This is a genomic window from Bradyrhizobium sp. 197, assembly GCF_023073375.1.
In the GTDB taxonomy this organism is placed as follows: domain Bacteria; phylum Pseudomonadota; class Alphaproteobacteria; order Rhizobiales; family Xanthobacteraceae; genus Bradyrhizobium.
In genome coordinates, this window is record NZ_JADPJJ010000144.1 from 115344 (window position 1) to 162945 (window position 47602).

A 47602-nucleotide genomic window follows, 5' to 3' on the forward strand; every position below is an offset into this window, starting at 1 on the left:
CCGGCGGTGGTTGGTTTGAAACTCATGAACTCCCTTTCATCGATGCGGCCGGTTTCAACAGCATCCGCGCACGATTGCGATGTCGGCGCTCTCGATGTCCAAATCCGGCACGCGGACCGGACTGGGCCGAACGCACGAAGCGATTAGCAGCCCGCGAGCCAACGCTGATATCTTCCCCCCAAGGTCTCATCGAGGGGGTGAACGGCGGCTGGTGTATCACTGCTAACGCGCAACATCGCTATCTCGGTATTTCCGAACCTATTCCATAGTCGGCCCTATCGTTGGTGGCGACAAGCGTGGTCGGACGGCCCATTGAGATCCAGGCTTATGCGGCCCCCTACCGCGGCCGCTAATCCGTCCTACGGACGTCTCGCCCGGCTGCGCACCATTAATGGCCGTGTTCTTCGCCATGTGTCGGTTAAAGTCTGGAGCGCTCTCCTTCCACCAAGCCGGGCCACGTTCGCCCAACGCCCGCTTCGCCTTCGGGAGCCCGATGGGACGTCCTGGATGTGGTCGAAATGCTCGTGCACCGCTATCGAACGACTAAGCGTTTCTTCCCGCGTTGTGGTCGCAACGAATTTTCAAATCTCGCGGCCGCGGTGGCGCCGCAAGGAAACGAGCGAAGCCATGGAACGAACTACTAGGTTTCCTAGGAGAACTCGGAGCGCGAGCGATGCGCACCAATTCAAATCATCGAGCCCTATCGAAACGTCCGACGATCAAAGTCGCCGTTGCAAAAAGCTCCACGACCACATTTTCGCTACTTACTTGTACATACCTCTTGAAATGCTCTTTTACGCGCTGACTCTGTAGCGGATCGGCAGCGTTTTCGGCCCCGACACCTGATTGCTGATGACCCATTCGCACGCACCATCGATTTCGATATCAACGACCGAGCAAGCAAGGCTTTGAGAAATGCCCGCAGCTCTGCCTGACCTAGGCTTCGACCCAGGCAAGCGTGGGCACCGAAGGCGAGATACCGATTGGGCGTGGGATCGACGTGAAAGACGTGAGGATCGTCGAATCACCGGGCTGACACTTTTTTCCCTTGCTGCGGCCGGCCAATTGACGGCAGCCGTCTCAAGCTCGGGCACGATGAACTAGGAACGTTCACGCTTCCGCCCCTTTTATATGGTATTCATCATTTAAACATCAGAACTACGGGATCCCTCATGGCCAACCAGACCGTTGCGATCGACACCGCCCGCCGCCCAGAAGCCTCCTCCACCTTCCTGCAGATCGCGGTGCTGGCCGGCCTTTCCGCTACCGGCACGCTCGCCACCAACATCCTGCTGCCGTCGCTGCCGCAGATGGCGGCATCGCTGAATGTCAGCAGCGCCGCGGTCACCTCAGCCATCACCATTTTCCTCGCGGTCTTCGCGCTCGGCCAGCTCGTGGTCGGGCCGATCTCCGACCGCTACGGCCGCCGCTGGCCGGTACTGATCGGATTTGCCGTGTTCTTCGCCGGCAGCCTCTGGTGTGGCCTCGCCACCGACCTGCCGGGCTTGCTGACCGGTCGCGTAATCCAGGCGGCCGGCGCCTGCGCCACCTCGGTGCTGTCGCGCGCCATTGCGCGTGACATGTTCTCCGGCGCGGCGCTGGCGCGCGCGATGGCCCTGATCATGATCGCAATGGCGGCCGCCCCCGGTTTCTCGCCGCTGCTCGGCGGCGCGTTAGATCATTATCTTGGCTGGCGTTCTGAATTCGCTTTGGTGGCGGCCTTTGCGGCTCTGGGGGCGGTGGCCTACAGCGCGGTGTTCGGCGAAACCCATCACGCGACGCGGACCCCGCTCGATCCGCTGGCGATAGCAAGGAATTACGCCAGCCTGATCACCGATCGGCGCTTTATCGTCCCGGCCACGACCGTCAGCCTAATCATGGGCGGCCTGTTCGCGATGTTCTCGGCCGCCCCGCGCGTGCTGATCGAGGCGATGCAGTTCTCGCCCATTCAATTGGGACTATTTTTCGCCGGCACCGTGATGGTCGTGTTCGCCGCCGGCATGCTGGCGACGAAGCTGGCGCCACGCTACGGCCTCGATCGCTCGATCCGGGGTGGATTGTGGGCGGCTGCCGCCGGCGGCATTGCGATCCTCTCGGTCGCGCTGTATGCGCCCTCGTTCCTGCCGTTCCTCGGCGCGATGTGCGTGTTCCTGCTCGGCATGGGCATCGTCAATCCACTCGGCACCGCAAAGGCCCTCTCGCCGTTCGGCGACCGGGCCGGCGCGGCTTCCGCACTGATCGGTTTCTTCCAGATGATGTCGGCTGCGATCGGCGTCTGGCTGGTGGCGACGATTCCGTACCAGGCGCTGTTTTCACTCGGCGTCGTGCTGACGGCGTTTTCGCTGGTCGCGTTCGCGCTCTATGCGCTCAGGACCAAGGTTGAGGCGTAGGCCACCCAGCCGCAAAAACAGAAAGCCGACACGAATTTCGTTGGTGTCCGGCAGATTTATCGGGAGCTTTTCAGTACATTTTACGTTCAAAAACACCCCGTCGACGCAGATCCGACTCCTGCGCTCTGCCCACCGCTTTCATAGGATGTTATCCTTGGCATTCCTTTGTGAATTGCGTGATCGTGTTCATCAGCCCATTCGCTCTCAACAACTCGTGAAAGCCTTCGTGCACCAATGTACGAGAATAATCACGTTAGGGAACGTCCAGCGCAATCCGGTTTGAAACTCACAAACTCCCCCGCCTGATGCGCGATCCTAGGCAGCTTCATATTCTTGTAATGTTTGATCGACGATTTCCGCAACAGTCTGGACGGCCCGGACGCCTGACACGGAATGGCCAGCGCTCAAAATGCCCGTCCACCTGCGCGGTCCCTTTGAGCGCGAGCCATATCGCTGTTTCGCGTCGTCCGCCGAAACTGAGTCATCAAGCCTATCGGGGTCCAGTCCAGCCGCTACGATCGATGGGCGAAGGTAACTGCCCCAGAGGCCATTGAAGGCTTTCGTTAGCACTATGTCGTCGATCGATGACCTGACCAGCATCTCTCGGTATTCGGCGGTTGCCAAGCTTTCGCGCGCAGCAATAAATCTTGTTCCCATGTAGGCGAGATCGCACCCCACAATTTCGGCGGCACGCAGGGCAACCCCGTCGCTTATACCGCCTGCAAGCACGAGGGGACCGTCGAATATCTCTCGGATGGCACGCGTGTAAGCAAATGGGTTGAGCCATCCGGTCTGTCCGCCAGCACCGGCGGTGAGCAGTACCAATCCGTCTACTCCAACGTCGAGCGCCTTGCGGGCATGTTCGACTGTGGCGACGTCGGCGAACACGAAGACGCCGGCTTCTTTGAGCCTTGCCATGATCGGCTTTGGGGAACCGACGCTAGTGATCACCATCTCGACCCCATGCCGAAGAATCGTATCTACATGATCATCGAGATCATCGGCTCTCATGATGAGATTGGGACACACCGGTCCGGATGCTCCGGGATTTTCGGCAAGTCGGCGCCTAATGTCGGACAACCATCCATCAAGTCCGCCGTCAGCGTGGAGAACCCTGGGATTCATAGTTGGGAAGGCGCCAATGACGCCAGCCTGGCACGCAGCAACGACGAGGTCGGGCCCGGATAAATGCAACATCGGAGCGGCGATGATAGGCAAGCGGAGGCGATCACGAAAACGCTCCGGGAGCCGCGAGGCTGAGACGCGCGAAGACGATTGCATTTGGGGCGCTTTCACTTGATGCATTAGCTATTCTAGCTGAACAACCAACCACGAAAATTCATTGTCCGCCAGCGCGTCGCGCGCTCGGACCGCGGCGCAGATAGTGTCTACGATGGGATTTCTCCACCGGCAAAACCCTGTGGCAAGCTTTCTTCGCGGACGCATGCGTCTCAACGCGGGTGCGATCTAGCCGTTGTGGTTGGACGCAACCCGCATCAACCCCAACGTTCGTCAGACAGTATCTCACGGCCATACTTGTCCTGCAGATGAGGTGTTGCTGCAAACGTTCTTCTTCCGCTTTTTGGAAATTGCATTGGCGATGGGATTCGTTTTGACTCCGGGATCAACATGTCCGGCTTGGCCTATGCGCTTGAAAGAGCGGCGATAAATTGCAAGGCGCTTCGGTGAAAGCGACAGCGCTCATCGGATGCCTCGTTGAGGACGTCGAAATGGTGGCCCGGAATAACATGGCGCGTGATCCTAGCGTTCGACGACCCGCAGGCTGCTGCGTACCGGTTGGACTGCCATTTGAACTCTTCGGTTTCATCCTCTCCGTATGCGATCAGTTGCGGAGCGTTGGTACCCGCCGCAAGATTTATGGGACTTTGGCTGAATGCTTCCGCTTGATCCAGGTGAAGCTGATCATTGTTGGACGTCGAGAGCAGTGGCTCCAAGTCAAAGATGCCAGACACCAAAATGGCTCCCTTGAACATATCTCGCGGTAGCCCTTCTGCGAAGGAGGGCCAATCCGTCGTCATCATCATTCCTGAAATATGCGCTCCGGCCGAGTGGCCAACAATGGACAACCTTTCCCGATCTCCGCCCAGGCCATCGATGTTGTGCCACAGCCAGGCCATGGCCTTACGAGCCTGATCGACAATCTGGGTGATGCGAACTCCAGGGCAAAAATCGTAGTTGATCGCTGCGAAGGAAATACCGCTTTTTACAAACGATTCCGCAAGAAAGCTGTATGCGGATTTATCTCCTCTCTGCCAGTAGCCGCCGTGAATAAAGACTACCGTGGGCGAGGACTTCGGCTCAGCACTCGGGAAATAGTCCAGCCGATCGCGTGGGCCTGGTCCGTAAGCTAGATCCAGCCGGCACTTGCTGGATTGGCGGAATGCCAGACTTCGGCTATTCCAATCCGGAAGGAAATTCAGATCGGGTCGCAGATGCCCCAGCGCGTACTGCTTCTCTAGTCTGTCGTCTACCATGGCTGCCTGCCTGACGCTGATCATGAGTGAATACTTAGCCAAAAGCGCCGCCGGATAGGATGTTCGCCACAGCATCTATCTCGGCATCGAAGATGCTGCCGCCGTTATACGAGGGCCGCGCTATGGCTCGGGGCTAGGCCGAGCGTGAGGGCTTACCACCGCCAAATTGTCGGGAAAGCCCGTCCCAGCAGCTCGGGTAAGTACCGTCGAGCAAGTGTAACTGCGAAGCGTAGGCCGTGGCACTCAGCGGATAACGAGTCTCGAACATGAAGGCCATCGTTCCCGACAAACGCTCGGGGGCCAAGGCCTTATGGCTTGCCTTCTCGAAAGCTTCCGCATCGGGACCATGGGCGATCAGACCATTGTGCAGGCTCATTCCGCCCGGAACGAAGCCACCTGGCTTGGCATCGTAGACGCCGTAGATGAGTCCCATGACTTCGCTCATCACGTTCATGTGGTACCACGGCGGCCGGAACGATTCCTCCATCACGATCCAACGCTCGGGAAATATTACAAAGTCCACGTTGGCCGTCCCGGCGACCTCGGAACTCGCGGTCAGCACGGTATAGATCGACGGATCAGGATGATCGAACAGGACCGATCCGACTGGCGAGAACCGGCGCAGATCGTATTTCACTGGCGCGAAGTTGCCGTGCCAGGCGACGACGTCAAGGGGGGACTGCGGAAGATCCGTCACGTACAGGCGGCCGAGCGACTTCACGAAGAGCTGGCAGGGCTTCTCCTTGTCCTCGAAGCCGGCAACGGGCACGAGGAAGTCGCGTGGATTAGCAAGGCAGTTGGCGCCGATCGGGCCGCGTTCAGGCAGCGTGAAATAGTTGCCGTAGTTCTCGCAAACGTAGCCGCGGGCCGGGCCGTTCGGCAGATCGATCTTGAATTTCATGCCTTTTGGAACGATGACGATCTCACCCGGTATGGCGTCGAGAACCCCGCATTCAGTGAATACACGGATCGAGTTCTCCTGCGGCACGAGCAGCAGTTCGCCGTCGGCATTGTAGAGGTAGCGGTCCTGCATAGAACGGTTTGCGACATAGACGTGGGCAGCCATACCTAGCTGCAGGTGCACATCGCCCCCTGTTGCGATAGTCCGCAGGCCAGAGAGAAAGTCGCACGGCTCGTCCGGAATGGCGATCGGCGCCCATCGCAACTGCGCGATGGGCAGATTCGACTCATCGCGGCAAGGAGCGGTCCGGATCAGTCCGGCATCGACCTGACGAAAGCCGCGGCCATGCTGTACAGAGGGTCGGATGCGATAGAACCAAGTACGCTTGTTGCTCTGACGCGGGGCCGTGAACGCGCTGCCAGAAAGCTGCTCGGCATAAAGGCCGAGCGGCGCTTTCTGCGGCGAATTACGCGCCAAAGGCAATGCATTGGGCACAGCCTCGGTCGCAAAAGAGTTCTCAAATCCGGTCATATAGGCGGGTGAACCGTCGCGGGGCGAGAGAACGGCCTCACTGAACGCATTGGGTTGGACTGTCATGATTCAAAGCGCCTGTCTGGACGTGGAGTCGAGATGTTGATCATGCCGAGCCGTACCGGCTAGGTCAGTCCCATGAGCGGGTGACACGAAACGGCTTATCTCAGCTCACGAGCGACGCCTTGACGCGGTCGGCGCTTCGCCGGAAACTGATCGGGCGAGGCCCTGCCGTTTAGCCCCCGATGATGACTATCTCTCGCTGCGCTCGAGAAAGGTGTACTGCTTGCCAGTCGTCAGAGCGACAGAGGCTCACTCCCCCTCGAGTGTGCTGCTCAAGCGGCAATCTTTCCCCTCCCCAGGCAATCGTTGAAGCCGTAGTGGTGCTGACCAGGACGACCGTTGTTTGTATTAACGGTTGGCGCTCGAGGCCTCTAACAAACGTCAACGAAACGGTTAAGCCACTACCTTGAGAGATTCACTCTCCCCTGCCTTCCCAGCTAAGGCTCCGCGCACATGGTCGATGAGCCATAATAAATCGCTGGGCAGCTCGTCGCCGCGCCAGGCTACGTGCTGATCGGGTCGCGCCAACACAAGCTTCGTCGAATAAAGCGCGGATGCTTCTTTCGATACCACATCAAGCACCGTGAGCGGAACGCCTTGTTTCTGCGCGGCAGTAGCCAGCGGCCCGACATCGACCGATGGATCGAATCGCAACAATGTATATTCCGGCCCAAGAGCATCGTAGAGCGAGCGGCCGTCGTCGAACCAAAGATGAGGAACGCGACACCCGGGCACTGTCGACGACGTAAAGCCCCCAAGTGTGTAGGTCGGGTGTGCGCTACCGTCGTAAACGATCAACGGCGAACAGTCGTAGAAGTAACCAAAGTTCAGGCCGGCGGCCGCGAATTGCTTGGTATTCGTTTCGCAAGCAACACGGCCAGCTTCGGCGCGAGCCTGCTCCCCTTCGGGTCCTTCATCGAGGATATGAGCAGGAACAGAGCCGCGGCGCCGCGTCTCTTCTTCAGCTTGCGACATCGCCAGATGGGATACCTGCTCAGTGATGGGCCATCGTTCCGCCTCATAGGCGTCGAGTATTGCCGTAGGCGCCCAACCGTTGAGGTTCGCGGCGAGCAGCCAGGACAAATTCATCGCATCGGCAATACCGGCATTCATGCCGTAGCCAGCATACGGCGCCCAGAGGTGGGCCGCATCGCCCGCGAGAAAGATGCGCCGGTCGCGAAATCTTTCAGCGATCAGGCGCCGTCCGATCCAGTCTTGCTTCGAGATGACCTCATACGAAAAGTCAGGGCCGACGCCGAGAATCGCGCGAATGCTGCCATCACGATCTATTGCATCAAAATCGAATTGGTCGGGCCGCAAAAAATTGAAAATCATCCAAAGCTCGCGGCCGTCAATCGCGATCACATTGCCACTCAACTTCGGATTGAGAGAATATGTCATCCAGGCTCGTTCGTACTGCTGTTGAGCGATGAGCTGAGGGGCGCGAATGAAGGTCGCCTGCACGCGCATGAATTCTCCGTCGCCCTCCAGCTTGATGCCGAGCCCCCGCCTCACTGTCGATCGTGCCCCGTCGCATCCAATGAAATAGCGGGCGGAATAGATCTGAACTTCTCCGGTATCAAGATCGCGGCCCACGGCGGTGACTTGATCCTCGTCCTGGGAGAAACTCACGAGTTCTACGCGATTGTAGATTTTGACGCGCGGCGTTGCTGCGACGTAGTCAAATAGAATCGGCTCGAGCATGAGCTGATTCACGCGATGCGGAAGCTCTGGCGTTGGCCAGTTCGAGTCTGCGCCGGTCCGATCGGTGAAGCGGTCGCGCCGGCACGGGATGTGGATGCGACCACACTCACGCCCGGTAAAAGCGGTGCGGTAAGCAATTGCGTGCGGGTAATCCTCGGGTAGACCGGCGTTACGCAGCTTTGCGGCAACGCCAAGCCGTCGAAAGACCTCCATTGACCGAGAGCTGACATGGTTACACTTCGGGTCCGGTGCGTCGCCTTTGCGGCGCTGCTCAATGATCGCTACCTCGATGCCGCGCCGAGCAAGATCAAGTGCAAGCGTGAGGCCGACGGGCCCTGCACCGACGATCAGGACAGACGACACGCGCTCGCGGGACATGATAGACTTTCCTCGTTTAACGGCACACCGAGCTCACCGCGCCAACCAGCACCCATCACTCATCTTGAAGATGTTTAGGCCCGCTGAACCCGCAAAATGCGATCTGATCATGCGGACCCAGGCGGCTCTGGTCAGTCCCATGAACGGGTGACACGGGACAGCCCACGTCAACCGCGGGACGCCGCCGTGATACGGCCCGCGCATCGATCGAAGTCGACGGGAAACCCTGCCATATACAGCGCCCGGTGATGACGTTCTGGCGCCCTCCAGCAGCGTACACTGTTCGCCGCCTTTGAGCGACAGGGGCTCCTGTCCGGCGCGAGTGATTTCCGGAAGACGGCCTAGGCTTCGCAGCATGCCTGAGACTGTCACGGTTCCAAAGAGATCGCCTGCGATGTTGCGGCCGTTGCCGCCAGATGAGCGGGCATCTGCCCTACGGTCCGGTACAGTTCGTCCATCGGCACCTTGTCGAACACCATGGAGGCAAGCAGCGACACGTTCTACCGTTCGGTCGTTCGACTTGGCCGTTTTCCAGCTTTCAGCCCGGTGGGTTATCGGATTGGCTGCGTATGGACGTTCAACAAAGCGGGAATTCCTGAGCGCACCTTCTCCAACGCTCGCGCTAACGCACCGGGAAGCAAAGCTGGATCGTCGACCGCCTCGCCCCAGCCTTGACAGCATTCCGCCACTCTCTCAAAGGCCGGAGATGGATCAAGGTCCTGGACAGGCATAACGTTCACCCTCGATGCTGCACCGTCTGGATAGACGGCAAGCGTAGATTGCTTCACCGCCAGCCATTGGTGATTGTTTGCGACAATTGTCAGAATCGGCAGATTCTGCGCTCGCTGTACGTAATGAAAGGGAACGGGATTTCCGAACATGTACGAGCCATCCCCTACGATTGCAATGACATCGCTATTAGGTGCGGCGAGCTTCGCACCAAGTGCGGTGCCGAGACCCGCACCTAGTCCGCCAGCCGGCGAACTTCCGATGTAGCGGTCCTGACCCGCAAACTCCAAGCGACTCACTGCCGTACCTAGTTCATTGACAATGATTGATCCTTCGGACTTCGCTTCATTTATGCAGTGCGCAAGCCACGCTGGGTGGATGGGGGATTCTTCGCGCGAGCGTTGCACGAGGTTCGCCCTAGCTTGCAACGCCTTCGCCCGCTCCGCGGCAACCCGATCGCGTCTCTTGCGTAGAACGTCATCTTCGAGCAGCCCCAGTAGTTCATTCAACATCCTAAGTGTCGTCGCAACGTCACCGGCTACCAGCAGATCGGCTTCAAATTCCCGAAAGGGATGACGGCTCACTAGGGGATCAGTGCCGATATGCACCACCTTAGTGGTAGGCCTGGGTCTGGAAAGGCGTGGCAACCACGGTACCGCGCATTCGATAACCAGAACGAGGTCTGCGTCCTGAAGATGATGCCCAGGATCTTGCGCGAAACCAAGGTTCATCAAGTGATCGCTAGGTAGGTTGGCGTCCGTTGCATTGATCTGGAGAACCGGAATCGCCTGAGAATTGGAGAGCCTTGACAGCGCGGCCGCTCCTTCCCGCGTTCGGCCCGCCGACGATGTTAAAATCAGGGGGGCCTGCGCCTCGGCTATCATCCGTGCGACTTGATCCACGACATGTCTCGATGGGGCGTTTGACGTGACACCAAGTGGTCGCACGTTGTCCCGTCGCATTGGTACTGTTGCGTCGGCAAGTACCTCGCGCGGTAACGCCAGGTAAACCGGTCCGCGGGGCTCACTCATAGCTATGTCGAGAGCGCGATCGACTAGCGCTTCGATAGGCTGACCGGCTCTGAGTTCGTAGTCCCATTTGACGTATTCGCGAAGCATACCTCCCTGATCGAACGATTCCTGCCCCCAATGGATGTAGACGTCTCGTGAGGCGACATGTCCCGTCTCTGTTGCCGGCGTACGACCCGCACACAACAGAACCGGAACGTTGTCACGCGCCATATTCATGATTTGGCAGATTGCGTTCGCTGTTCCAACTGTAACATGTAACATTACGGCGGCCGGCTTCCCTGTGACGCGGTAGTAACCGTTCGCCATAGCCATCGCCAGATTTTCATGTGGCACTGTCACGAATGTCGGATACTTCCGTTCACCGTCGGCGGCCGACAAGACTTCGATGATTGGCGCAAAATCGGTACCTGCATTGGCAAACACGTATTCGACACCACGAGCTGCCAACCGTTGCAGGAAAGAGGACGCCGCGACCTGGGTCGGGCGCGATGAGATGCTTCTGATTTGAGTCATGCATGCCTCGCTGACTGTCGCGTTCTCGGGTGGTTAAATTTCGCTTCCATCCGAATAATGCCTCCTTGCAAGCAGCGCGCTGTGCACCGCAAAATACGAACGGCTCAAAGCCGGGTGCCTGCCGCACTTTGGTATCGAACGTCTTGGTCACCGTTGGTCCACAGAGGTGGACCGGGGATGACCGACTTCAACGCGCGGGCGACGCCGTGACACGGCCGGCGCATCGACCGAAACCGATGGGTGCGAAGTCCTTTCGTGCGCAGCGCCCGGTGATGACGATCTCGTCACCATCCTCGAGGAAGGTGCGCCGCTCGCCACCCGGTAGCGGCAGAGGCTCCTTTCCGGCGCGAGTGATCTCGAGAAGACTGCCCAGGGCGCCTGCCGCATCGCCCGAGACGGTGCCGCTTCCAAAGAGGTCGCCCGCTTCGATGTTGCAGCCGTTGCTCGTCAGATGAGCGACCATCTGCCCTACGGACCAGTACAGTTCGCGCGCGGAAGCCTTGCCGAGCACCGTGGAGCCGGCGTTCTCCCGTAGCATCCGCGTCGTTACGAGCCGCGTCTCGAGCACCACATCGACCGCACCGCCGGCCCGGTCTTGGTCATCGGAGAGATACGGCAGCGGCGCAGGATCGCCCGTTGGCCGTTCGCACAGCGGTACGCGGAATGGACGGAGAGCGTCCGCCGTCACTACCCAAGGTGAGATCGTGGTGGCGAAGCTCTTGCCCAGGAAGGGTCCGAGCGGCTGGTATTCCCACGCCTGGATATCGCGCGCCGACCAATCGTTGAGCAGACAGAAGCCGAATACGTGCCGCCAAGCCTCGTGCAGCGGCACCGGCCTGCCTCGCTCCGAATAGCCGCCGAGAAACACGCCGAGTTCAGTCTCGAAATCGAGCCGCTGGCTGGGCCCGAACGAGGGTGCTTCCTGACCATCTGCGCGCGTCTGCCCCGCCGGGCGGCTGACCGGACTGCCGCTGACGACGATGGTGGACGCACGGCCGTTATAGGCCACGGGCACGTATTTGTAGTTCGGCAGCAGAGGGGCGGTCGGCCGGAAAATGCTCCCGGCATTGGTGGCGTGCTGAATCGAGGCGAAGAAATCTACGAAGCTCCCCGGCCGTACCGGCAAGAACATGTCCACCCCGTCGCTTGCATGAAGATGCCGCGCAATACGCTCGTGATCGCCATTCTCGGTACACAATAGGTCAGACAACGCGAGGCGCAGCGCCGTCCATGCACGAGGAGCGAGCGACATCAGCGGCCGTAGATCGGGAGCGATCAGTGTGTCCGCGATGGGTTTGACCTCGCCCAGAAGTGACGACACCGCGGCGACGTCGAGGACATGGTCACCGATCGCGACACCGCCACGGGGAGCCTTGCCCGAGCCCGTTTCACGGAAAACCCCGAAAGGCAGGTTCTGTACCGGGAAATCGGAGTTCGCCAGGTTCGCGCTCGCCACCCAACTGAGGCGCAACGGGTCGTGGCTACGATCGAGGTCTGTATTAATCAACGAGTGCCTCCTTCATAGAAGGGGCAGTCTAGCGCTTCGGCCGATTGTTCTATGTCCCACAATCAAGTGACATCCGAGTTCTCGGGCCGCTCGACCGCGGCGACCAAGCGGCTCAGACCCGTGAGCCGGCAACACTCAACGATGGCCTCTGGTTCAGAATTTCAGGATCGAAACCTGCTGCGATCTTGAAGCTTCGGGCGATGCTTTCAAGCTCATGGCGCGGAATGATCTCTTCTATGGACGTGAAGCCGTTGGGTGCTCTTTCCTCCGCCATCTGCATGACTATTTCAGGCCCGTACTCGCGATTGCGAAGCATCACTTCCGTGACGACCGGCAACCGGTCCTTTTGGTAGTCGACCAACGCACGGGCGGGATCGAGGGGTGACTCGGCGAGGGCCTTCGCAAGCACCCTGGCATCAATGATCGCCTGGGTACCCGCCTGCGAACCGATCGGGCGCATTGGATGCGCGGCATCGCCCAAAAGAGTCACGCGTCCGAAGCTCCATTTTGGCAGCGCATCCCGGTCGACCTTCGGATGCTCGTAAATATCTGTGGTCTGTTCGATCAGACCTGTGACATCGATCCAATCAAACTTCCAATCCGCGAACGGTGGGAAAAACCGTTCCTTGGGAACTCGTCGGTCCCACACCTCTTGCTTGTCGAGGGTCCACTGACCACCCAGGACTGTCAACCAGTTGATCGGGGACTTGCCGGTGGCGGCGATCTCTTTGCTCATCGGGTATATTACGGTGCGCTGCTCGCGATGGCCTATCATCACCTGGGTGCGACCATCCAGAAAGGGATCAGCGATAACCGAACCGCGCCACTGGACGCGGCCGCTATCCACTGGCGGCCCTTCATTGGGGTATAAAATCCGGCGCAGCCGGGAGTTGATGCCGTCAGCTCCAATCAGGATATCGCCCTTGAAGGTGCCGGCCGACCTCTGGTTCTGCCGATCAATGAAATGCGCGCGAACTTCCTTCTCGTCCTGGTCGAAGGACTCGAAATGAAAACCGACATGAAGACTGTCCTCGCCGGCCCGTTCGCGTAGCGCCGCGAGCAGGACGGCCTGCAGGTCGCCGCGGTGAATTGAATATTGCGGCCATTTGTAGCCGGCACGGAGACCGCGTGGTTCGCTCCAGATCAATTGGCCGAGCTTGTTGTAGTAGGAAAGCGTGGAGGTCTCGATCGCGGCGGCAGCGAGACCTTCGCCCAGCCCAAGTTCGGTGAACTCACGCACCCCATTCGGTTGCAGGTTAATACCCTGACCGAGCGGCTTGATGTCGCGGACCGTTTCGAAAACCTCAACATCAATGCCGGCTGCGTGCAAACTTAAGGCGGCAGTGAGCCCCCCGATCCCGGCTCCAATGATAATGGCCTTCATCAAGATCTCCACCCTGGTTGGATTAGTGAGCAGCGTCTACCGTCGGCCGGCCGCCATCATTACATCCCGGTCGGACACGTCACCTGTGCGGATGGACGTGTTTTCGACCTTCGAAAAGATCGGCCTGGATGGCATCGGTACTCACTAATATTTTGGCATCGCAGGCGCGTCTCATATGACCTCTATCCCGCGTATTTCACTTCCGATGTGATCGTCGCCGGCCAGTTTCGCTTTAGCTGCCAAAACACGGTGATCAGACTAAGCCCACCGACCGCGGCAAGAGTACCACCCGCGGTCGCTAGGGCGTATACCAGCGCGTCAGACCCGCCGCCGAACCACTTGTCGGCCAGCACAGCAACGAAAGTGGGAGCGAGCGCATAACCAGTAATACCGACCCAAGAAAAATGGATTCCGGAGATTTTCCCAATTGTCGTGCTGGGCGACACATGCACCATGGTCGCCGTGCCAACGGTGAATAGGGCCGACGCAAGCAGATTGAAGAGAGCCAGCATCGTCCAGGTCAAAATAATCGAATTGCTAAAGGGCGCTACGACGGCGGGAATTGCAATGAGGACGCATCCGATCGCGCCGACCAATGGCACCCCGGGCTTACCTAACCGTTTCAAGGCGAAATCAATGACAAAGCCTGAGAGAAATTGACCGGCCGTACTCAGGAACAGAATGATCAAACCGAGTGCGAATCCAATCTGACTGGGCGGAATATGCCATGTCCGCCCGAGAAACGCCGGGACCCATGACGAGTATCCGACCAACAACATGATCGTTGCGCCGTTGGCGATAAAAAGCGGAACGAAGATCATCCAACGTGAGCGCAGGTCATCGAATGCTTGCCGCACGGTCGCTTCCTGACCGGTGGCCGAGGGACGACGCTTGGGTTCTGGAAAGGTGAACACCAGCACGGCGATCGGCAGAGATAAGAGCCCGCAAGTGATCAACACCACCTGCCAGCCGTGGAATGATCCCACGGAATCGCCGACGAGGAGAAGGATCATGCCTCCTCCAAGCAGAGCCAAGCCACCGCCCACGCTCGCGCCCATCGACCAAACTCCAATCGCCCTCCCTCTGAATTCCGCATCGAAGACGTCCCTGATCAAAGACAACGCGGCCGGGCCAGAGACGGTCTCGCCAGTCGCGACCCCCAGGCGTCCGACGAAAAGCGTCGTATAGTTGACAAACGCACCGCAAAACATCGTCGCGGCACCCCACAAAGTTATCCCGGTCGCCAGAATCTTACGACGGGAGATCTTGTCGACCAGTGAACCGACTAATGGTGTTATGAAGAAGTACGGCAGAACGAACGCGGCGCCGATGAGAAAGCTCATCTCGGTATCGGTGATACTGAGGTCGCGTTTGATGGGCTGCACCAGCAGCGGCAAGACGTTTCGGTCGATGAAAGCGACCGCATTGACGAGGCACAGGATCAGCACCATCCTCCATTGGACCCCCGTCGGTACAGCTGACGTAACGTTCGACTGCATTTTGTTACTCCCCCCTGATTGTCGTTTTAGGTTGATATGGTTTTCAATCGCACTTCTCGAGGCCGCCAATGAAATACGATTTGCCCGTTCGAACGCATTGACCGTCACCGCGCCCTTGAAGCAAGCGGTATCGCGGCCATCAGGATGACGAACTGCCGTTGAAAAAAGCCGTTGAGATGCTCGCACAGTTTCGCAAAACATCGTTGCCGCAATTCAAGCGGTATCGTCGCATCGGTACCTCCGCGTCGGGAGACGAACCTCGCTGATCACATAGAGCGTCTGTCCTCCAATGATTTTTACGCCGAGCCGGCCGTCCAGGTTCAATCGTCGTTGCGACGGTTGCCCATTTCAGCGCGCTCGGCGCTCGCCGTGAGCGGTCCGTCTCTGTTCCGGATTTCCCTTCGCCGTCACCTTACAGATCAGCCGCTTGTGGCGTCCCGTGAACTTGCCCTTTTTCACCGGCGTAGCCGAGGCGTCGGGACAGGCTTTGGCCTGCGACACATAACGTCTTTGCGAGCGGACTATCGAGACTTGGCTCGAACTGCCCCGTGTCACCGATTGCCGTGATTGTAAGGACCGCATGTCCGCTAGCGTCAAGCACGGGCACGCTCAGGGCGGAGTCTCCGCCGCCGAGGCGGTTGATAGTGATAGCTAGACCATGCGCGCGTGCACCATGTAAATCCGCGCTCCAACGTTCGATCGCTGAAGACGCCAGCTCTGCTTCGACGAACGGTTCGATCACGCTCTTCGGCAAATGTGCGGCAAACGCGATCCCCGGTGCCGTCAATGTGACCGGAAGCACGAGTCCGACAGGCAGGGTCTTCCTCGGCGAAGTCAGTGATGGCGCCCAGTTTATCACAGTCGGTCCGTGGCTACCCCAGACGGCGAGAGCAAACGAATGGTCGAACTCCGCAGCCAACCGCGCTATAGCGCGGCCGCCAAGACGCATTGCGTGAAACGGACCGTCGTCGGGCGATTTCCCGCCAGGTAGCGGAGCCAGGTCATGAGTATCCGCGACCAGGTATTTGCCGCCACCAAACACCAACGGCTTCCGGGCCGTTCTCCGGATCTGCTCTACCTCCCCGAGGAATATCGTGTGATCGCCGCCGGGAATTGCCGAAACAAACCTACAAGCCAACCACGCGCTGGTGTCCTTGAGGATGGGAAGGCCGTGGATTCCAACCTCTATTTCCAGATTCGAGAACTTGTCCGGACCCGAGCGGGCGAACCTGTTCGAAAGGTCGATCTGATCTTCAGCCAAGATATTGATGACGAAGCGGCCGCTCTTCGAGAAGATCGGGTGGCTCGGCGACGAATTGGACTGGCTCCAGAGCACCAACGGAGGATCAAGAGAAACCGAGCTGAACGAATTCACCGTCAGCCCGTGATAGCGCCCCGTCGCATCTACCGTCGTAACTACGGTCACCCCCGTGACGAAGGAACCCAATACATCGCGAAGTTCTCGATGGTCGAATTGGTAGGTCATCAGCTTACCTGGCTCTAGCAGGAGACTTGGCGACTTAAGCCGCCACCGATTCGACAGCCTCAAGCGCTGGCATCACCTCTTTCGAGAACAGCCGGATCGAGGCAGAGGCATCGGCAAAGGGCATGCTGCCGAAAACGAAGCTCCCCATGAAGTAATTGAACCCACCCCGATTAATCTGATCAGCCAGCGCGGACGTCACGGTCGTCGGAGAGCCCGCTACAGCCTGGCCGCTCTCGACAAGACTGTCGAAATCAGGAGGAAGCTTCATCCTGATCGGTTGGGCGTTGTTCTTCACCCACAGCTTCATGAAGCTGCTGTAGAATGTCGGCCATGCTTTGCGCCCGATCTCGCGAGCTCTGTCGTCAGTATCCGCGACGACCACGTAACGGTTGATTCCGATCAGCGGCTCGGGACGGCCGTCAACATCCGCTTTGTTCCATTCGGCACGGTAGGCGTCGGAAATTTCCCGCAAACGCGGCGCCGGTCCGCCGCACACAACGTTGAAGTTATTCTGTGCTGGCCACGCCACCGAGTCCGGCGATCCGACGGCGTACCAAATCTGGGGATGCGGTTGCTGGAAGGGCTTCATCTCGACGGCGAGGTCCTTGACCTGCCAGAATTCCCCCTCATGCGTCAGCGAATCCGACTTGAAATACGCTCTTACGATCGCGAGGGCCTCGGCGTACATCTTCGCCGCCTGCTCGGGCTCGACCCCGAGCGCTGCGAGCTCAAAGGGCGAAGCACCGCGGCCAACCCCGAACTCGAATCGACCCTTGCTCAGATGGTCCAGCATGCAGATCTCTTCCGCAAGGCGGACAGGATGGTAGAGAGGCAGCAGATACACCAGCGGACACAAACGCAGATTTCGCGTACGCTGCGTCAGCGCGGACATCAACACGCTCGGAGAGGGCGCCGTGCTCAGCGAGGTCCCGTGGTGCTCGCTCATGTGATAGCAGTAGAAACCGCTCACATCGTAAAGCTCCGCCAGCTTCAGACGCTCTTCGTATTGCTGAGCCAGCGGCAAGCCGCCGCAATCGTTCTGGTCGAATATGCCGAACTTCATCACAGGATGCCTTCTAGGTCAGAACGTCGCCCGCAGTTTGCTATTCACATCCGCCGGTCTTTAATACGGTTCCGTGCTCTCTAATGCTCGGCATCTCAATTTTCGGTAGTCGACGCGAGCGCCCCCGGTTAAGCACAATTCACGCAAGTTAGATGTCACATTCCGATGTGACATCTGAATGCGACCGGCGCCGGTCGCTCATACCGCTGCGCGGACATTGCCTATGCGGTAGCGACTCCGTTGCTTGTCGCATTTGGATTTCCGCATCGCATTCAGATACGAGGGACGCGCGCATCGAATATGCCAGAATTCAAACGATGCGCGCGTAACGCCGCGCCTGGTTCGCCGCTTCGCGCGATGAGTCGCGCTACTTTCCGCTCGGAATGAGAATTTGAAACTCGTTCCCATCCGGATCGGCGAACGCCACGACCGTGCCGTGGGGTCCTACGTCACGCAGGGTGAGGAAACCGGTTTGCCCGCTTTTGCCATTCCGAACCTTCTGCCGAGATCGCGTCTGCAGCGACACCTCGAGTTCGCGCTGATCAGACGTTCGAGGCCTATTAGAATGGTACAACGCCATGCGTTGGACAGCGATTTCAGATGGCCGTATCACGGCATCGCTCGCGGCTCGAAAGTCGGCTCTGTGTCACCCGTCTATGGGACTGACTAATCGGCGCGGGCCGGTATGATCAAATCGTCCCCGACAACCTTCGTGGATTTTGACCGCTGTTCCGTTGATCGGCCGGCGCATCTGTCATGATGACAATCGCGCACAGCTGAGCTGCCGGATTTGCTTCGTCTGGCAGGCAGTCCCGTATTGTGGAATGAGCCAATTCGCCTTGGAGTTTCGCCTTGACCGAGAACGCCTCCGCGACGCGTGCATCTTCGTCGAAGCGGCTGGAACCCCTTCGTAACATCGACGCTGGTCCGCTCAACATTGCCTATTACGAGGCGGGCCCGGCCGACGGGCCCGCCGTAATGTTGATGCATGGCTTCCCTTACGACATTCACAGCTATGTCGATGTCGCGCCGATCCTCGCCGCACAGGGCTGCCGCGTCGTCGTTCCCTATCTGCGCGGCTACGGCCCGACCCGGTTTCGCGAAGAAGCCACACCACGCTCAGGCGAGCAAGCGGCCATGGGCGCCGACATGATGGCGCTGATGGACGCGCTCGGGATCCAACGCGCGGTGTTCGCGGGCTACGACTGGGGCGGCCGCGCTGCCTGCGTCGGCGCAGCGTTATAGCCGGAGCGCTGCATCGGCCTCGTATGCGTCAATAGCTATTTGATCCAGGATATCGCCGGAGCGATGGTGCCGGCGCGGCCGGATCGCGAGGTGCCGCTGTGGTATCAATATTACTTCCAGCTCGAGCGCGGCCGGGCCGGCCTTGCCGCCAACCGGCGCGGCATCGCCAGAATATTATGGACGCAATGGTCGCCGAACTGGAAATTCGACGATGCGTGTTTCGAGCGGACGGCAATCGCCCACGATAATCCTGACTATGTCGATGTGGTGATCCACAGCTACCGCCACCGCTTCGGTCTTGCCGACAGCGATCCGCAATATGCTGACATCGAGCGCAAACTGGCGGCACAGCCTGCGATATCGGTGCCGTCGATCACGCTGGATGGGGACGGCGATGGCGTCAGCCCAGCAACCGACGGCAGCTGGAGCGCACCGAGATTTACGCGTTCCCGCGTCCATCGCGTGGTGCCGCGCGCCGGACATAATCTGCCACAGGAAGAGCCCGAGGCGTTTGCCGCTTCCGTTATGGACCTGATAAAGGCGTAAGCGATGTCATTTTCCGTTGACTGTCAACGCGGCCTACTTTTTCGCGCGGCCCTACCGGGAGGTGCGATCCGGGCGTTCGCGCAAGGGAGCGCACCCCGGCGCGAGCGCGTGCGCCGTCGTCAAAGCGGACGGGGCTGTTGCGCCACGTCGATGCCGGCGTGCTCAACATTCCCCATGTGAAAGAAGGCCCGAAGGACGGACCGGTTGCGATCCTGCTGCACGGCTTTCCCTACGACATTCTCAGCTACGTCGACGTGGCGGGGCAGGATTGCCCCTTCATCGTCCCCTATCTGCGCTGCTTCGGCGCGACGCGAGCCAACTTGATATATTCCACCGGGCCGGCCAAGAGCGACGCTGGGAGGATTCCAAATGGATCGCACTTCCACTGCAATACGAGAACACACGTAAGAGAGGACTCTGAGCGACGACCAGGACAAATACCGCTGCTGCGAAAAATGAGATCCGATTTGGTCGCTTTGCGCGGTAGCCAACAGCTCTACTCCAGTAGCGAGGTTTTACTCAAGGAATGCAGCCCGCAGCCAACCCTTGGTTCATTAGCCAACTGCCAGCGGTTTAGTCGCTACGCTTGCGCTCCGACGCAATCGCGGAGCTGACCAGTTCCCAATCCACGATCATTTCACGAAGAACGACCGCCGCAATTCCAGAACCCTTCTCTACAGTATCGAACCGATGCCAATCCGCCCACGTATCTTGGCGTTGAGGGTACGGAGGGAGCCCTCCCCGTTCACTCTGGTTGCGGGAAGCCTGCCTCACGAAAGCGGGCCCCCCAGATGCCAGACTTTCCTGGAGCGATAATGCCCTTGGGATCGAGGGCGTTCTTGATCGCTTCGTTGAACCGGCGCTGAGCGTGATCATTGAAGCCGAACTGGTCCGCGGCAGGGTCCATGAAAGACAGGTGAGCCCGGTAAGCGCCATAGCCCCGCTTTCCGGCTACGACGACCATCCGTTTGGCGTGTGCGTAGGCTCTCTGCACCTGCCCCTCATCGGTGGTGTCGAACGGAATTATGTTCACAGACGCGGCGGATCGAGCGTTGATCGGTACGATTCCGACGAGATAGTCAAATCCCGCTTCTGCGCTCATCTTCGTGAACAGGTCTTGAGCGGCCCTGGCGTGCTCCCCGGTGAGCGGGATAACCGGTGAGAAATCGACGTGCCCGCCAGTGTCACCTCCCGACCACCCTGACATCTTGTTGAGGTCAGTACTTGGCACGCCGATCATCACGCGCTCCACCGCGCTCGGCAGGGACTCGAACTCGTCGGCACCGTGCTTCTGCCCAGTGACTCTGACACTCGGAATGGACTCGAAGCGCTTCTTCAGCTTCGCGAAGTTGTAGTCAACGATTGGCTCGTCACCATAAAGCGCGAAGCGCATCATCCATCGACCGACGTCGAGCGCTTTCGCGATCTTGTCGATTATTTCTTCTGGCACCGGCCCAGCGCCGTCATACCAGTCGGTTCGGGCGCTGTTTTTCGATGCGATGCAGAGCGTGTTATTCATGGAGGGACGCATGTTGATGGTGCCTGCGAGCATCAGTTCTCGCAGCGCATCGACCACGGCCGGCATCTGCGCGTCATCCCACACCTGAAGCCACAGCGGCATGTAGACCTCGGGCTTCGGCATGAGCCAGTAACCCATCTTCGTCACGACGCCGAAATTCGATTGCATGAACAGCTCAGTGGATGTCGGTCCGAAGCCGCGCTTGTACAGAGGCCACGTCGGATTGTTCTCCATCGCACCCGAACCTGTGCGCAGGAGGTCGCCGTTTGGGAGAACGACCTCGAACCCACAGTGCGACGCTTGGTCGATGCTGTAGGGCATGTAGGTCTGTCCGTGTTCGAGCGTGTTCGACACAACACCACCCCAGCCGATCTCGACTATAGACGCAGCGAGGTTGTGTCCACCTGCCTCGATAGCCTCGTAGAGGTCAAACCAACTCACACCAGGCTCGACGATCGCGTATCCGAGCTTCTCATTGATCTCGAGCACCTTGTTCATGCTGCGAAACGACAACATCAGCGCGCCCCGAACCCGCGGAGCGGCGCCGCCATACCCATTGTTCTTGCCCCGCCCGAGCGGCCAGAGGGGCACGCGGTGTTCGTTTGCGATTCGCATGATCGCCTGAACGTCTTCGACGCTGGTGGGGCTGACTACACCGCATGGCACATTCACCGCTGCCCCGGAGAACTGGAACGGATCCTGAACGTCCGCCAGGTCGTCGGTGTCCAGCTTCTCCGGCCCGATCGCTGAAGCAATGGCGGCAAGGGCCACACGGAGCGACTCGCCTGTCAAGCCGAGTGGAATCGGTATGTTCGCATCACTGTTATCGTCGTTCATCGTTGACGGATCTCCCTACACGAGGTTGCCTGAGGCACAGGATCTGCACCATCCTTCATTGAACCTCCATCGGTACACCTGACGTAACGATCGACTGCATTCTGTTGCCTTCCCTGATCGTTCTGTTTTTAGTTTGTCACGGTTCGCATTCGCGGTTCTCGAGACGTTAGGCCCTGGCGTTCTACTGACCAGCGACTTGTGTGGTCCCGCAGACCTCCTCTCTTTCAGCTACGCGCCGGGATCGGCTTTCGCCCTCGGCGGATATCACCTTTGCGAGCGGAACATCGAGACATGGCTCGAGCCGACCTGTGTCACCGCCTGCCGTAATTGTCAGGACCCGCACTCCTTCCAAATTGTGACAAGTTCGATCGGTGTGCTCGCTGGGCATCGGAATGCGATGCAGCTGGCCAGGATCGCGGAATCGAATGGTCAGTCGCGTAACTTTGCACTCGGGATGAGAACCTGGAAATCGTTCCCGTCGGGGTCGGTGAAGGTTGCGATCGTGCCGTGGGATCCCATGTCGCGCAGAGCGCAGAAAGTGCCACCCGCATCTTCGACCTGCTGCCGGATGCCCGCCAGTTGTCCCGTCTTGAAGACAACTACGACGCTTTGGGCTCTCCCACCGGCTTCCTCGGGCGAACTAAGCGAAAACGACACGTTTCCAGTGTCGAACTGGCACCAGGAAGATCGGTCGCGGAATTTCGTGACCAAGCCAAGCGCATTTTCATAGAATCGCTGAGCCCGATCCATGTCCTCGACGACCACATAGACACCGCCGATACCTGTCGTCTGCATCGTTCTTCCTCCTCGCCTATTTGCGCACTTCCTTTGGATGGCCGCATTTTCATCAAGTTCGCGATCGAACAGACCTGACGTAGCGGTTCACGTAAGCGGCTGAACTTGATTTCGGCCTGGCTAAGGCCGTTCGAGCAGCGCCTCGTTCATCACAGGAATCAGACGGCTCGGATCGGTGATGACACTGCCATGAGCGGGGCATATCATCTTGGTCAAGTACCTATCGAGCATCTGCCTAAGCTCAAACACGACCGTGCTGTTATCCGCAAATCGTGACCAGTAAAGTGCCAGGTCCAGTATCTGACGCGCGTCGCGCACCGTCGGCTTTTGCGAGAGCTCTTCGCTCAAGAGAACGCACTCACTGGGATCGGCGTGAGAGAACGCGAATCCATCAGAGACAAACAGCGCCTGATCGCAATCATCGTAGGCCCAATACGACGCCTTGAGATCCCGGATCACCGCAGGCAACACCGTTATGAGACGTCCACCCAAATCAATGACATCGCCAGTCTTATTCTGCTGAAATCGCTCTCGTTTATACTGGTCGGGAAAATAGAGGTGTAGGTTCCGTGTTTCGCCAACGACTGTGGCGCGAGGGAACGATTCCAATAAAAGCCCGAGGTTTCCCGAGTGCGGATACTCTTCATGGGTCGGAAAAATATAGGTTAGACCCTCGCCCACAACAGACCGGATGTATGAGGCGATCTTCTTGAAATCCTTTGGATGCCCTGTATCGATGAGCATGCTACTGCTTTCACCAACAACAAGGTAAGCAGAAAGATGCGTGTGAAACGCATTTCCGGCAACCGCCAGGTGAAAACATCCCGTCATCAAATGAATGCTTTCCGTAAGCTTTCGCGCCCCGAAGCCAACATATTTCATATCATCCTGCATAGCCTGCTCCCGTGACATTCGATCCAAATTGGACGATCAGCGCGACAACGCAGACGACGCATGAAGCGGCAGATCGCGTGCATCCAGCATCTTCATTGCCTCGATCAAGGCTCGCAATCGCGAGTCCACGGCGTCTGCTCCCAGGATGACCTGCCCCCGAGTAGGCGCCAGAATCTCGATATCCCTCTTTGCAAAATAGTCTTCCAGGGTTTCAATGATGCCACCCAAGCGTCCCCGAGAGAGCCACTCGAATTTTATGGCGAGCTCACGCAGCATCAAAGCTGTCATCTCATCCTTGCTGAGGACGTCCGAGTTCGTGCGGATCTCAGGCCTCTCAGATACCGATGAACAAAAAATATCGGAACAGAACAGCGTACGGGTGTGTGAATCGTGCAGCCAGAGCGACGGCAGCACACGAAGCGGCGTTTTAAACGGTTCAAGGCGGACTTGTCCGTTAATTGAGATGCTCTCGCCTTCGTCCGCGGCAATACATTGCACTCCAAACTCGAGCATCAGCAATTCGGTACTGCGCTTGTCGAAGCTCTCGGAGCGAGATTCAGCAGAATCACTCGGAAAGAACTGCAAAGCGCTCATCTGCGGCGCCGAATGAACAGCTTCGATCCCGAAGTCTTTAACCAGGTTCGGGATATTGCACACGCATTCCGGCTCATTGCGCGTAACCGCGATCCTCTTGAAACTATCTCCATCACGCAGCTGGCTCCGCAGTTGCTCGCGAATGATCGCATGATGAGCAGCCGCACCCGATTCCACCAAGAGACAGTCGTTTCCGCTCCTCAACAGATATGAGTTGTATGCAACGAATTTCCCACGGTCGTCCGCTGGATACCAGCTAATCCGTTCGTCGATCTGCTCGACGCCGCCCAGCAGAAACACCTCACCTTGGACGATTTCAGTTGTCTGGTCTCGCATCCCAAATCCCTTTCGTATAGACAAGCATCGAAGCTTCGACCGCGAGTTCATGGCACTATTCGCGGTTAAGAGCGCTTGTCTGCGGAGACGACGCTCTCGGCCAGAACACTCTCGCGAATAACCCATTGAATGCGGAGCAACACGCGTGACGAGCCTCGAGCAGCGCGGACAGAGACAATATCGAGCGCCAGAGCGGCACGCCCGCAAGTATCGCGCCGATCCGACCCATTCGATCGCCTGCCATGTGATTCCCCCGTCAACTACTGAACTCGACCCAACACCGCTCGCCACACCTGCCCCTAAGTCTTGGAAAACGACCTCGACATCAAGGCTGCGTCCGGAGAAAGCCGGCTATTTCCTCGTAGAGCTCTTCCGCACGAGGAACGGCGCCAGACGACCAAAATGCCCCGTGAATGAGGCCATCGATTCTGGTGACGCGAACGTCGACGCCAGCGGCCGCTAACTTGGCACCGTACGCTTCGCTTTCATCGCGGCTGGGATCGTACTCCATGCTGACGATCAGGGTGCGTGGAAGGCCTACAAGGTTCCCATCGATCGGACTCGCATAGGGATTATTTCGGTCGGTCGCGGCCGAAATGTAATGATCCCAGAACCAAGACAATGCTGCGGTGTGCAGGAAGTATCCTTCAGCATGCTCACGCATCGAAGGATAGTCTGCTTTTGCGTCCACAACGGGATACAGCAGGATCTGACCGGACAGCTTCGGACCACCCCGATCACGCGCCATCAGGGTTGTCGCTGCAGCAAGATTACCTCCAGCGCTATCGCCCGCAACGAAAAGCTTTTCGATGTTTCCGCCAAACGAAGCGATGCGATCGCCTACCCATTTCATAGCCGCATACGCATCCTCCACTGCAGATGGAAACTTGTTCTCGGGAGCCAACCGGTAGCTGGAAGCAACAACGATCGCACCTGTTTTGTTGGCCAAGGCGCGGCATGGCTCATCGACCACGTCAAGTCCTCCGCCGACCCATCCACCACCATGAAAATAGACTATAACCGAAAATGGTGCCTGCCCCTTCGGCACGTAGATGCGCGCGGGCAGTGCTCCGGCAGGGCCGGGGATGTCGACGGAATGCACCTTGGCAACTTCTTGCGGCGGCTTTTGCATTCCGACCGAGCTCCCAACAGCTCCGCGAAACTCATGGAGATCCATCAACTCAAACGATTTTGCTCCGGCCTGCTTTAGAAAGGCGATCAGCTCGCTCACGTGTTGATCAAGTGCCATAGTGCCCTCCGCTTGCAATCATAATGATCTTGCAGGCCGGGCCCCGTTGCAGTCGGGTAGCCGCCGCCTGAACTTCGATCGGTCGCTTCGCTCGTTCGTGACGTTCGTGTCTTATCGCCCGGCCGCGGTGCTAACCGGCCCAAAGCGGTAATCGGCGGCAACGACCGCATTCGTCCGCTGGTAGAATTCCGTCGCGGTGAACGGGTAGTTTTGACCTACTCGTCCATTGGCATCCTTGTACCAGCTGTTCACCTTCGAATATCCCCAGGCTCTGGCCCTGTTTGCTTCGTCCAAGCGTCGGTCGTAGCCGCTGAATACTTCTTCGCGTACATCCATCACGCCAGCGTCCTTTTCCAGCATTACACGCACGGCATCGACGATGTATTTCGCCGTCAGCTCGGAAAACATCACAATGCTTGCGCCATGCACCACCAGATTCGTATTCGGGCCATACATACAGAACATGTTCGGGAATTGCGGGATCGTCATGCCGAGATAGGCGCGAGCACCGTTCTTCCAGGCATCCTGAAGCGAACATCCGTTGGCCCCACGAACCTTAATTGGGAAGAGAAACTTGGAGGCCTGAAAGCCCGTACCGTAGACAATTACATCGAACTCGTGACTGTTTCCGTCTGCACACCCGATCCCACCAACCGTAATCTCGGAGATCTTCTCCCTAATCACATCGACATTGTCGCGCATCAGTGTTCTTGCCCATGTTCCGTTGTCGCGAAGGATGCGCTTCGATCCAACCGGAGAGTTCGGAATAATGGCTTCGCGCAAATCTGGGCGCTCCGCAATCTGGGCTTCGAGCCATTGCTGGAGTTCCTGCCGAACGAAGTTATTACTCTCGGATACCGCTTGCTCGCTGGCTGCATAGTTCGGATCAACGACGACGTGCTCCAAGATTCCGGGCGTCTGCAAAATGAGCAGACTTCCGCGATACCATTGTGCGTAGCCAGGAAGGTTCTCGAACAGCCAACGCTCACTTCCCTCCACCGGCTCGTGTAGATTCGGCGTCGGCAACAACCAGGTCGCAGTTCGTGCGAACACCGTAACCTTCGCGGCGACACTCGCGATCTGAGGAATGAACTGACACGCACTGGCGCCGGTGCCGATGACTCCGACCCGCTTACCTTGAAGATTGAGGTTATGATTCCATTGCGCCGAATGAAATGACTCACCCTTGAAACTATCGATACCGGGGATCTCCGGCAATTTCGGGCGGTTGAGCTGACCAACCGCGAAGACGATCATGTTTGGCGACACCGTTTCGGTCTTGCCGGCAGAATTGACCGTCAAGTTCCACACTTGCTCCTTGTCGCTCCAGACCGCCTCCTGGATCTCTGCCCCGAATTTGACATGCTCGTAAAGACCGTTGTCGTTCGCGACTTGCTGGAGGTACGACAAGGTTTCATTGCGTAGACCGAAATAGTCCCGCCAGACGCGCGGTGCCGAGGCGTAGCTGTACACGAAGCTGTTTATGTCAACCCTGCAGCCCGGATAGTGATTTTCAAGCCAGGTGCCGCCCACGTCACCGTTCTTCTCATAGATCGTGAAGGGTATTCCGGCTTGCTTGAGCCTGATTGCCGCGATGATGCCGCTCTCGCCGGCGCCGATAATAGCGACATGAAACGGACGATCTGGCGCGATGATTTCCTTGTTCCATTGCGGCTGACGCAGATCATACCCATCGAAGATCAGTTCCTCCGCGAGTAACGGAATCAGAGGTTCGATGGAGCTGCCGAGAAACCACTCGCCAATGCCGCGGAGAAGATCATACGTTGGTCGGGCGGGAGGCTGCCCACCGCGCTTGCTATGATCGGCCAGGCGCCGATAGCACTCCTCGCGAATAAGGATTTTCTCTTCGTCGGAAACCTTACACTGGGCCACGCCGAGCACATCGACGGGACGCCATCCGTTGCGAAGCACCGAAAGATCGCCTGTCGTGTGGGCGGTGGTCATAAGAAGCGTTGGCAAGTCCGCTCCGCGCTGAATATGGTGTTGCAACGCGACTCCGTGGGATAGACCTCGCTGCGGACCCGCGGCCTGAAGTGTTTTCAATTCTTGCACGGTCATATTGGCCTCCTCCGCCGACGGAATGCCCGCTTGCTCGACGCCCGCTGCGGACCCAATCTGGAGTCTGATAGTTAGACCGCAAACGCGCGTGCTGCTTGACATCGAAGGCGAAACGGCTTTGCCTGCAGAGCACTGTCGCGAGCGCCGACAATGCATCGGTCGTGGCCCTGGTCGATGAATCGCATGATGCAATGGCCCCCAGAGTCCAAGCGTTCTGACCGCGCCGAGCGCGCAATCGCGAAACTCTCGCGCACCGCATTACTATGGCCATCGGAATGTAATGAAAGCGCTTCCGAAAAAACGGCGTGCCGGATGCGCAAACCGTTCAATCTGACGACAGTTCTACGTGGCCAATAGCACGAAAGATGGCGACGCTATCTGCGATCGCCGGCTCGATGGTCGAGGATCGCGTTCTGTAGACAGTCGCACTCGGCTAAGATGTCCGTAGCCTGTGGCGGCGTAGAGGCGGACGACGCATGGCCGGAGCGATCCAGCCGGTCACGCCTCCGTGCTACACCTCAATTCAGATCGAGGTATCGACTGACTTCTACGAGGTTGCTGTCGGGATCCCGAAAGTAGAGCGAGATCATCTTGCCCTCGGCACCGTCGCGCTCAATCGGTCCGAGCTCGATCGGGACGCCGCAGCTTTCGAGATGGGCGCGCATCTCTTCTACCGGCATCCGGGTGATGAGACAGAAATCGGCGGCGCCCGACGTTGGTGCCAATGCCTTCGGATCGAAGGTGCGGCCGACTTCATGAACGTTGATCTTCTGCTTTCCGAACGTCATGGCTGTGGGGCCCGCAGAATCGATGCGCTTAAACCCGAGAACGCGCTCGTAGAAGGCACACGTCTTTTCGAGCGACTGGACGGTGATCACGAAATGGTCGATACGGTCGATCATTGTCCGGCCCCAAAAAAGCGTCGAATGCGTGATATCATGAGGAGAGCCCCGTCTCGTTAGGCTTTAAACAATGGAACAGACCCATTTGGGGGCTCATGCTAACCGGAAAACGTGCGTGCTGCTTAACATCGGAGGCGAAACGGCTTTGCCTGCAGGGCACTGTTGCGGCCCCGACAATCCATCAAGGGCCACCAGGGTCAAGAAGCCGCATCGAATGATCGACTGGCAGGATCTGAGCGTCCACAGTGAGCGGAGTACGCGAGCATAGCACCGCGACTGCATCAGCCATTCGGATCCAATGAAATGCTTGGCGGAAGGACGGTGCGTCGGATTTTGGCAAGCCATTCAGCCAGACAGGAGCGCCCTGTAATCAGCCGTAGTAGAGGTACGACGCAATCTGCCGTCGCTGGATCTTCCGCTAGTTGGGATATTGCGGGTCAGCCGTGGGTTGTTGCGTGTTTCGCGGCATGACGTCGCGTGGCGATCGTCCGAACGCTTCGCGAAAGGCCCTGTTGAAGCTCGGAATATTGCTGAAGCCGTATTGAAAGGCGATGCTGGTGACAATGCCAGGCATCCACGGCTGACGCCTTAGCGCCATCCGGCACTGCTCCAAGCGGCGATGCATCACCCACCCCATCGGAGATTGTCCTTCAGAGGCAAACAACTCGCTCAAATAGCGGGTGCTAATTCCGATCGCGTTAGCGATCTTGGCCGGTGATAGATTCTCATCGTCAAGATGCCGTTCGATATAGTCGCACGCCCGCTCCCACGTTTTCCTACTTGCCTTGACCCGGGGGAATGAATGTGACGCCTCCCGATCTGAAGTCGCCGCCGAAATGAGGTCGATCGCCGCCATATTAATTTGGGCGGAGCGAGAATTGGCTAAGTTTTCAACTTCGGCCTCAATGGATTGCAAAAACTTTGAGGCAACAAGTCCAACTCCGCTGGACCCATCTATTCGCCGCCCGACGTTGTCCGACAGGCCCCTTAATCTTGCCTCGACTTGAGTCGGCGAGAAACTTAACCATAGAACATCGGAACCATCGGAAATGTCGATCGTGTACTCGTCGCGTGAATCGAGTAGGCCGATGTCGCCGCTCGAGATTCCGGATCGCCGCCCGCGCTGTTGAATAATCAGTTCGCCAACAAGTGGCAAGCATACAAAGACCGCATGCGAAGATGTCTCTCGAATGTGCTGAGCGCTTCGAAGCACTTGATACCGCCCACCTTGGGTCGTTCCGCGAACGACGCGCATGCCCTCGAGTTCGGAGATGGAATAGCGGCCGACGACCCCAGACGCGTTGATAATATCGATCTCGACAAAAACAGACGACATGACGTTTGGCATCAAGCCATGCAGGCGCAGGACGCGGCTAGGCTCCTTCGAACTCATGACGAACCTCCCTGTCGGTAAAGTTGTTATGCCGCCCTCGTAAGGACCGGGATGCTACCGTTCGTCTAAACTAGTTTCGATGCCCTAGCGGGTCAAGTAGATGCCCTCGTGGGTCAAATAGGCGTGCAGAGCCGCTGGTCGGTTCTTATTTCTCGAAGTGAAAAGCGCAATGCCGGCGCGCTCCAGACTTCGCTGGTGTAGGTCAACCTCCTCATAATGCTGCCGCAGGCGGACTTGGAAGGAACACCGAACGTGAACTGTATCACCTACGGCAACGGACCTCATCGCGCTGTCTTTCTTCATGGATGGTTCGGAGACGCACAATGTTTCAAGCCCATGCTTCAGGGTATTGATCCGGATCGCTTTAGCTTTGCATTCCTTGATTTTAGAGGGTACGGCAGCGCCAAGGACTCTGCGGGTCCTTTCGACCTCGCAACCGTCGCTGCGGACGCGATCGCAGTCGGTGACAGCCTCGGCTGGCCTCAATTTTCGATCGTCGGTCATTCGATGGGGGGTAAGGCAGCGCTTCGGACCGCGACGCTCGCAGCGAACCGCGTCCAACGCATCTGCGCAATCACGCCTGTGTGGGCCGGAAAAGCACCTCTAGACGCAGACACTCTGGGATTCTTTCGCTCCGCTGCCGAGCAGCTCGACGCCCGACAAGCGATCGTCCATACATCAACGGGCGGCAGGCTGCCATCTTACTGGTCGAGGGGTGTTGCAACCCTTTCGACGAAAACCAGCACTGCGCGCGCATTTGCGGACTATCTGGAATCCTGGGCGCTGGACGACTTCGATCAAGAGGCGGCTAAACTGACCAACGAGACGCTTGTCGTGGCCGGCGGGCACGACTTCGGCGTTCCAGAGCAGTTCATTCGAGAAACGTGGCTCAAACGACTTTCAAATGCGCGGCTCACCCTTTTGCCGGAATCAGGTCACTATCCGATGGATGAGTGTCCACTGATTTTGGCTGCGACTGTTTCGGCTTTTCTCGATCCTTCATAGGACGAACTGGTCATCGGCCGCCGATTAAGCATCGAGTAGTGCAATCACTTCCTGTGCGCGATCACGAAGCAGCAGATCCGGAAAATAAGTCATCTCCGCATCGGACAGCCCCGGCGACGCCGCGACACGAAACCCTTCGAGACAATTCACCGCGCCGCACGCGAATGAAGCAATACGTTCCCAATTAATTGGGTGGAAGCCCCAGCTGGTTCATGCCAACCCAAATCCCTCATAGTCTTTGCTGGCCACATCCTCGATAATTTTCTTGTAGACGTGTGCTCCCCCAAGATAGGGCATAAAAACTCGCGGTTTCCCAGGTATGTTTGCGCCCACATACCAGGAGTTGCCCTTCGGCATGAGAGTGGCGCTTGCCACCTCATTGACGTGTGACACCCATTTGTCTTCCGCGTCGGGCAGCGCCTCGATGGACGACACACCCTTGCGCCCGAGATGCGCAATGCAGTCGGCGATCCAATCGACGTGCTGCTCGATTGACGCCACCATGTTTGTAAAGACCGACGGACTCCCGGGTCCCGTAACCATAAACATATTCGGAAAGCCGGAGACTGCCATTCCAATATAGTTTTTTGGTCCCTCGGCCCAGCGGTCTCGCAGCTTCAAACCGTCGCGACCGGTGATATCGATCTTGAGCAACGCGCCAGTAATCGCATCAAATCCGATTGCGAGAATCACCGTATCCAGCTCGAACGATCGAGATTGCGTAGACAGGCCGTTCGGATTGAACGATCTAATCGGATCGCTCTTGACGTCGATCAATGTGACGTTGTTTCGATTGAACGTCTCGAAATACGCGGTGTCGACGCAGATGCGCTTGCCTCCGATGCCGTAGTCGCTCGGCATGAGTTTCTTCGCCACTTCCGGATCAGGAACCAATGCCGCGATCTTTTTCTTGACGAATGCGGAGGCGTGAGCATTCACGACCGGATCGGTCATTACGTCGGTATAACCATGTACGAATCCGAAGCCGCCGACTTTGGTCCAGCGGCGCTCGAACTCGCGTTCACGCTCCTCGTAACTGACCGAACTGCCCGGGACAGTACCAAAGTCGCTCAGCGTGTTGATGCGAGTGGCCAAAGCTGCTTTCCGCCGCTCAGGATAGTTTTGCTTCCACGCCTGCTCGTACTCGTCGTCCATCGGCCGATTCAGTGCAGGGATGGAGTAGTTCGGCGTGCGCTGAAACACGTAGAGATGCTCGGCTTGCTCGGCCAACACCGGCGTCACCTGTATCCCTGACGAGCCCGTCCCGATCAGCGCAACCCGTTTGCCTTTGAGCTGAACGCCTTCGTGGGGCCAATCCGACGTGCGATAGACTTCGCCCTCGAAATTATCGATTCCAGGGAACGAGGGAACGATCGGAACCGACAAACAACCGGTCGCCATCACACAAAATGGAGCCTCGAACGCCTCACCCGCTTCGGTGCGGACTGTCCATGTCCGGGACTGCTCGTCGAAAGTGGCGGCGACCACACGGGTTTCAAGTTGAATATCGCGACGAAGGTCAAGTTTGTCAGCAACGAAGTTGATATAGCTTAGAATCTCCGGTTGAGGCGCGTACAGCTGCGACCACTTCCATTCGCGCTGGATTTCGTCCGAGAAGGAGTATGAATATTGCATGCTTTCGATGTCGCAGCGCGCGCCGGGATACCGGTTCCAATACCAGGTACCCCCAATCGATTTGCCGGCCTCTAGAACGCGCACGGAATATCCATCTTTCCGGAGCCTATGCAGCGCGTACAAGCCTGCGAAGCCGGCGCCAATAACGATCACATCCAATCGCTTCGCGCTTTTCCTTTCGGACATTTCTGGACCTCCCGGGTAAGCTTTTTATGCTGGTTGGTTCTTCCGTCGCGTTCTTGCAGAGGCCTGCCCTACGGGGCTTCGAATGCCGGAGCCTAACGCCGCCAGATCAGGTAGTACTTAAGGGACGCCCCGCGGACGCTCGTTGCGGAGCGGTTCAACCAAACATCATGCCAGGACGTCGAGCTTCCCGTCGGTCGCCATTTCTTTCAATGCGACCTTTCGGATCTTTCCGCTTGGCGTGAGCGGAAAGACTTCGGTTCGGAAGTACCTGGTTGGAATTTTGTATTTCGCGATTCGACTCGCGCAGTGATCGGAAAGCTCGGCTGCAGTGACGTTTGCGCACTTAACCGCGGCAGCGACTATTTCGCCGAAGTGCTCGTCCTTGACTCCGAACACTGCAACTTCGGTTACTGCCGGATGTAAAAAGAGAATTCGCTCGACTTCCGCGGGGTAGATGTTTTCGCCACCACGAATGATCATATCCTTCAAGCGTCCGCCGGCCAGCACCAACTTTCCGTCGGGGCGGATTTGCCCAAGATCGCCCGTTTTTAGCCATCCGTCCGCGTCAATTGTCTTTCGCGTTTCCTCGTCGTTTGCGAAGTAGCCACGCATGATCAGATGACTCTTGATCTGAACTTCCCCTATCGCGTCATGTCCCAGGATTGCACCGTTCTCCGGGTCTGCAACCCGAATGCTGTATCCCGGCAAGGGCAGACCTGCGGCTTCGAAACGGCTCGGATCGTCGGCCTCGGGACAACAGGCGAGCCCCGAGGACTCGGTCAGCCCATACCCCTGAACCATGGACGGAATCGGGAATTCGGCTTCGCATCGGCGCAGCATGTCAGGCTCGACATCCGCTCCTCCGCAGGTGCCAACTCTGAGCGACGATAGATCGAACTCTCTCCGGCGCGGGTGCTCAAGCATCATCCGCAATGAAGTAGGAACAGCGATGTGAACGGTGGCGCGATGACGTTGGATGATCTCGAACATTTCAACAGGGTCGAACGCTTCTATGCCAAGGAATGTCGCACCAACCGTTAGGCATCCAGAGATCCCGACGCAGAAGGATGCCGCGTGGAACATCGGAACAATGGAAGTTATACGGTCATCAAAGCCTATTTTCAGCCTCAAGAAAATGCTCCGACCATTAGCCATAACGCCCTCATGCGTCAGCATCGCTCCCTTCGGGAAGCCCGTGGTACCTGAGGTGTATATGATCGCGGCGTTGTCAGTGCCTTCTACAGATGGAAGAGCCGTACTTGAGGTAGCTCCCTGTGCGATCAGATCGTCAATGGACAGACATTGCTCGGCGCGTCCGCCAATAATGATCTTGGTCGGATTGTTCTTGCTTTGCTTGGTCGCCTCTCGAACCAATTCGAGATATCTGTTCGTTCTGAACGCGGAAGTGAAAAAGATCGCGCGAGCCTGCGAATGCGACAAGGCGTAAGTCAGATCTTCGACCTTGTAATAGGTATTCAGTGGGACCAGCACCATTCCAGCTTTGGCGACCGCCAACTGGACAATCAGCCAATGGATCGAATTCTGAGCAAGTAGCGCGATATTCTCTTTAGGCTTGAAGCCGAGATCCAGCAGCGCCTTGGCCAAGGCAGTGGATTTGTCGTTCAGATCCCGGAAAGAGATTGCTTCGGCGGGAAACGCGAAGGCGTCCTTGTTGGGGTGAGACTCGGCGATAGCGGCCAACGCTTTCACAGAGGTGTCGAACGCAGCTTTCTTTTCGGGCTGGGACATTGTTTTCACCGGCATGATGGAAATCAGCTGTCGATCTTGTGTCGGCACCGGCCGGAGGTCGCCGGCCGATCCTTGCTCGATCATCCCAGCGCCGCGGCCGTTGCGGACAGTACTGGCCTAGACCGCACCAGACATGAGCAGTGCCTGGTCGTAAGTCAGCACTGTTTCGCCCTTTTGGTTTTGGACCGTGATGGTCATGGAAACCACACCCCGATCGTTCTTCTTGGCGCTTGGCCGAACTTCGGTGATCTTGGCCGTGGTCAATACGGTGTCTCCAAATCTTACTGGATTGGAGAAGCGAACCTTGTCCATGCCGAGAAAGCCGATCGTTGTTCCCTCAAACAGACCCGTGCCATTCATCTGACCAGAGGTAACTGCGAGCGTGAGAAGCCCGTGCGCGATGCGCGTGCCAAACTGCGTCTTCTTGGCGTGGACTTCGTTGATGTGGGCAGGATTGAAGTCGCCGGACAACCCCGCGAACAAGTTGACGTCCCCGCTCTCAATGGTCCGACCAGCGGTTTCGATTACTTCGCCGACTTTGAATTCATTCCAATATTTCGCGTTCCGACCTTTGAACATTTGCCGTTCCCTGTTTGCTTTTCCCTGGCTTCAGACGCGAAAAACTTGGGCTCGATCTTTCTGCCAGCCTCAACAAGCGGAAAATAGCCGCGCTCTATTATTTGTCAATAGACCTATTTGTATATCCGGTCGATCGAACAGTTCATGTCCGACGCGGCCAGCCGGCACAATTGAGCGGCACTGGCCCCGACAGTTTTGCGGAAAGGACGGTCAGTGCGACCGTATGGGAGCTCAAGCAAGTCGAGGCAGAGATCGCCGTGGGCCGCGTGCTACGGTATTAGAACGGTCAAACCGGCAAGTTTGAAAGCTTCGAACCATGCACTTCTCAAATGGGTTCTGAACGGGAGATAACAGATCAAGCCAGTGCTTGGGTCGAGTTCACCGAAGCCGTGGTCAGCGGCATCTATCTTCAAGTTCCGGCCGTTTCGCTTCGAGACCTTTAAAGAGTACCTCTACGAGCGAGTCACTGAATGACGAGAGATAGTCCTCACGTGTTATGTCTACCTCGTAAACCTCATCCATCAAGACGCTCAGGCTAGAAGTCATTGTACAAGCGGAAACGATGATGTTCGTTACGTTCATTATCGGAAGTGAGCGTATCACGCCCGCCTCGACGGCTTCTTCGATCGCTTGGTCAAAAAGTCTGTAACCAGCGATCATATATCGACGAGCCAGCCAGCGCATCCGGGCGCTGCGTACCATGCCCTCGTGCATTAGAATGCGATTGAGATTGGGATCTGCGGCATTAGCTGCGAGGAATTTCCTGATCATGACCTTAAGACGCGAAAGCGGATCGAGATCCTGAAGATCAAGGCGGCCGATGGGGAAAACGAGGCCGCGCTCATACATGAGGCGCTCAATGGCGGCCTTCCATATCTTGGACTTTTTGCCGAAGTGGTAGTGAACCATCGATTGCGTAAGGCCTGCAGCCGCCGCGATCTGCCCGGTGGATACCGGCTCGTATCCATGCCTGGAGAACAGTTCGATGGCTGCCTTGAGCAACTTCTCCCGAGGCTCTTGACGGTCCGTTTTGCGGCCTGCACGTGCCCGCGGCGGCGTCAGCTTCGCCATCATCTTCCTCATTCCAAATTTTGGACGCTAACACCCTTTACCTTATTAGCGACTACACAGACAGGAGACGATCAGGGCAGCCGATAGATTTATCGGGAAAAACGATTGATCAATTTGGGAGGTTGAGCCAAGCTGTAGCACAGAAACCGTAAGTCGATTGGTTGCACCAGCCGCTGTTGAGGCAGTTGGGCTGCGAGATAGAGTTATGCGCGTCGTCAGCATAACGCTGCTCGCCGAGCTGCTTCCGGCCTGATCACGACCATTGACGATGCACTCATTCCCCGGCTAGGAGCTACCTGTCCGCGGCGAAGAGCGTGGCGTGCACGGCAAATGTTCAGATGAACCTGAATCGCCCGCCGCAACGAGGGATTCTCCCTCACGCAACATCTGGAGGACCGGCGACATCCTTGCCGGTCAGCCGCCAGAAGACGGCGAACGTTCGCTTAATATGAGCCCGCATCGCTCGTTCCGCGGCTTCGGCGCTGCGTTGAGAGATCGCCGATAAGATGAGCTCATGATCCGCATTGCCCAGCGCCAATTCATCACCCGTCGCCGCCCGTGCGATCGGCGCGTTGAAATAGAACTGGCCCGAGTGATAGATTGCGTTGGTCAACCTGCCGTTTCCTGAGGCGGCCATAATCGCGTCGTGAAATTCGCGATTGGTCCTTACCCGCATCTCCTCATCGCTCGAGTGAAGCGCGAGCCTCCGGTCGTGGATGGCCTTTAGCTCCGCAATCTGTGCTGCCGACGCGCGGGTCGCGGCGAGACCGGCCGCGTAACCTTCGAGAGCCATCCGAACTTCCGCATTTTGTCGGATCTCCTCCGTCGTGAATTCGCGAACCGCCCAACCGCGTTTGCGGGGGACAACCAGTCCGGCGGTGGCGAGCCGCTGGAGGCTCTCGCGCACTGGTGTCCGGCTCACCTCAAAACGTTGGGCCAAATCGAGCTCGATCAGAGGTGAGTTCGGGCGAAGCTCTCCAGCGACAATCTCACGGCGCAGGGTCTCGAACACGCTGGTCAGACGTGTGGAAGGCTCGATAGCATACATAACCGGGCCGCGCCTCGTTTCGTAGGCAATATTGCATACAAGATCGCATACCTTTATAACAGAGCAAACAATATCGCAAGGTCGAGGAAAACAAGGAGCTTGTATGCGAGCCCATCGCCTCATCCGGCCGGCGCCCGGCACCGGTGACATTCCGGCCCTGACGAGCCTCATCGAGGATCTCGGCACGTCCGCTTTTCCAGCTTCGCTCTTCCGAGTAGCCGCCGCTTGGGCGATGCCTGAGCACATGGCGGCCTTCGTCTTTGATGCCGATATGAAGCCACGGACAATTTTCGCCGAAAACGCGGGGCCGGCAAAAGTGTCGCAGGACGTCGCCGTACGGTACTGCCGTGAATACTACCAGTACGACCTCGCTAACCGCCAATTGCGCGAAGCGGGAAATCAAGGGAGCTGGATTCTGAAGACGAGCGCGTCCGAGGTCATCCATTCGGAATACCGTCATCACTGCTACACCGCAGTAAGGCTGCACGATCGCATTAGTCTGTCTGACACCAGAGACGGCCGCACACTTCGCATCAACCTCTACCGGCCCAAAGGAAACGATTTCACCGAGGACGAAATACATAGCATCGGAGACAAGGCTCCCTTGATGCTCGCGCTGGTGCGTCGTCATGCCGATCAGCAAGCGGCGAGCCGCCCGAATTCGCACGCATACTATCGCGAACGTCTCACGGCGGTCGCTCCCACCCTGACTTCACGCGAGGCCGACGTTTGTGCCGCCATTATCCGCGGCGTCACATCGGAGGGGATAGCGCTCGAACTCGGTGTCGGGCTGAACACCGTCCTGACCTACAAGAAGCGGGCTTACGCCAGGCTCAACATCTCGTCGCAGAACCAGTTAATGCGTCTCGTTCTCAACTGACTCGGCACCGGTTGATGCCGGCACTTTCGAACGTGGCTTGTCCCGTGTTCGGGTGACAGAGCTTCGCGAATTGCTTTGATAGAGATCAATGCAAACAACGGGAAGCATCCAATGAGTGAAAACGACCTCCTGGCCGGCCGCCTCGCAGTCATCACGGGGGGTAGTAGCGGGATCGGCGCCGCGACCGTCCAACTCCTCGCCGACGCCGGCGCAGACGTCATCATCGGTTATCATCACAGCAAGGAGCGCGCCGACGCTCTCCTTGGCAGCCTGCCCCGCGGATCGCACGAAGTCGCAAGGTTGTCGCTGAACGATCCCGAGAGCTTCGTAGCGCTATCGGCGCACATCGCCTCGAGGCACGGAAAGCTCGACATCCTTGTTAATTCTGCCGGCTTCACTCGCGCCATCAATCATGATGATCTAGTGACTCTCACGGACGCGTTGTTCGAGGAGATCCTCATCGCGAACGTTCGTGGGCCGTATTCCGCGATCCGCGCGCTGCTCCCGGTGCTGCGCGCCTCAGGCGATGCCGTCGTGGTCAACGTGTCCTCGATCTCCGGCTTCACGGCTTCGGGCAGCAACGTCGCCTACTGCGCTTCCAAGGCCGCCCTCGACAATATGACCGCGTCACTCGCGCGTGCACTCGGACCGGAAGTTCGGCTGCTGACCGTATCCCCGGGCGCCGTGGCCACTGATTTCGTGCCTGGCCGGGACCGCGCGGCACTCGAGGCCGGCGCCAAGGCGACGCCTCTGAAGCGCGTCATCGAACCCGACGATGTCGCTTCGGCGATTTTTGCCTGCATCGCTCACCTTAGGGCCAGCACGGGCTCGCGCATCGTCGTAGACGGCGGGAGACATCTATGAGCCCTGCCTGCACACTTTCGGCGGCTCCAGCGCCTACCCAAAGGCATTGCGTACAACTTGAGCGCAATTCGATTCCTACGTGACCCCATTGCTTAAGGGCTTATGAAGGCATTGCACGTTGGCGCGGCCGTCCCTTGGGGTCGATCTCCCATTCACGCAGCAGATCATCGACGCCCACACCTAGCTCCGGGACCGGACGCGGATCATTCGCTGGCGTGCGGCTAAAGCGAGGCGCCGCGGCAGGTTGCACAACGCCCTCGATGTCAACGAAAGTCCGGCGATGACGCAGGTGCGGATGTGTCGAGGCTTCCGACATCGACAGCACCGGCGCGGCGCAAACATCAAGAGGCTCGAGTTGCGCCTGCCATTCGTCGCGCGTTCGCGTACGAAATCGCGCCTTCAGCAGCTCCCGCATGCGCGGCCAGTTCTCCCGGTTCGCTCGTGAACCGGCCGAGCCTGGATCAATGCCAATCTGTCGCAGCAATTCGTCGTGAAAGCGCTGTTCGAGCGCTCCAATTGCCAACCATTTACCGTCTGCGCACTCATACACATCGTAAAAGTAGGCTCCAGAATCAAGCAAATTGGTTCCACGCTCGGACGTCAGGTTGCCCGCCGCCGCCATGCCATAGATGGCAGCCATCAGCGACGCAGTGCCGTCAATCATCGCCGCATCGACCACCTGCCCTAGACCTGAATGCTGACGCTCCACCAAGGCTGACAAGATTCCCAACGCCAGATACAGCGCGCCGCCAGCAAAGTCGCTTACCAGATTGAGCGGAACGGTCGGGGGCTGACCCTTGCGGCCTATCGCATTCAATGCGCCGCTCAATGCCAGGTATGTGATGTCATGCCCGGCTCGCATGGCCAGCGGACCGTCTTGTCCCCAACCAGTCATGCGGCCGTAAACCAGCTTCGGATTGACCGCCATGGCGGGCTCCGGTCCGATTCCGAGCCGCTCAGCGACTCCGGGACGGAAACCTTCAATCAGCACATCGGCTTTGCTCACTACGCTGAGCACAAAATCACGGGCATCGCTGTTCTTAAGATCGAGTTGCAGCGATGGGCGCCCGCGTAGAATTATGTTGCAGCCGCGAGGAAGATCATCGACAAGATCGGGGCTTCCATCGCGCTCGATGCGAAGTACGGATGCACCGAGGTCGGCTAACAACATCGTGCACATTGGCGCCGGGCCAATTCCAGCAATCTCAACAACGCGGATTCCGCTCAACGGTCCCATTTTCTCATGCTCCGCAACGATCCGCGAAACGCACTTAGGGAACGACGTTGCCGAGCACGATAGTGCTGCTTACGCTGAACATTCCGCCGACACCATGGGCCACCGAGATCTTTGCGTTTGGGACCTGAGCAGGCGCAATTCCTCGAACTTGGCGAACACTTTCCTGCAACGCGTACATGCCGTACATGCCCGAATGCATATAGCTTAGTCCGCCCCCATTCGTGTTTACGGGCAGGGAGCCGCCGGGTGCCGTATGGCCGTCCGCAATCATGTCCGCCGCTTCACCGCGTCCGCAGAAGCCCAGATCCTCCAATCCATAGAGCGGCAGGTGAGCGAAGGCGTCGTAAATCATCAGGTGATCGACGTCGTCGTGGCTAATACCGGCGTCTTTGAATGCCGCCGCGCCCGATCTTCTGAAGGCCGCCGAGGACGTAAAGTCTTCCATCTGACTGATCATCGTCGTCTCGCTCGCTTCGCCCGCCCCCAACACGTAGACCGGGCTGCTGGAGAATTCGGTGGCGCGCTCCGGCGCAGTGATGATCAATGCCCCGCCTCCGTCAGTCTGCGGGCAGCACATCAGCAGCGTGAAAGGATAGGCAACCATGCGAGAGGCGAGCACGTCGTCGACGGTGATCGGGTCTTTGAAAGTGGCCTTCGGATTTAGCGCTGCCCACTTCCGCTGGATGACGGGCACCATGGCCAATTTCTCCAGGGATATCCCGTAGGTCTTAAGGTATCTCAGGACAGGTATGGTGAACATGGTGGGAGCGCCCACAACTCCGAACGGCGCCTCGAATTGACCGACCAGACTCATGGGTTGGGGGGGCCAAGGAAAGAAGGGGGCTGGTACCCTCGATTTTCCGCTCTCCCCGTGAGTGATGAGCACGGTGCTGCACAGGCCCTGACGGATCGCGGCGACGGCATGACGCACGTGCATCATGAACGAGCATCCACCGACGGCCGTACCGTCGATCCAGCTCGGCTTGATGCCAAGATAGTGCGCCAACAGGACAGGATCTTCGCCTGCCGTGGCCAGGCCATCGATTTTTCCGGCGGAGATTCCGGCGTCCGCGAGCGCATTAAGCGCTGCGTCAGCGTGAAGCTGCAACTGCGACATGTCCGGCACGACGCCGATCCTTGTGGTTTCCGCCGCTCCGACGATAGCCGCTTGCGCCTTGCTCAAGATGCTGCTCCTTGGGGTTCGAATAGCGGGAGCGTTATCTCGGTGGAGAGCTCCTTGAACGTCACGCGCAAGGGCATGTCCAACACGAGCGCTTCTGGAGTCTGCGGAACATTGACAATGTTCGTCATTAGCCGAGGCCCCTCTTCCAGTTCGACGACCGCGATCGAATAAGGCGCTTCAAAGCCCGGCGCTGCGCGATGGCTGATCACGTAGCTGTACAGGCGAGCGCGTCCGCTGCATTCCCTTGGGGCGACGTCGCGGCTACCGCATTCGCAGCAAAATGGTCGCGGCGGAAAATAGGTATGCTCGCATTGCCGGCACTGTTGAAGCACGAGACGACCCTCGCGGGTACCGTCCCAGAAGTGCTTTGTCTCGGGCGTCGCGACCGGAACGTAGCGTTTTCCCTTGTCCATAGATGTTCCCTAGTGACTGGCTGAGCCGCGTGAATCGGAGGCGGCATTCGTGGCCGCGTACTCGACAAACCCGTTATCGAGTACCACCCTGTTGCGCTCGATCACCTTGCAGCGGAAAAGGGCCGAGCCCTGATGCTCTTGCCAGATTTCCGTTTGGATGGTTTCTCCGGGCAACACGGGCGCCGTGAAGCGAACATCCATCCGTTGAAGACGCTGAGGTTCATAATCGCACAACACTTTCAGCACGGCATGCCCCGCAATGCCGTAGGCACATGAGCCGTGCAAGATCGGGCGCTCAAATCCGGCGCCCTTTGCGACACTTGGATCGGCATGCAACGGATTGCGATCTCCCGTCAGCCGGTACAGCAGCGCGCCCTGTGGCAAAGTCGACAGCGCAAAGACGTGGTCGGGAGCGCGATCTGGAACGGCACGAGGGGACGGCGTCTTTCTAACATCATCAGAAAAGCCGCCGTTACCCCGTAGCACGAAACAGCCCCGCTCTGTGGCTAACGGATAATTGCTCTCTGCGTCCCGGATGGCACGCTCGAAGTAGAGCAGCGCTCCCTTGGCTGCCCCCTTGTCGATGATGTCCAAGATGCGCATTCGGCTGATAATTCCGCCCACGGGCGAAAGAGGAGCATGAATCGTAAGGCTCGATTCGCCATGCAGCATTTTGGGCAGGTCGATGCCGATGGAGGGATCGGTCAGAAATCCCGTGTCCGTCATACCTAGGATGATGGGCATTGTCGGAAATGCCTGAAGGCCCTTCTCGTAGACGAACTTGAGTTGACGCGGATCGACCGGATCCGCACCGAGCCCCACGCTGAGCGCGTAAAGGATAGTATCCTTGTCGTCGTAATGGCGAACGACGTCCCTGAAGGGCCAGCTCATAAGGCGATTGTAGTCGAGGACCATATCGAAGCCTCAGATTGGATCCCAGCTGAACACGTCCAAGTGCGACGTCAGCGGAAAGAAAGACGATGAAAGCGCGGGCAACATGATATCGGCAAGACTTTGCATGCCCCACCCGCCGTCCCGATGAACCGATCGAATAGGTCGGGGCTGACTCATCAGAAATATCTCGTTGCCGCGCACCTTAAAGACCTGACCGCTCACGGACTTGGCAGCGTCGCTCGCCAGAAAGGCACAGAGTGGAGCGATCTTTTCCGGCCCCATCTTCTTCTGGAACATGGCCGCCCGCTCTTCTTCCCCCTTGGACCGGATCGGGACACTCGCGAGCAGTCGGCTCCATGCCGAAGGAGCGATACAGTTCGATCTGACATTGTATTTGGCCATGTCGAACGCAATTCCGGTCGACATTCCCACGATGCCCATCTTTGCGGCGGCGTAGTTCGCCTGTCCGACCGCCCCGATCAATCCCGCGGGAGACGTGAAGTGGATGTACGATCCGGAAGCCTGCGCCTTGAAGTGCGGCGCGGCCGCTCTCGAAACGTAGAAGTAGCCGAAAAGATGGACCTGAATTACCGAGGCCCACTCCTCCTCCGTCATGTTGTAGAACATGCGGTCACGCAGCATTCCGGCATTGTTGACGACCGCGTCGATGCGTCCGTAGTTATCGAGCGCAGTCGCAATGATTTGCTTGGCCGAAGCTTCGGTAGCGATGCTGTCGGTGCTCGCCACGGCCGCTCCCCCGGCCCGTTTGATTTCGGCAACGACCTCGTCGGCGACGGAGGCGTCACTGCCGGAGCCGCTGGGTGCGCTCCCCAAATCGTTGACCACGACGCGAGCGCCTTCTTTTGCCGCGAAGAGCGCAATTTCTCGGCCTATGCCGCGCCCTCCGCCGGTCACCAGCAGAACTTTGTCAACGAGATCGATCTCGCTCATGCGGCGCCTTTCCCAAATTTCCTATGTACTCACATATTATTCCTATTAGATCAACCAGTGCAGGCCGTCAACATCCACGCATGGGGTAAAGTGATTATTGCCGCAACAGGCCGCCGAGGAAAAAGTCGAGCAGAGCGTCCGGGATCGCGCCAGCAGCCTTCCGGTCCTTCATGTCCACTCCGTGCGCAAGCCTTATCAGCGGAGCCAGGCAGAAGATGAACGAGGACGAAAGAAGGATACCGTGAGTAACCAGGAAGGGAGGCAAGTCCTTCGCGACCCCCGTGGCTATCGCCGCCTTCACGATGTTCTCAAGCGCGTCTATTCTTTTTTGAAAATGCCTGCGCACAAGCCACTCCAGCCTCTCGCTATCTGCGATCGACTCCAGCACCAAAATGCTCGCAAGCTCGGTCCTCGACGCCGACATGGCGATGAACCTCCGCACAATGACACGGAGTTGATCTACGGGATTTAGATCACGCAGTTCCTGAAGATCTAATGGAAATCGCTTGTCAAGGTCGTGCATGAGATGAGTCATGGCATCCTTCCACAACTGATCTTTCGACCCGAAATGATAGTGTATGATGGCCTGAGAGAACCCTGCGGCGGCCGCGATATCTCCGGTCGACACGCCATCGAAGCCCTTTTTGGCAAACAGCTCGACTGCCGTCTGCAGCAAACTGTCGCGAGAGCTGAGGATTGCGGCATCGGGCTCCGCCCCACGCTTCCCTAGGGCCCGTTTTGGTTTCTTGTTGGGCCTGACAGCGGACGAATGCACCTTCTGTTTCTTGCTGCTAAATCCCACAACCGATTCCTCTCGTGCCCCGAAGGCCCGTCGATGGTTGTAAAGCATTTTTGAGCGACGGTACAACGAGTTCGTGGCCACCGTAATCGCGAGAGAGCTTCTGAGCACTCCTGATTGAAAACAGATCGAAGCCTCGATTGAGAGCGTCGGCCAAAGCCTCCGATCAGAGGCGACCACCAAGTAGGTATGCGTTCGAGATGAAGGCGGGGTTGATGACCGCTGTTCACAGGCGGTGCTCTGAAAGCCTCACAGCACCTGGTGCACGTCAATCACCGCGCGGTCGCCGAGGCGGGCGACGGAGGCAATGAAGATGTGCTGCATCAGCCAGCGATACTTTTCATGACCGGTCTCAAATTTCGGCGCGGTACGGCAATATACCAGCTTGGGATCGACGGGCTCACCGCGACTCAGCTTTTGCAACAATTCGGCGGGACCGAAGCGGAAGCCTCTATTTTCGACATAGACAACGGCACCGTCGTCCGTCTCAAAAGCATATCTGGCTTCGATCTCCATCAATCCGTTGGGCCGTATGATCTGGAAATCCGCGCCGGCAGCGCAGAACTTGCCGTTGATATCGCCTCTCACCTCGCCGCCCAATATTGGAACGATCCGTCGGACGCCTGTACCGATGTCGCCGGCCGAGGTTACCTCGCCGACATGTGCCGTGATGGTGAATACGTATTTTGTTTCAAGGGCTGGGGTCATGGTCTACATCCTTCGGACGCCGACTAAGATGCCGGGGAAAAGAAAGCCCGGTATTCACTTATACCGGGCTTAGTTGAAGGACTCGCCGGTGCGAGCCCTTGGTCCGGCCGGGAGGCGGCCGAAAGGCATAAAGTGGGCGGTTCATTCGATCGGAACGAATCTTTTCCCATCGAATTGCGTGAGTATCTGGTTTGAGATGAGATACCTTTGTGTAGGGGAGGTGTTTATTTTCACGCCCGGAAGCAGCAGACCGCCGAGGTCGACATCGTGGAGATTCATGGAGATAGAATTGATATTCTCCCGAGTGAGGTTGTTGCCAGCTTCGCGCAAGATATGAATGAGAAGTCGACCGTATAGATAGCCTTGCACATTGATCACGGAATACAGATTTGCGCCCGGACGATACTTCTTCATGAACTCCTTGTATTCGAGCGCAGCCGGTTCCGTCTCCCAGGTGGGGTCGTACGCGGATTGGATGTATTGATACGAAATAATGCCGACCGCCTTTTCCATTCCGACCGGCTCAAATACATCGATATTGGCCCACTTCCCATTCAAAAGGTGAAGTGGTTTCCATTTCAGGTTTGAGAGCGTGCGGATCGATTGGACTGCCGCCCTGCCCGCAGTGACGTTCAACAGGACATCAGCTTCCGTCGCAGCGAGTTGAGTGATCTGAGAATCGATCGTCGGCTCCGTAACCTCGTAGGCCGCCTCCTTCACGATCTGAATGCCGGGAGATGACGCAATCGCGTCCTTGAATCCTTTTGCGTAATCCTTGCCGAAATCATCATTCTGAAACAGGATCGCAACTTTTGCAGTCTTGAACTTTTGGGCTACATATTTCCCGAGGGCGACCCCTTCCGCAAGATTGCTGGGAATGACGGAGCTGCTCCAAGGGAAGGCTGGATCGTTGAACCGCGAACTCCCAGTACCCGCGAATAGCTGCGGGACCTTCTTGGAGTTGAGGTATTTTTGAGTCGCCGTGGCTGTTGGAGTTCCGAACGGGTTGAATATCGCAAGCACTTCATCCTGCTCAACAAGCTTGCGCGTCTGTTCAATGGCTTTCGCAGGGCTGTAATTATCGTCCAGCGAGATGAAGGTCACTTTCCTTCCGCTTATGCCGCCGCGCTCATTAATCATGGTGATGTAGGCCGCTTCAGTAAGCCCGAGCTCGCCGACCGATGAGAGCGGACCGCTATACGGATAGGTCTGGCCGATCTTGATTTCGCTTTCCGAAGCTCCCGGGTCGTATTTGCTGGGCGACTGAGCAAGGGCTGCGTTCCCTAGCAGCCCGAACATGCAAGCGAAGCTAAGGCACCTCAATGCGTTCATCTAAAGTTCTCCCCACTAATGGTCGATTGCTTAATTGCGGCCTGCGGTTGGAGACCTGCCGCCCACCGCGATCTTTTTCTACTCATTTGCACATTTTTCCTACTTAAACAACCAGTTTTTGGTAACCCATTTAAGCGAGCGTCTCGGCGCGCGTCCCCGATTGGGCCGAACGCCGGGAGATGCGCCCGGATTGCAATCGGTTCGACCCTCTAATCACCCTCGCAACGCGATACTGTTCTCTTGGGTTCAAATCCGAGCTCGTCGTTCCACGTGGCCTAACGATGCCCCAAATCGGGAGGAGAGCCAGCAGACCAGTCAGCCTTGCGCATCCTGAGGCTCTCGAACGCGCACTCCGACGACGATGTCGTGTACATCCGAAAAAGAGGTCGAGCGCGATGGCCCTGGATCACTTTCATTGCTGCGCCCGCACGCCGGTTCTCCTCCGCTCCGCGAGCCTTAAAACCTCCCGTGCCCCATGCGGCACGAGGTAGATGACGAGGAACAACAGCACACCGAACACCGCACCGGAGAGGCCCTTGGAGATACCTTCCGCGATGTTCGGCACGAAGATGATGAAGGCGGCGCCGACGATCGAGCCGGGCAACCAGCCGACGCCGCCGACGACCATGCCGAGGAACAGCGAGATCGCGAGCGTGATGGTGTAGCCGTCTGGTGCCACGAACTGCACCGCAATGGCGCCAAGGCCGCCGGCGACGCCCGTGATGCCGGCCGAGACGCCGAAGGCCAGGGTCTTGTACAGCGCGACATCGACGCCCATGGCGGAGGCCGCGATCTGGTTGTCGCGGATCGCCATGAAGGCGCGGCCCGAGCGAGAGCGTAGCAGGTTCACCGAGAAGATGTAGATCGCGAGCACGACGGCGAGTGAGAAGTAGTATAGCCACATGACCTGCGACATCGGCAGCCCGAACGGCGCGTCCGGCTTGGTGACGACGAGGCCCTGCACGCCGCCGGTCCAGTGCTCGAGGAAGTTCAGCTTCAGCAGCC

The 47602-nt window shown here is 58.1% G+C and carries 38 protein-coding genes and 1 pseudogene; 6 read left to right on the plus strand and 33 right to left on the minus strand.

What is annotated here, in order from left to right; genetic code table 11:
- Positions 1–1172: 1172 nt before the first annotated feature.
- On the plus strand, positions 1173–2390 hold the full coding sequence (locus IVB27_RS33735; RefSeq protein WP_247447096.1) for a multidrug effflux MFS transporter: 1218 nt from the start codon (positions 1173–1175) through the stop codon (positions 2388–2390).
- A 315-nt stretch (positions 2391–2705) separates the two neighbouring features.
- Here IVB27_RS33735 and IVB27_RS33740 read toward each other — a convergent pair whose 3' ends face one another.
- From IVB27_RS33740 to IVB27_RS33785, 11 genes are all read right to left on the minus strand, one after another.
- On the minus strand, positions 2706–3401 hold the full coding sequence (locus tag IVB27_RS33740; protein WP_345946955.1) for an NAD(P)H-dependent flavin oxidoreductase: 696 nt from the start codon (positions 3399–3401) through the stop codon (positions 2706–2708).
- A 632-nt stretch (positions 3402–4033) separates the two neighbouring features.
- Positions 4034–4885 carry an alpha/beta hydrolase gene (locus IVB27_RS33745; protein ID WP_247447097.1) on the minus strand — a complete coding sequence of 284 codons (852 nt, stop codon included), beginning with the start codon at positions 4883–4885 and terminating at the stop codon, positions 4034–4036.
- Between the two features lie 133 nt (positions 4886–5018).
- Entirely contained in the window at positions 5019–6383 is a 1365-nt protein-coding gene (gene hmgA, locus IVB27_RS33750) for a homogentisate 1,2-dioxygenase (protein ID WP_247447098.1), read from the minus strand.
- 390 nt (positions 6384–6773) lie between these two features.
- Entirely contained in the window at positions 6774–8462 is a 1689-nt protein-coding gene (locus tag IVB27_RS33755) for an FAD-dependent oxidoreductase (RefSeq protein ID WP_247447099.1), read from the minus strand.
- Positions 8463–8830: 368 nt separating this feature from the next.
- A complete protein-coding gene (locus IVB27_RS43055) occupies positions 8831–8959 on the minus strand; it encodes a hypothetical protein (protein ID WP_256468484.1) in 129 nt (42 codons plus the stop codon).
- Between the two features lie 54 nt (positions 8960–9013).
- A complete protein-coding gene (locus IVB27_RS33760; RefSeq protein ID WP_247447100.1) occupies positions 9014–10735 on the minus strand; it encodes a thiamine pyrophosphate-requiring protein in 1722 nt (573 codons plus the stop codon).
- Positions 10736–10922: 187 nt separating this feature from the next.
- Positions 10923–12242, minus strand: a complete 1320-nt coding sequence (gene fahA, locus IVB27_RS33765; RefSeq protein WP_249811779.1) for a fumarylacetoacetase — start codon at positions 12240–12242, stop codon at positions 10923–10925.
- Between the two features lie 112 nt (positions 12243–12354).
- Positions 12355–13626 carry a flavin-dependent oxidoreductase gene (locus IVB27_RS33770; RefSeq protein WP_247447101.1) on the minus strand — a complete coding sequence of 424 codons (1272 nt, stop codon included), beginning with the start codon at positions 13624–13626 and terminating at the stop codon, positions 12355–12357.
- A gap of 182 nt (positions 13627–13808) precedes the next feature.
- Positions 13809–15077, minus strand: a complete 1269-nt coding sequence (locus tag IVB27_RS33775; RefSeq protein WP_247447102.1) for an MFS transporter — start codon at positions 15075–15077, stop codon at positions 13809–13811.
- Between the two features lie 460 nt (positions 15078–15537).
- Positions 15538–16611 carry a flavin reductase gene (locus tag IVB27_RS33780; protein ID WP_247447103.1) on the minus strand — a complete coding sequence of 358 codons (1074 nt, stop codon included), beginning with the start codon at positions 16609–16611 and terminating at the stop codon, positions 15538–15540.
- A gap of 34 nt (positions 16612–16645) precedes the next feature.
- Entirely contained in the window at positions 16646–17674 is a 1029-nt protein-coding gene (locus IVB27_RS33785; RefSeq protein WP_247447104.1) for an LLM class flavin-dependent oxidoreductase, read from the minus strand.
- Between the two features lie 897 nt (positions 17675–18571).
- Between IVB27_RS33785 and IVB27_RS33790 the strand changes: the two are divergent.
- Positions 18572–19465 (plus strand): annotated as a pseudogene (locus IVB27_RS33790) (alpha/beta fold hydrolase).
- 137 nt (positions 19466–19602) lie between these two features.
- A complete protein-coding gene (locus IVB27_RS43855) occupies positions 19603–20079 on the plus strand; it encodes an alpha/beta fold hydrolase (RefSeq protein ID WP_524536529.1) in 477 nt (158 codons plus the stop codon).
- A gap of 131 nt (positions 20080–20210) precedes the next feature.
- Here the strand turns inward: IVB27_RS43855 and IVB27_RS33800 are convergent, their stop codons facing one another.
- The 8 genes from IVB27_RS33800 to IVB27_RS33835 form a co-directional block, all read right to left on the minus strand.
- Positions 20211–21821, minus strand: coding sequence for an FAD-binding oxidoreductase (locus IVB27_RS33800; RefSeq protein WP_247447105.1), 1611 nt, complete (start codon positions 21819–21821; stop codon positions 20211–20213).
- A gap of 429 nt (positions 21822–22250) precedes the next feature.
- On the minus strand, positions 22251–22616 hold the full coding sequence (locus IVB27_RS33805) for a VOC family protein (RefSeq protein WP_247447106.1): 366 nt from the start codon (positions 22614–22616) through the stop codon (positions 22251–22253).
- A gap of 120 nt (positions 22617–22736) precedes the next feature.
- Complete coding sequence (locus tag IVB27_RS33810) at positions 22737–23510, minus strand: oxygen-binding di-iron domain-containing protein (RefSeq protein ID WP_247447107.1); 774 nt, start codon at positions 23508–23510, stop codon at positions 22737–22739.
- Between the two features lie 36 nt (positions 23511–23546).
- Positions 23547–24440, minus strand: a complete 894-nt coding sequence (locus tag IVB27_RS33815; RefSeq protein ID WP_247447108.1) for a hypothetical protein — start codon at positions 24438–24440, stop codon at positions 23547–23549.
- 325 nt (positions 24441–24765) lie between these two features.
- The gene (gene lipP1, locus IVB27_RS33820; protein WP_247447109.1) at positions 24766–25689 is read right to left on the minus strand and encodes a LipP1 family hormone-sensitive lipase; all 924 of its coding nucleotides are present in this window, start codon (positions 25687–25689) and stop codon (positions 24766–24768) included.
- A gap of 111 nt (positions 25690–25800) precedes the next feature.
- Entirely contained in the window at positions 25801–27768 is a 1968-nt protein-coding gene (locus IVB27_RS33825) for a flavin-containing monooxygenase (RefSeq protein ID WP_247447110.1), read from the minus strand.
- Between the two features lie 518 nt (positions 27769–28286).
- Positions 28287–28670 (minus strand): VOC family protein, encoded by a 384-nt coding sequence (locus IVB27_RS33830; protein ID WP_247447111.1) that lies wholly within the window; start codon positions 28668–28670, stop codon positions 28287–28289.
- 418 nt (positions 28671–29088) lie between these two features.
- Positions 29089–30063 (minus strand): helix-turn-helix domain-containing protein, encoded by a 975-nt coding sequence (locus tag IVB27_RS33835; RefSeq protein WP_247447112.1) that lies wholly within the window; start codon positions 30061–30063, stop codon positions 29089–29091.
- Between the two features lie 252 nt (positions 30064–30315).
- On the opposite strand from IVB27_RS33835, the gene IVB27_RS33840 reads away from it, so the two are divergent.
- The gene (locus IVB27_RS33840) at positions 30316–31068 is read left to right on the plus strand and encodes an alpha/beta fold hydrolase (protein ID WP_247447113.1); all 753 of its coding nucleotides are present in this window, start codon (positions 30316–30318) and stop codon (positions 31066–31068) included.
- A 210-nt stretch (positions 31069–31278) separates the two neighbouring features.
- Here IVB27_RS33840 and IVB27_RS33845 read toward each other — a convergent pair whose 3' ends face one another.
- The 5 genes from IVB27_RS33845 to IVB27_RS33865 form a co-directional block, all read right to left on the minus strand.
- Positions 31279–32889, minus strand: a complete 1611-nt coding sequence (locus tag IVB27_RS33845) for a flavin-containing monooxygenase (protein WP_247447114.1) — start codon at positions 32887–32889, stop codon at positions 31279–31281.
- Positions 32890–33054: 165 nt separating this feature from the next.
- Positions 33055–34722 (minus strand): class I adenylate-forming enzyme family protein, encoded by a 1668-nt coding sequence (locus IVB27_RS33850; RefSeq protein WP_247447115.1) that lies wholly within the window; start codon positions 34720–34722, stop codon positions 33055–33057.
- 33 nt (positions 34723–34755) lie between these two features.
- Positions 34756–35217, minus strand: coding sequence for a MaoC family dehydratase (locus IVB27_RS33855; RefSeq protein ID WP_247345834.1), 462 nt, complete (start codon positions 35215–35217; stop codon positions 34756–34758).
- Positions 35218–35610: 393 nt separating this feature from the next.
- Positions 35611–36291 (minus strand): TetR/AcrR family transcriptional regulator, encoded by a 681-nt coding sequence (locus IVB27_RS33860; RefSeq protein ID WP_247447116.1) that lies wholly within the window; start codon positions 36289–36291, stop codon positions 35611–35613.
- Positions 36292–36664: 373 nt separating this feature from the next.
- Entirely contained in the window at positions 36665–37336 is a 672-nt protein-coding gene (locus IVB27_RS33865; RefSeq protein ID WP_247447117.1) for a GntR family transcriptional regulator, read from the minus strand.
- 103 nt (positions 37337–37439) lie between these two features.
- Between IVB27_RS33865 and IVB27_RS33870 the strand changes: the two genes are divergently transcribed.
- Complete coding sequence (locus tag IVB27_RS33870; protein WP_247447118.1) at positions 37440–38216, plus strand: helix-turn-helix transcriptional regulator; 777 nt, start codon at positions 37440–37442, stop codon at positions 38214–38216.
- Between the two features lie 111 nt (positions 38217–38327).
- Positions 38328–39080 carry an SDR family NAD(P)-dependent oxidoreductase gene (locus tag IVB27_RS33875; protein WP_247447119.1) on the plus strand — a complete coding sequence of 251 codons (753 nt, stop codon included), beginning with the start codon at positions 38328–38330 and terminating at the stop codon, positions 39078–39080.
- Between the two features lie 100 nt (positions 39081–39180).
- On the opposite strand, the gene IVB27_RS33880 is transcribed toward IVB27_RS33875, so the two are convergent.
- The 9 genes from IVB27_RS33880 to IVB27_RS33920 form a co-directional block, all read right to left on the minus strand.
- On the minus strand, positions 39181–40317 hold the full coding sequence (locus IVB27_RS33880) for a CaiB/BaiF CoA transferase family protein (protein ID WP_247447120.1): 1137 nt from the start codon (positions 40315–40317) through the stop codon (positions 39181–39183).
- 34 nt (positions 40318–40351) lie between these two features.
- Positions 40352–41500 (minus strand): thiolase C-terminal domain-containing protein, encoded by a 1149-nt coding sequence (locus IVB27_RS33885; protein ID WP_247447121.1) that lies wholly within the window; start codon positions 41498–41500, stop codon positions 40352–40354.
- Positions 41497–41913: a Zn-ribbon domain-containing OB-fold protein gene (locus IVB27_RS33890; RefSeq protein ID WP_247447122.1), complete on the minus strand. Its 417-nt coding sequence runs from the start codon at positions 41911–41913 to the stop codon at positions 41497–41499. Before IVB27_RS33890 ends, IVB27_RS33885 begins: the two co-directional genes overlap by 4 nt.
- A gap of 9 nt (positions 41914–41922) precedes the next feature.
- Positions 41923–42828, minus strand: coding sequence for a MaoC/PaaZ C-terminal domain-containing protein (locus IVB27_RS33895; protein ID WP_247447123.1), 906 nt, complete (start codon positions 42826–42828; stop codon positions 41923–41925).
- Between the two features lie 9 nt (positions 42829–42837).
- A complete protein-coding gene (locus IVB27_RS33900) occupies positions 42838–43758 on the minus strand; it encodes an SDR family NAD(P)-dependent oxidoreductase (RefSeq protein ID WP_247447124.1) in 921 nt (306 codons plus the stop codon).
- Positions 43759–43852: 94 nt separating this feature from the next.
- Positions 43853–44560: a TetR/AcrR family transcriptional regulator gene (locus IVB27_RS33905; protein WP_247345802.1), complete on the minus strand. Its 708-nt coding sequence runs from the start codon at positions 44558–44560 to the stop codon at positions 43853–43855.
- A 246-nt stretch (positions 44561–44806) separates the two neighbouring features.
- Positions 44807–45265 (minus strand): DUF3237 domain-containing protein, encoded by a 459-nt coding sequence (locus IVB27_RS33910; RefSeq protein ID WP_247345799.1) that lies wholly within the window; start codon positions 45263–45265, stop codon positions 44807–44809.
- A 141-nt stretch (positions 45266–45406) separates the two neighbouring features.
- Complete coding sequence (locus IVB27_RS33915) at positions 45407–46597, minus strand: ABC transporter substrate-binding protein (RefSeq protein ID WP_247447125.1); 1191 nt, start codon at positions 46595–46597, stop codon at positions 45407–45409.
- 412 nt (positions 46598–47009) lie between these two features.
- Positions 47010–47602, minus strand: a 593-nt coding sequence (locus IVB27_RS33920) for a branched-chain amino acid ABC transporter permease (protein WP_247447126.1), incomplete at its 5' end; no start/stop codon positions are given.

Bases quoted from the DNA above. Each gene is read 5' to 3' on its own strand.
- IVB27_RS33880 (WP_247447120.1), bottom strand. From the start codon at position 40,317: ATGGGACCGTTGAGCGGAATCCGCGTTGTTGAGATTGCTGGAATTGGC.
- IVB27_RS33740 (WP_345946955.1), bottom strand. From the start codon at position 3,401: ATGAGAGCCGATGATCTCGATGATCATGTAGATACGATTCTTCGGCAT.
- IVB27_RS33870 (WP_247447118.1), top strand. From the start codon at position 37,440: ATGCGAGCCCATCGCCTCATCCGGCCGGCGCCCGGCACCGGTGACATT.
- IVB27_RS33910 (WP_247345799.1), bottom strand. From the start codon at position 45,265: ATGACCCCAGCCCTTGAAACAAAATACGTATTCACCATCACGGCACAT.
- IVB27_RS33855 (WP_247345834.1), bottom strand. From the start codon at position 35,217: ATGTTCAAAGGTCGGAACGCGAAATATTGGAATGAATTCAAAGTCGGC.
- IVB27_RS33745 (WP_247447097.1), bottom strand. From the start codon at position 4,885: ATGGTAGACGACAGACTAGAGAAGCAGTACGCGCTGGGGCATCTGCGA.
- IVB27_RS33770 (WP_247447101.1), bottom strand. From the start codon at position 13,626: ATGAAGGCCATTATCATTGGAGCCGGGATCGGGGGGCTCACTGCCGCC.
- IVB27_RS33785 (WP_247447104.1), bottom strand. From the start codon at position 17,674: ATGAAGTTCGGCATATTCGACCAGAACGATTGCGGCGGCTTGCCGCTG.
- IVB27_RS33850 (WP_247447115.1), bottom strand. From the start codon at position 34,722: ATGATCGAGCAAGGATCGGCCGGCGACCTCCGGCCGGTGCCGACACAA.
- IVB27_RS33875 (WP_247447119.1), top strand. From the start codon at position 38,328: ATGAGTGAAAACGACCTCCTGGCCGGCCGCCTCGCAGTCATCACGGGG.
- IVB27_RS33800 (WP_247447105.1), bottom strand. From the start codon at position 21,821: ATGAACGACGATAACAGTGATGCGAACATACCGATTCCACTCGGCTTG.
- IVB27_RS33780 (WP_247447103.1), bottom strand. From the start codon at position 16,611: ATGACCTACCAATTCGACCATCGAGAACTTCGCGATGTATTGGGTTCC.
- IVB27_RS33815 (WP_247447108.1), bottom strand. From the start codon at position 24,440: ATGCGAGACCAGACAACTGAAATCGTCCAAGGTGAGGTGTTTCTGCTG.
- IVB27_RS33755 (WP_247447099.1), bottom strand. From the start codon at position 8,462: ATGTCCCGCGAGCGCGTGTCGTCTGTCCTGATCGTCGGTGCAGGGCCC.
- IVB27_RS33825 (WP_247447110.1), bottom strand. From the start codon at position 27,768: ATGACCGTGCAAGAATTGAAAACACTTCAGGCCGCGGGTCCGCAGCGA.
- lipP1 (WP_247447109.1), bottom strand. From the start codon at position 25,689: ATGGCACTTGATCAACACGTGAGCGAGCTGATCGCCTTTCTAAAGCAG.
- IVB27_RS33835 (WP_247447112.1), bottom strand. From the start codon at position 30,063: ATGAGTTCGAAGGAGCCTAGCCGCGTCCTGCGCCTGCATGGCTTGATG.
- hmgA (WP_247447098.1), bottom strand. From the start codon at position 6,383: ATGACAGTCCAACCCAATGCGTTCAGTGAGGCCGTTCTCTCGCCCCGC.
- IVB27_RS33915 (WP_247447125.1), bottom strand. From the start codon at position 46,597: ATGAACGCATTGAGGTGCCTTAGCTTCGCTTGCATGTTCGGGCTGCTA.
- IVB27_RS33890 (WP_247447122.1), bottom strand. From the start codon at position 41,913: ATGGACAAGGGAAAACGCTACGTTCCGGTCGCGACGCCCGAGACAAAG.
- IVB27_RS33845 (WP_247447114.1), bottom strand. From the start codon at position 32,889: ATGTCCGAAAGGAAAAGCGCGAAGCGATTGGATGTGATCGTTATTGGC.
- IVB27_RS33865 (WP_247447117.1), bottom strand. From the start codon at position 37,336: ATGTATGCTATCGAGCCTTCCACACGTCTGACCAGCGTGTTCGAGACC.
- IVB27_RS33860 (WP_247447116.1), bottom strand. From the start codon at position 36,291: ATGATGGCGAAGCTGACGCCGCCGCGGGCACGTGCAGGCCGCAAAACG.
- IVB27_RS33735 (WP_247447096.1), top strand. From the start codon at position 1,173: ATGGCCAACCAGACCGTTGCGATCGACACCGCCCGCCGCCCAGAAGCC.
- IVB27_RS33900 (WP_247447124.1), bottom strand. From the start codon at position 43,758: ATGAGCGAGATCGATCTCGTTGACAAAGTTCTGCTGGTGACCGGCGGA.
- IVB27_RS33775 (WP_247447102.1), bottom strand. From the start codon at position 15,077: ATGGTGCTGATCCTGTGCCTCGTCAATGCGGTCGCTTTCATCGACCGA.
- IVB27_RS33805 (WP_247447106.1), bottom strand. From the start codon at position 22,616: ATGCAGACGACAGGTATCGGCGGTGTCTATGTGGTCGTCGAGGACATG.
- IVB27_RS33830 (WP_247447111.1), bottom strand. From the start codon at position 28,670: ATGATCGACCGTATCGACCATTTCGTGATCACCGTCCAGTCGCTCGAA.
- IVB27_RS33810 (WP_247447107.1), bottom strand. From the start codon at position 23,510: ATGCAGGATGATATGAAATATGTTGGCTTCGGGGCGCGAAAGCTTACG.
- IVB27_RS33895 (WP_247447123.1), bottom strand. From the start codon at position 42,828: ATGGTCCTCGACTACAATCGCCTTATGAGCTGGCCCTTCAGGGACGTC.
- IVB27_RS33760 (WP_247447100.1), bottom strand. From the start codon at position 10,735: ATGACTCAAATCAGAAGCATCTCATCGCGCCCGACCCAGGTCGCGGCG.